This window comes from Roseicella frigidaeris, assembly GCF_003258945.1.
In the GTDB taxonomy this organism is placed as follows: Bacteria; Pseudomonadota; Alphaproteobacteria; order Acetobacterales; family Acetobacteraceae; genus Paracraurococcus; species Paracraurococcus frigidaeris.
In genome coordinates, this window is record NZ_QLIX01000026.1 from 1 (window position 1) to 54,261 (window position 54,261).

At 73.5% G+C, this 54,261-nt stretch carries 54 protein-coding genes and 1 pseudogene (2 of these 55 cut by a window edge); 37 read left to right on the forward strand and 18 right to left on the reverse strand.

All coding sequences use genetic code 11. The annotated features are described in order from the left end of the window. Nucleotides 1-852 precede the first annotated feature (852 nt). Nucleotides 853-2,109 (forward strand): type II restriction endonuclease, encoded by a 1,257-nt coding sequence (locus DOO78_RS22370; RefSeq protein ID WP_111472111.1) that lies wholly within the window; start codon nt 853-855, stop codon nt 2,107-2,109. Between the two features lie 900 nt (nt 2,110-3,009). Beyond that, a pseudogene (locus DOO78_RS28265) lies at nt 3,010-3,129 on the forward strand (GapR family DNA-binding domain-containing protein); the annotation flags it as partial. An 88-nt stretch (nt 3,130-3,217) separates the two neighbouring features. On the opposite strand, the gene DOO78_RS22380 reads toward DOO78_RS28265, so the two are convergent. The 3 genes from DOO78_RS22380 to DOO78_RS27700 form a co-directional block, all read right to left on the reverse strand. Continuing rightward, nucleotides 3,218-4,066, reverse strand: coding sequence for a universal stress protein (locus tag DOO78_RS22380; RefSeq protein WP_111472112.1), 849 nt, complete (start codon nt 4,064-4,066; stop codon nt 3,218-3,220). Between the two features lie 65 nt (nt 4,067-4,131). Continuing rightward, on the reverse strand, nt 4,132-5,046 hold the full coding sequence (cysK, locus tag DOO78_RS22385; protein ID WP_111472113.1) for a cysteine synthase A: 915 nt from the start codon (nt 5,044-5,046) through the stop codon (nt 4,132-4,134). Next, nucleotides 5,043-5,234, reverse strand: a complete 192-nt coding sequence (locus DOO78_RS27700) for a hypothetical protein (RefSeq protein ID WP_165839038.1) — start codon at nt 5,232-5,234, stop codon at nt 5,043-5,045. Before DOO78_RS27700 ends, cysK begins: the two co-directional genes overlap by 4 nt. Here DOO78_RS27700 and DOO78_RS22390 point away from each other — a divergent pair. Continuing rightward, on the forward strand, nt 5,233-5,571 hold the full coding sequence (locus DOO78_RS22390) for a c-type cytochrome (RefSeq protein ID WP_243634741.1): 339 nt from the start codon (nt 5,233-5,235) through the stop codon (nt 5,569-5,571). The genes DOO78_RS27700 and DOO78_RS22390 overlap by 2 nt on opposite strands. Before the next feature lie 81 nt (nt 5,572-5,652). Here the strand turns inward: DOO78_RS22390 and DOO78_RS22395 are convergent, their stop codons facing one another. Next, on the reverse strand, nt 5,653-6,126 hold the full coding sequence (locus tag DOO78_RS22395) for a DUF3280 domain-containing protein (RefSeq protein WP_207803013.1): 474 nt from the start codon (nt 6,124-6,126) through the stop codon (nt 5,653-5,655). 95 nt (nt 6,127-6,221) lie between these two features. Between DOO78_RS22395 and DOO78_RS22400 the strand changes: the two genes are divergently transcribed. Genes DOO78_RS22400 through DOO78_RS22410 form a run of 3 tightly spaced genes read left to right on the forward strand, consistent with a single transcriptional unit; the run spans nt 6,222 to nt 8,952 of the window. Beyond that, nucleotides 6,222-7,424, forward strand: coding sequence for an ABC transporter substrate-binding protein (locus tag DOO78_RS22400; protein ID WP_165839039.1), 1,203 nt, complete (start codon nt 6,222-6,224; stop codon nt 7,422-7,424). Beyond that, the gene (locus DOO78_RS22405; RefSeq protein WP_111472117.1) at nt 7,409-8,371 is read left to right on the forward strand and encodes a PQQ-dependent catabolism-associated beta-propeller protein; all 963 of its coding nucleotides are present in this window, start codon (nt 7,409-7,411) and stop codon (nt 8,369-8,371) included. The genes DOO78_RS22400 and DOO78_RS22405 overlap by 16 nt, the downstream gene beginning before the upstream one ends. Continuing rightward, complete coding sequence (locus tag DOO78_RS22410; RefSeq protein ID WP_128080118.1) at nt 8,368-8,952, forward strand: hypothetical protein; 585 nt, start codon at nt 8,368-8,370, stop codon at nt 8,950-8,952. Before DOO78_RS22405 ends, DOO78_RS22410 begins: the two co-directional genes overlap by 4 nt. Before the next feature lie 154 nt (nt 8,953-9,106). Here DOO78_RS22410 and DOO78_RS22415 read toward each other — a convergent pair whose 3' ends face one another. The 4 genes from DOO78_RS22415 to DOO78_RS22430 form a co-directional block, all read right to left on the reverse strand. Next, nucleotides 9,107-9,760: a rhodanese-like domain-containing protein gene (locus DOO78_RS22415; RefSeq protein ID WP_456309885.1), complete on the reverse strand. Its 654-nt coding sequence runs from the start codon at nt 9,758-9,760 to the stop codon at nt 9,107-9,109. Next, nucleotides 9,646-10,464, reverse strand: a complete 819-nt coding sequence (locus DOO78_RS22420) for a substrate-binding domain-containing protein (protein WP_111472120.1) — start codon at nt 10,462-10,464, stop codon at nt 9,646-9,648. The genes DOO78_RS22415 and DOO78_RS22420 overlap by 115 nt, the downstream gene beginning before the upstream one ends. After that, complete coding sequence (locus DOO78_RS22425; RefSeq protein WP_111472121.1) at nt 10,461-10,886, reverse strand: c-type cytochrome; 426 nt, start codon at nt 10,884-10,886, stop codon at nt 10,461-10,463. The genes DOO78_RS22420 and DOO78_RS22425 overlap by 4 nt, the downstream gene beginning before the upstream one ends. Nucleotides 10,887-10,952: 66 nt before the next feature. After that, complete coding sequence (locus DOO78_RS22430) at nt 10,953-12,764, reverse strand: methanol/ethanol family PQQ-dependent dehydrogenase (RefSeq protein WP_111472122.1); 1,812 nt, start codon at nt 12,762-12,764, stop codon at nt 10,953-10,955. 400 nt (nt 12,765-13,164) lie between these two features. Here DOO78_RS22430 and DOO78_RS22435 point away from each other — a divergent pair, with 400 nt between their 5' ends. The 5 genes from DOO78_RS22435 to DOO78_RS22455 all read left to right on the forward strand — a co-directional run bounded on the left by DOO78_RS22435 (nt 13,165) and on the right by DOO78_RS22455 (nt 16,411). Next, complete coding sequence (locus DOO78_RS22435; protein WP_128080119.1) at nt 13,165-13,851, forward strand: hypothetical protein; 687 nt, start codon at nt 13,165-13,167, stop codon at nt 13,849-13,851. Further along, a complete protein-coding gene (locus DOO78_RS22440) occupies nt 13,848-14,177 on the forward strand; it encodes a hypothetical protein (RefSeq protein WP_111472124.1) in 330 nt (109 codons plus the stop codon). Before DOO78_RS22435 ends, DOO78_RS22440 begins: the two co-directional genes overlap by 4 nt. A gap of 52 nt (nt 14,178-14,229) precedes the next feature. Beyond that, the gene (locus tag DOO78_RS22445) at nt 14,230-15,180 is read left to right on the forward strand and encodes a quinoprotein relay system zinc metallohydrolase 2 (RefSeq protein WP_111472125.1); all 951 of its coding nucleotides are present in this window, start codon (nt 14,230-14,232) and stop codon (nt 15,178-15,180) included. Between the two features lie 5 nt (nt 15,181-15,185). Continuing rightward, nucleotides 15,186-16,025 (forward strand): quinoprotein dehydrogenase-associated SoxYZ-like carrier, encoded by an 840-nt coding sequence (locus DOO78_RS22450; RefSeq protein ID WP_165839040.1) that lies wholly within the window; start codon nt 15,186-15,188, stop codon nt 16,023-16,025. A 182-nt stretch (nt 16,026-16,207) separates the two neighbouring features. Then, nucleotides 16,208-16,411, forward strand: a complete 204-nt coding sequence (locus DOO78_RS22455; protein ID WP_128080120.1) for a hypothetical protein — start codon at nt 16,208-16,210, stop codon at nt 16,409-16,411. 91 nt (nt 16,412-16,502) lie between these two features. On the opposite strand, the gene DOO78_RS22460 is transcribed toward DOO78_RS22455, so the two are convergent. Together DOO78_RS22460 and DOO78_RS22465 are read right to left on the reverse strand one after the other, a co-directional pair. Further along, nucleotides 16,503-17,348: a class I SAM-dependent methyltransferase gene (locus DOO78_RS22460; RefSeq protein ID WP_111472128.1), complete on the reverse strand. Its 846-nt coding sequence runs from the start codon at nt 17,346-17,348 to the stop codon at nt 16,503-16,505. 26 nt (nt 17,349-17,374) lie between these two features. Further along, nucleotides 17,375-19,081: an AMP-dependent synthetase/ligase gene (locus DOO78_RS22465; protein WP_243634744.1), complete on the reverse strand. Its 1,707-nt coding sequence runs from the start codon at nt 19,079-19,081 to the stop codon at nt 17,375-17,377. Nucleotides 19,082-19,340: 259 nt separating this feature from the next. Between DOO78_RS22465 and DOO78_RS22470 the strand changes: the two genes are divergently transcribed. The 5 genes from DOO78_RS22470 (at nt 19,341) to DOO78_RS22490 (ending at nt 25,848) form a co-directional block, all read left to right on the forward strand. Next, nucleotides 19,341-21,173: a M3 family oligoendopeptidase gene (locus DOO78_RS22470; RefSeq protein ID WP_243634749.1), complete on the forward strand. Its 1,833-nt coding sequence runs from the start codon at nt 19,341-19,343 to the stop codon at nt 21,171-21,173. After that, the gene (locus DOO78_RS22475; protein WP_111472130.1) at nt 21,170-22,531 is read left to right on the forward strand and encodes an ABC1 kinase family protein; all 1,362 of its coding nucleotides are present in this window, start codon (nt 21,170-21,172) and stop codon (nt 22,529-22,531) included. The genes DOO78_RS22470 and DOO78_RS22475 overlap by 4 nt, the downstream gene beginning before the upstream one ends. Nucleotides 22,532-22,744: 213 nt before the next feature. After that, on the forward strand, nt 22,745-23,902 hold the full coding sequence (locus DOO78_RS22480) for a Re/Si-specific NAD(P)(+) transhydrogenase subunit alpha (protein WP_111472131.1): 1,158 nt from the start codon (nt 22,745-22,747) through the stop codon (nt 23,900-23,902). Nucleotides 23,903-24,023: 121 nt separating this feature from the next. Beyond that, nucleotides 24,024-24,434: an NAD(P) transhydrogenase subunit alpha gene (locus tag DOO78_RS22485; protein ID WP_111472132.1), complete on the forward strand. Its 411-nt coding sequence runs from the start codon at nt 24,024-24,026 to the stop codon at nt 24,432-24,434. Nucleotides 24,435-24,438: 4 nt separating this feature from the next. Continuing rightward, nucleotides 24,439-25,848 (forward strand): NAD(P)(+) transhydrogenase (Re/Si-specific) subunit beta, encoded by a 1,410-nt coding sequence (locus tag DOO78_RS22490; RefSeq protein ID WP_111472133.1) that lies wholly within the window; start codon nt 24,439-24,441, stop codon nt 25,846-25,848. A gap of 51 nt (nt 25,849-25,899) precedes the next feature. On the opposite strand, the gene DOO78_RS22495 is transcribed toward DOO78_RS22490, so the two are convergent. Further along, nucleotides 25,900-26,586: an isochorismatase family protein gene (locus DOO78_RS22495; protein ID WP_111472164.1), complete on the reverse strand. Its 687-nt coding sequence runs from the start codon at nt 26,584-26,586 to the stop codon at nt 25,900-25,902. Between the two features lie 86 nt (nt 26,587-26,672). Here DOO78_RS22495 and mgtA point away from each other — a divergent pair, with 86 nt between their 5' ends. From mgtA to DOO78_RS22530, 7 genes are all read left to right on the forward strand, one after another. Further along, complete coding sequence (gene mgtA, locus DOO78_RS22500; RefSeq protein ID WP_111472134.1) at nt 26,673-29,207, forward strand: magnesium-translocating P-type ATPase; 2,535 nt, start codon at nt 26,673-26,675, stop codon at nt 29,205-29,207. Nucleotides 29,208-29,294: 87 nt separating this feature from the next. Beyond that, nucleotides 29,295-30,476 carry an ABC transporter substrate-binding protein gene (locus tag DOO78_RS22505; protein ID WP_111472135.1) on the forward strand — a complete coding sequence of 394 codons (1,182 nt, stop codon included), beginning with the start codon at nt 29,295-29,297 and terminating at the stop codon, nt 30,474-30,476. A gap of 10 nt (nt 30,477-30,486) precedes the next feature. Next, on the forward strand, nt 30,487-31,347 hold the full coding sequence (locus DOO78_RS22510) for a branched-chain amino acid ABC transporter permease (RefSeq protein ID WP_111472136.1): 861 nt from the start codon (nt 30,487-30,489) through the stop codon (nt 31,345-31,347). Further along, nucleotides 31,344-32,273, forward strand: coding sequence for a branched-chain amino acid ABC transporter permease (locus DOO78_RS22515; RefSeq protein WP_243634745.1), 930 nt, complete (start codon nt 31,344-31,346; stop codon nt 32,271-32,273). The genes DOO78_RS22510 and DOO78_RS22515 overlap by 4 nt, the downstream gene beginning before the upstream one ends. After that, nucleotides 32,270-33,022, forward strand: coding sequence for an ABC transporter ATP-binding protein (locus DOO78_RS22520; protein WP_111472137.1), 753 nt, complete (start codon nt 32,270-32,272; stop codon nt 33,020-33,022). Before DOO78_RS22515 ends, DOO78_RS22520 begins: the two co-directional genes overlap by 4 nt. Continuing rightward, nucleotides 33,015-33,743, forward strand: a complete 729-nt coding sequence (locus DOO78_RS22525) for an ABC transporter ATP-binding protein (protein WP_111472138.1) — start codon at nt 33,015-33,017, stop codon at nt 33,741-33,743. Before DOO78_RS22520 ends, DOO78_RS22525 begins: the two co-directional genes overlap by 8 nt. Before the next feature lie 25 nt (nt 33,744-33,768). Then, the gene (locus DOO78_RS22530; protein ID WP_111472139.1) at nt 33,769-34,860 is read left to right on the forward strand and encodes a 5-methyltetrahydropteroyltriglutamate--homocysteine S-methyltransferase; all 1,092 of its coding nucleotides are present in this window, start codon (nt 33,769-33,771) and stop codon (nt 34,858-34,860) included. 60 nt (nt 34,861-34,920) lie between these two features. On the opposite strand, the gene DOO78_RS22535 is transcribed toward DOO78_RS22530, so the two are convergent. Beyond that, nucleotides 34,921-35,151: a hypothetical protein gene (locus tag DOO78_RS22535; protein WP_111472140.1), complete on the reverse strand. Its 231-nt coding sequence runs from the start codon at nt 35,149-35,151 to the stop codon at nt 34,921-34,923. 425 nt (nt 35,152-35,576) lie between these two features. On the opposite strand from DOO78_RS22535, the gene DOO78_RS22540 reads away from it, so the two are divergent. Together DOO78_RS22540 and DOO78_RS22545 are read left to right on the forward strand one after the other, a co-directional pair. After that, entirely contained in the window at nt 35,577-37,535 is a 1,959-nt protein-coding gene (locus DOO78_RS22540; protein WP_111472141.1) for an elongation factor G, read from the forward strand. 149 nt (nt 37,536-37,684) lie between these two features. Then, entirely contained in the window at nt 37,685-38,860 is a 1,176-nt protein-coding gene (locus tag DOO78_RS22545) for a glycosyltransferase family protein (protein ID WP_111472142.1), read from the forward strand. Here DOO78_RS22545 and DOO78_RS22550 read toward each other — a convergent pair. From DOO78_RS22550 to DOO78_RS22560, 3 genes are read right to left on the reverse strand one after another with little or no spacing between them, the layout of a single operon-like run. After that, nucleotides 38,793-39,386: an SAM-dependent methyltransferase gene (locus DOO78_RS22550; protein WP_111472143.1), complete on the reverse strand. Its 594-nt coding sequence runs from the start codon at nt 39,384-39,386 to the stop codon at nt 38,793-38,795. The two genes, DOO78_RS22545 and DOO78_RS22550, sit on opposite strands and share 68 nt — an antisense overlap. Beyond that, nucleotides 39,383-40,141 carry a PIG-L deacetylase family protein gene (locus tag DOO78_RS22555; protein ID WP_207803017.1) on the reverse strand — a complete coding sequence of 253 codons (759 nt, stop codon included), beginning with the start codon at nt 40,139-40,141 and terminating at the stop codon, nt 39,383-39,385. Before DOO78_RS22555 ends, DOO78_RS22550 begins: the two co-directional genes overlap by 4 nt. Before the next feature lie 11 nt (nt 40,142-40,152). After that, on the reverse strand, nt 40,153-41,307 hold the full coding sequence (locus DOO78_RS22560; RefSeq protein WP_111472144.1) for an acyl-CoA dehydrogenase family protein: 1,155 nt from the start codon (nt 41,305-41,307) through the stop codon (nt 40,153-40,155). A gap of 199 nt (nt 41,308-41,506) precedes the next feature. Between DOO78_RS22560 and DOO78_RS22565 the strand changes: the two genes are divergently transcribed. The 7 genes from DOO78_RS22565 to DOO78_RS22595 all read left to right on the forward strand — a co-directional run bounded on the left by DOO78_RS22565 (nt 41,507) and on the right by DOO78_RS22595 (nt 46,402). Next, the gene (locus tag DOO78_RS22565; protein WP_111472167.1) at nt 41,507-42,709 is read left to right on the forward strand and encodes a CaiB/BaiF CoA transferase family protein; all 1,203 of its coding nucleotides are present in this window, start codon (nt 41,507-41,509) and stop codon (nt 42,707-42,709) included. Nucleotides 42,710-42,767: 58 nt separating this feature from the next. Continuing rightward, on the forward strand, nt 42,768-43,034 hold the full coding sequence (locus DOO78_RS22570) for a hypothetical protein (protein WP_111472145.1): 267 nt from the start codon (nt 42,768-42,770) through the stop codon (nt 43,032-43,034). 71 nt (nt 43,035-43,105) lie between these two features. Beyond that, complete coding sequence (locus DOO78_RS22575) at nt 43,106-43,963, forward strand: FAS1-like dehydratase domain-containing protein (protein ID WP_111472146.1); 858 nt, start codon at nt 43,106-43,108, stop codon at nt 43,961-43,963. Next, on the forward strand, nt 43,960-45,174 hold the full coding sequence (locus tag DOO78_RS22580; RefSeq protein ID WP_111472147.1) for a CaiB/BaiF CoA transferase family protein: 1,215 nt from the start codon (nt 43,960-43,962) through the stop codon (nt 45,172-45,174). The genes DOO78_RS22575 and DOO78_RS22580 overlap by 4 nt, the downstream gene beginning before the upstream one ends. After that, the gene (locus DOO78_RS27910; protein ID WP_207803018.1) at nt 45,171-45,617 is read left to right on the forward strand and encodes a YunG family protein; all 447 of its coding nucleotides are present in this window, start codon (nt 45,171-45,173) and stop codon (nt 45,615-45,617) included. The genes DOO78_RS22580 and DOO78_RS27910 overlap by 4 nt, the downstream gene beginning before the upstream one ends. Next, complete coding sequence (tsaA, locus tag DOO78_RS22590; protein WP_111472148.1) at nt 45,599-46,063, forward strand: tRNA (N6-threonylcarbamoyladenosine(37)-N6)-methyltransferase TrmO; 465 nt, start codon at nt 45,599-45,601, stop codon at nt 46,061-46,063. Before DOO78_RS27910 ends, tsaA begins: the two co-directional genes overlap by 19 nt. A 30-nt stretch (nt 46,064-46,093) precedes the next feature. Then, the gene (locus DOO78_RS22595; protein WP_111472149.1) at nt 46,094-46,402 is read left to right on the forward strand and encodes a hypothetical protein; all 309 of its coding nucleotides are present in this window, start codon (nt 46,094-46,096) and stop codon (nt 46,400-46,402) included. A gap of 22 nt (nt 46,403-46,424) precedes the next feature. On the opposite strand, the gene DOO78_RS22600 is transcribed toward DOO78_RS22595, so the two are convergent. After that, a complete protein-coding gene (locus tag DOO78_RS22600; protein ID WP_165839041.1) occupies nt 46,425-47,552 on the reverse strand; it encodes an ATP-grasp domain-containing protein in 1,128 nt (375 codons plus the stop codon). Between the two features lie 10 nt (nt 47,553-47,562). On the opposite strand from DOO78_RS22600, the gene DOO78_RS22605 reads away from it, so the two are divergent. Genes DOO78_RS22605 through DOO78_RS22620 form a run of 4 tightly spaced genes read left to right on the forward strand, consistent with a single transcriptional unit; the run spans nt 47,563 to nt 50,836 of the window. Then, complete coding sequence (locus tag DOO78_RS22605; RefSeq protein WP_128080121.1) at nt 47,563-48,426, forward strand: CoA-binding protein; 864 nt, start codon at nt 47,563-47,565, stop codon at nt 48,424-48,426. Then, on the forward strand, nt 48,423-49,400 hold the full coding sequence (locus tag DOO78_RS22610; protein ID WP_243634747.1) for a hydroxymethylglutaryl-CoA lyase: 978 nt from the start codon (nt 48,423-48,425) through the stop codon (nt 49,398-49,400). The genes DOO78_RS22605 and DOO78_RS22610 overlap by 4 nt, the downstream gene beginning before the upstream one ends. A gap of 48 nt (nt 49,401-49,448) precedes the next feature. Further along, complete coding sequence (locus DOO78_RS22615; protein ID WP_207803019.1) at nt 49,449-50,087, forward strand: enoyl-CoA hydratase/isomerase family protein; 639 nt, start codon at nt 49,449-49,451, stop codon at nt 50,085-50,087. Continuing rightward, a complete protein-coding gene (locus DOO78_RS22620) occupies nt 50,084-50,836 on the forward strand; it encodes an enoyl-CoA hydratase/isomerase family protein (RefSeq protein WP_111472153.1) in 753 nt (250 codons plus the stop codon). The genes DOO78_RS22615 and DOO78_RS22620 overlap by 4 nt, the downstream gene beginning before the upstream one ends. A gap of 88 nt (nt 50,837-50,924) precedes the next feature. Here DOO78_RS22620 and DOO78_RS22625 read toward each other — a convergent pair whose 3' ends face one another. Further along, complete coding sequence (locus DOO78_RS22625) at nt 50,925-52,550, reverse strand: GMC family oxidoreductase (protein ID WP_111472154.1); 1,626 nt, start codon at nt 52,548-52,550, stop codon at nt 50,925-50,927. A 356-nt stretch (nt 52,551-52,906) separates the two neighbouring features. Between DOO78_RS22625 and DOO78_RS22630 the strand changes: the two genes are divergently transcribed. Beyond that, a protein-coding gene (locus DOO78_RS22630; protein ID WP_111472155.1) for an FAD-binding oxidoreductase crosses the window boundary here: on the forward strand, nt 52,907-54,261 show its 5' portion. 55 nt of this gene lie beyond the right edge of the window; the window shows 1,355 of its 1,410 coding nt (coding positions 1-1,355); the start codon lies at nt 52,907-52,909; the stop codon falls past the right edge of the window. Next, nucleotide 54,261 carries a 1-nt sliver of an HpcH/HpaI aldolase/citrate lyase family protein gene (locus DOO78_RS22635; RefSeq protein ID WP_111472169.1) on the reverse strand. 932 nt of this gene lie beyond the right edge of the window, so a 1-nt sliver of its 933-nt coding sequence is all that appears in the window; its start codon lies beyond the right edge, outside the window; only part of the stop codon is in view: it crosses the right edge, with 1 base visible at nt 54,261. The genes DOO78_RS22630 and DOO78_RS22635 overlap by 56 nt on opposite strands.

The following is a 54,261-nucleotide window of genomic DNA, read 5'->3' on the forward strand; positions in this document are numbered from 1 at the left end:
CGCCGCCTCCGCCCAGAAAGCCGAGGCTAGCGTCCGAACATGGGTCAACTCTCAGTGGCAACTTCACCCCAAACCAGGTCAGATCTCAGTGGCAATCAACACCGAAGACACCCACAGAGACCGGGAGCATGTCCTGGTCCCGCACCAAGTCCAGAGCAAGTTCCGCGACTTCCGAGTAGTTCAGAAAGTCGCTCTTCGTGTCGACGTCAGACCACACAAATGCTTCTCCCCCTGGTGGGGCCTTCATCGGTAGAGTCCAGGCTGCACCGATTGCGCGATCACGAACCCGTGTCCTGCAACGCGATAGTCCATGGCGGCGAGACATTCAAGCTCTAGTATATTTGTCCGGAGACTGCCACTACATATTGAGAAACCGCCCTTTCCGCTATCATGGCAATGAGTGCGACTCGGCTATCTGTTGTCCTCGCCCCGGAACCCGGCGGCCCGCATGTGCTGCACCCACCGGGTGCAGCAGCCCTGGTTCGGTTCGCCCCAGACTCGCAATAATCGCCGTTTAGCGGGCTGGGCAGAGGCGCCGTTCGCGGCCAGCGCCGTCAGCAACCGCAGCCGGTTCGCCGCATGCCGCCTCGTCCCGAGCCTCCGGCCGAGAGAAATGTTCGGCATCGCATCAAGGCCCCTCCAGCGCCCGCGAACGTGGTGGCACTTCTGCCCTCGCGCATCGATGGATTGTCGGCTACGCAGAGTGGCGACCACCTTATGGTCGAGCCACGAGGCGCTTCATCATCTTCGGCGAAAGCAAGGGGCCGAACTCGACGCCCGCAGGACCACGACATGCAGATCTCGACAGCTGTCCCGGTTCCCGGTGGAATGGGGACGAGTTCGCCCGCCCCCATGACCGCCCTGCTGCACCGCTGGCGGAACGACCCGGGCGCCACCTATCGCACATGGTTCCTCTGGGAGGAGCGGGTCAAGAATTTCCGCTCCATCCGGCGCGGCATTCAGCAGGTGGTCGCCGACATCAAGGCGGGCACCTTCGGCGTCGCCTACCGCGGCTCGTCGCTGGAGACGGTGGTCCACTCCATCGCCGAGCAGCGCCAGATCTTCAAAGGGGCGGACCACGCCTTCCTTTGGAAGCCAAAGCTGCGCATCCCCGACATATACGAAAGCCCGGAGAACCAGCGCGCTTTCGGCCGCCTGCTCGACGCCTGCGTCTGCTGCACCACGGAGCAGCAGGTCATCGCCGCCATCCGCGAGATTGACGCCAAGGCCATCAAGGGCCTCGGTCCCGCCGCCGCCAACCTGCTCTATTTTCTCCACCCGACCATCGTGCCGCCGTTCAACACGGCCATTGTCAACGGGTACAACGCGCTGACCGGCGCGAAGGTGAAGCTCGGCCGGTGGGACGAGTACCTGGCGATGCGGCAAGGGATCCTTGCCCTGAACGCCGCACATCGCGGCCTTCTTTCGAACGACCTCGGCGCCATCGGCGGCCTGCTGTTCGACCTCGGCAGCGGCCGCTACCCGGCACCGCCACGCGAGGACGACGCCGCTGCCCGGGTCGCCTGGGAAGCCGACCTCGCCCGCGTGCGCGACGAGGGCGCGAAAGCCGCCAAGGCGCTGGCCGAGGCACAGGAGTCCGATCATACCCACACCGAGGTGCAGGGCTGGCTGCGCGACCTCGGCCTGTCGCTCGGCTACCACGTCTGGATGGCGGCGAACGACCGCAGCCGCCCCCTGCACGGCGGCAAGCTCGGCGACGGCTGCCTCGCCATCCTGCCCGGCTTCGACACCGGCGCGGGGGTGGACGCCGTCCGGCTGATTGACGTGCTGTGGCTCGACAAGGATTCGAAGCGCATCGTCGCCGCCTACGAGGTGGAGCACACCACCTCCATCTACTCCGGCATCGTCCGCATGCTTGACCTGGCACTCGGGCCCGAGGCGCACGCCCTCGAGGGCATGTTCCTCGTAGCGCCGGACGGCCGCGAGGGCGAGGTGCGCGAGCAGCTGGCGCGGCCAGCCTTCTCACGCATCGCCGACCTCAAGGTGCGCTACCTGCCTTACGGCGAGCTGAAGGCGAACCGCGAGACCATCGCCAGGTTCGGGCACGGCATGAAGCCGATCCAGGCTATCTCGCGCGCTCTGGTCTAGGCGTGCGTTCCGGGAGGCGAATCCCGCGTGGCTGTGGCGGCGGGAGAGCCGCCACGGCCACGCGGACATGCCCGGCAGGTCAGGCCGCTGGCCGCACGGTTGCTTCGTCGCATTCCTGCACTTCGACCGTGACGTGGACAATGCCGAGGTCCTCCGGGATCAGCGCCTGGTAGTGCTCGGGCGGCCGGGGCGGAGGATTTCCGGCTCATCTCCGCTCCCTGGCGGTTACGATGAGCCAGAAATCCTCCGCTCTTTAACCTAGCCCGCCGTCTCATTGGTCTGGACGGCGAACGCCCCGACCCGCGCACCAGCTTTCATTGGTCACCTAGGCCCGTTCAGCCGTGCTCATCGCCGGGAGAACCACACCGGTTTTGAAGGGATTGATTAACCACTACTAGGCTCTGAAGCTCCTTACCGGCCGTTTGGAAAGGTCGGCACTCTACAAGGTCTTGGGCCCATGACGGCTGCGCAGCGCTCGGTGCTGTGCCCCATGACCCTTTTCAAACGGGCTCTTACTCCATTCCGGAAGGCCGGCTGGGAGACTCTGGACGTGTCACGGTGAAGCATGATGCTGCAACCATGCGCTTGCTGTCAGCACTGCTCTAGTGGTCTGGTTATTTCGTATGCGCTCCTGCGCTTACCTCCTTCTGTCGCAGGAAGGAGAAGATCCCAACCGACACTCTGTCCGGCGCCTCCGCTGTGCTCTCACGAGAGCGCTGTTCAACAGCATCTTTGCCCGTGTCCAGTCGCATCATTTTTCTAACCAACGCCATCGCGGGGAGGTTTGAGGCCAATGAGGAGAGTATGTTCGGATACAGCGGGCGATTTCTATCGGGGGCGGGCATCGGATTTCCGGAAATCGGAGGTTTTGAGCGTGGAAAGTATGAAAATGAACGGGGGCGATTAGGCTTCGACGTGAAGGTCGTGCGGCAGCTCATCTCCATCCGCAAGAAGGAGCCGGCCGAGGTGGAGGAGCAGGAGACGCTGCTCGAGCTCTACCGCCGCGCCCTCGGCATGTGAGCGGCGCCCGCGGCGGGGCCACGGCCCCGCCGCGCCGGCGGCGCCGCGGTCTTGTCGCGCCGGCGGCGCGATCAGGGCGACAGCAGCGTCAGTGTGACATCAGCACCGGCACGGTCATCTCCCGCAGCAGCGTGCGGGTGACGCCGCCGAGCGCCAACTCGCGCAGCCGCGAATGGCCATAGGCGCCGACCACGAGCAGGTCCGGCCCAAGCTCCGCCGCGCGGTTCAGCAGCGACACCCCGTCCGGCAGCCCGGACGCCGTGACGTGCTCCACCTCCGCCTTCACGCCGTGCCGGGCCAGGTGCAGGGCGATGTCGGCGCCCGGCTCGGCGCCATGGGCGCCGGGCGCGTCGCCGGGATTGACCGCGAGCACGGTGACCCGCTCCGCCGCCGCCAGGATCGGCAGCGCGTCGGCCACCGCCCGCGCCGCCTCCCGGCTGGCGTTCCAGCCCACCAGCACATGCCGGCCGAGGCTCTCGAAGGACCCGTCATGGGGCACCAGCAGCACCGGCCGCCCGGCGGCGAAGAGCACCCGCTCGACCGACTGCGCCGCGCCCGGCGGCGAGGCCTCCGGATCGGTCTGGCCGAGGATGGCGAGATCGGCGTAGCGGGCATGCAAGGCCAGGACCTCCGGCAGCGCCCCCTCGACGAGGCGCCATTCGCCGGCGAGGCCCTCGCGCCGCATGGCGTCGCGGAACCCCGCCTCCACGCCGGCGCCGGCCCGCAGCGCATCGGCGCGGAGCTGGTCGAGCACCTGGCCGACCAGCGGCGCGCTGTTGCCGGCATCCGCCATGGCGAAGGCGGGCAGCAGGGCATCGACCACGAACAGCCCGACCAGATGCGCATCGTGCCGCCGCGCCAGGTCGGCGGCGAGGCGCAGCCGCCCGGCCGCGCGCGGCGAGGCGTCGAGATGCACCAGGATGTCCTTCAGCGCCATGGCGTCTGTCCTCCCGTGTCGCCCGACCGGCGCTCCGCCGCCGCGCCCGGGGCGGCGCGGCGCGATCAGCCGGGCAGGAAATCCGGCACCGAGAGATAGCGCTCGCCGGTGTCGTAATTGAAGCCCAGCACCCGCGATCCGGCCGGCAGCTGCGGCAGCTTCTGCGCGATGGCGGCCAGGGTGGCGCCGGAGGAGATGCCGACCAGCAGCCCCTCCTCGGTCGCGGAGCGCCGGGCGTAGTCCTTGGCCTCCTCCGCCGAGACCTGGATCACGCCGTCCAGCAGGTCGGTGTGCAGGTTCTTCGGCACGAAGCCGGCGCCGATGCCCTGGATCGGGTGCGGGGAGGGCGAGCCGCCGGAGATGACGGGCGAGGCCGAGGGCTCCACCGCGAAGACCTTGAGGTTCGGCCATTCCTTCTTGAGCACCTGGGCGCAGCCGGTGATGTGGCCGCCCGTGCCGACGCCGGTGATGAGAACGTCCAGCCCCTCCGGGAAGTCGGCCAGGATCTCGCGCGCCGTGGTGCGGACGTGGACGTCGATGTTCGCCGGATTCTCGAATTGCTGCGGCACCCAGGCGCCCGGCGTCTGCGCCGCCAGCTCCTCGGCGCGGGCGATGGCGCCCTTCATGCCCTTCTCGCGCGGCGTCAGGTCGAAGCGCGCGCCATAGGCCTGCATCAGCCGCCGCCGCTCGATCGACATGCTCTCCGGCATGACGAGCACCAGCGTGTAGCCCTTCACCGCCGCCACCAGGGCGAGGCCGATGCCGGTATTGCCCGAGGTCGGCTCGATGATCGTGCCGCCGGGGCGGAGCCGGCCGTCCTGCTCGGCGGCCTCGACCATGGCGAGGGCGATGCGGTCCTTGATCGAGCCGCCGGGATTCTGGCGCTCCGACTTCACCCAGACCTCGGCATCGCCGAAGAGGCGGTTGATGCGGATATGCGGCGTGCCGCCGATGGTCTCCAGGACGGTCTTCGCTTTCATGCGACGTCACTCCGTGGAATTTTGGTCATCTTTACGATATTCCACCATTTGGGCCGGCGGAAGAACGGGCGCGCGAACAGCTTTCCGTGACCGACGGGCTCCCATCTGGTGAATCGCCCCCAGATCGCCTTCGCTTGGCGCAGGGGAGATTCGCGCATGCATAGAATGATGATGATCGTGGTGGCCATGGCGGCGCTTCCGGCCGCGGCCTGGGCCGCCGGGGATGCCGAGGCCGGCAAGACGGCCTTCACGCGCCGCTGCACCGTCTGCCACTCCGTGGCCGAGGGGCAGAACAAGGTCGGGCCCTCGCTGCATGGCGTGGTCGGCCGGCCATCCGGACAGGTGGCGAATTTCAACTATTCCCCGGCGATGAAGAATGCCGGCAAGACCTGGGACGAGGCCACGCTCGACACCTACCTGACCGATCCCAAGGCGCTGGTTCCGGGCAACCGGATGATCCTGGCCGGCATCAAGGACGAGGCCGAGCGGCAGAACATCATCGCCTATCTCGCCACGCAGAAATAGGCCGGGGCGGCGTCCCTTCGCGCCGGCTCGCGGGGGCCGCTCCAGACCACGATCCGCGAACCGGCGTGCGCGGATCGTGGTCTAGTGCCCGGCCTCCGGCCCGGCCAGGAGGCGATGCCGCAGCAGCCAGGCGATGCCGTGGCGCCAGCTCTCGTCGGTGTTGCCGCGGATATCGGCCTGCCAGGCGCCGCGCGCCTCGCCGGAGGCGGCATCGAGCATGACGATGTGGATGCCGAGGATCAGGTTGCTCACCTTGTGCACCACCGTGACGAGGGCGAGCTGCGCGCCGAGCGCCGCGGCCGCCTCGGCGGCGCAGGAGGGGCAGGTGCCGGGGGCCGGCCCGGCGGCGAGACGCGCGCGCTGCGGCGCGGGATCGACCGGGCTGTAGCGGCCGGACGCCGCCAGCCCCTTCCGCAGCTGCTCGCCGATCATGGCGAGGCGGCGCTGCTGCGCGGGCGTCTCGCCCTCGCCGGAGGTGTCGCGCAGCTCGGGATCGAGGACTAGGATGGTCGTGGCGGCCCTGGCCGGCGCCGCGGCCGACAGCAGGAGCGGCAACCAAGCCGTACGGCGTGTCAGGCGCATCCGGTCTCCTGTCCTGCTGGCCCTGCCGGCAGGATGCCAGCCCGGAGCAGAGAAGGGGAGGAAACCACGTGGCGGTCTTGCGCCCTTTCGGCCGGCGGGCCCTGTGGGCCGCCGCCCTCCTCGCTGCCGCGCCGCCAGGCCTCGGGCGAGCCGAGGAGGCGCCGCCGCTCCGCATCGGCTACCTCGCCCTGAAGGTGCCGCGGCCGCTCCCCGCCTCGCTGGTCGAGCCGCCGCCGAAGGATGAGGGGGTGCAGGGCGCGCGCCTCGGCCTGCAGGACAATGCGACGACGGGCCGCTTCACCGGCCAGCGCTTCGCCCTCGAGGAGCGCCGCGCCGAGGCGGCGGAGGAGGTGATGCCGGCGCTGCGCGAGATGCTCGGGCAGGGGCTGCGCCTGGTCGTCGCCGATCTGCCCGCCGACCTGCTGCTGCAGGCCGCCGCCGAGCCGGGCGCGGTGCTGCTCAACATCGGCGCGCCGGACGATGCGCTGCGCAACGAATCCTGCCGGCGCAACCTGTTCCACGTGCTGCCGAGCCGCGCCATGCTGACCGACGCGCTGGCGCAGTACCTGGCGGTGAAGCGATGGCGGACCCTCTTCCTCGCCGCCGGCCCCGGCCCGGGCGACCAGCTCTATGCCGAGGCGATGCGGCGGGCGGCGAAGAAATTCGGGCTGCGCATCGTGCTCGACAAGCCCTGGACCCACGACCCCGGGGCGCAGCGCACCGATACCGGCCACATGTCCATCGCCGCCGAGGCGGCGCGCTTCACCCAGGGCGCGCCGGCCTATGACGTCCTGGTGGTCGCCGACGAGGCCGATGACTGGGGCGACAGCCTCGCCTGGCGCACCACCGATCCGCGGCCGGTCGCCGGCACCCAGGGGCTGACGCCCACCCTCTGGTCGCCGGTGCACGAGCAATGGGGCGCGACCCAGCTGCAGCGGCGCTTCCGCGCCCAGGCCGGGCGGGCGATGACGCCGCTCGATCACGCCGCCTGGCTGGCGCTGCGGACGATCGGCGAGGCGGCGGTGCGCAGCCACTCGACCGATCCGGGTGCGGTGGCCGACTACCTGCGCAGCCCGCAATTCGAGGTCGCCGGCTTCAAGGGCGCCAAGCTTTCCTTCCGCGACTGGGACAACCAGCTGCGCCAGCCCATCCTGCTGGCCGGGCCGCGCTCGCTGGTCTCGGTCTCGCCGCAGCCTGGCTTCCAGCACCGCACCTCGGAACTCGACACCCTCGGCGCCGACCGGCCGGAGACGCAATGCCGCGCATCCTGACCCTGCTTGCCCTCCTCGCCCTCCCTCTCGCCGGCGCGCGGGCGGAGACCATCATGGTGTCCAACGAGAAGGACAACAGCATCACCGTGCTCGACGGCGCGACGCTGAAGCCGGTGCGCACGGTGAAGGTGGGTGAGCGGCCGCGCGGCATCGTCCTCTCGCAGGATGGCCGCTTCCTCTATGTCTGCGCCGGCGACAGCGACCGGGTCGATGTCGTCGACACCACGAGCTGGAAGGTGGTGCGCCACCTGCCGAGCGGCTCCGACCCGGAGCGGGCGGCGCTGCACCCGGATGGCCGCCGCCTCTACGTCGCCAACGAGGACGACAACCTCGTCACCGTGGTCGATGTCGAGCGCGGCGTCGTGCTGCAGGAGATCCCGGTCGGCGTCGAGCCGGAGGGGATGGGGCTGAGCCCGGACGGGCGCTACGTGGTCAACACCTCCGAGACCACCAACATGGCGCATGTCATCGACACCGGCAGCGGCAAGATCATCGCCAACATCCTGGTCGGCGCCCGGCCGCGCTACGCGCTGTGGCAGCCGGACGGCAAGCGCTTCTGGGTCTCCTCCGAGATCGGCGGCACGCTCTCGCTGATCAGCGCCGAGGACTGGAAGGTGGTGGCGCAGGTCGGCTTCAGCATCCCGGGCGTGCCGCGCGAGGCGATCCAGCCCGTCGGCATGGCCTTCTCGCGCGATGCCGGCAAGCTCTTCGTCGCCCTCGGCCCCGCCAACCGCGTCGCCGTGGTCGATGTCGCGACGCGCGAGGTGCAGCGCATGCTGCTGGTCGGCCAGCGGGTCTGGAACCTCGCCCTCTCGGCGGATGGCACCCGGCTCTACACCACCAACGGCGTCAGCAACGACCTCTCGGTCCTCGATATCGAGGCGATGCGGGTGACCCGCAGCGTGCCGGTCGGGCAGTCGCCCTGGGGGGTGGTGGTGAAGCCGTGAGGCTGCCCCGGATCGCTGCCCTGCTGTTGCTGCTGCCCGTGGCGGCGGCGGCGCAGCCGCATCCGGACCCCGACTGGCCCTGCGTGCAGCGCTACGTGCCGGAGATCGGCGCCGCGGCGCTCTGGCCCGAGGCGCCGGGCGGCGACTGGCAGGACGACCCCGGGGTGGCGGCGCTGGTCGGGCGCATCGCCCCGCGCCCGGTCGAGGCCGAGCAGGGCCTCGCCGCGATCCGCGACTTCGCCGCGCCGCTCGATGCCGCGGCGCGGCGGCGCCTGCTGCCGCTCGCCTTCCGCGGGGTGCTGGAGGAGACCAACCGGCAGCGCGACGCCGTCATCGACCAGATCCGCCGCTATGCCCGGCGGCAGCACGACCTCGCCGGGCGGGTGCGCGAGCTGGAGGCGGCGCTGCGCGCGGCGCCGCCCCCGGCCCGCGAGGAGCTGGAGCAGCGCCGCTTCTTCGCGGCCAAGACCTATGCCGATGCCGAGCGCATGCTGCGCTATGCCTGCGAGGTGCCGGTGCGGCTGGAAGGGCGGCTCGGCGCCTATGCGCGGGCGATGCAGGCGGCGATGCCGCAGGGCTGATCCCGGCTGGGGTGCTGCCAACGGCCGTTGCCGGTGACCCATCGACGGCCCCCTCAGGCGCCGGGCGGTTTGCTCCGCAAACCTCGGCTTCGCGCCACTCGCCGCGGCGCCCGTTCGGGCGCTCGGCATGAAGGAAGCCTTCATGCCGTTGGTATCACTCCCAGCCGGGCGCGGGGTGCAGCACCTCGGTCGGCAGGCCGGCCGCCTCCCAGCCATCGGTGCCGTCGCGGTACCACAGGACCTGCCGCCAGCCCCAGGCGGCCGCGCGCCGGGCGGCGTTCCAGCTCATCCAGCATTCGGCGAGGCAATAGAAGACGACCGGACGCCCGCGATCGCCATCCGTCGCCGCCTCGAGCCTGCGGCGGAACCAGGCCTCGGCGCCGGGCGGCAGGTCGCCGCGGCCCAGCCCGGGCAGCCAGAGGCTGCCCGGGATGCCGCGGCGCGGGCTCGGCCGCCAGAGCGCCTCCGGCGGCAGGCCCTCCGGCCGGCGCGGCGCCGCCAGCACGTCGATCCAGACCGCGCCCTGCCGTTCGAACAACAGCGCCGCCTCCGCCGTGTCGATGGCGCGGCCGCCCGGCACCGTCTCCGGCGTCGGGGCCCGGTAGTCCTGCATCCGGTAGCCCTCGGGCGCAGGCGTCGGCATGGGCGCGGCGGCGGCGAGGAGCGCGGCGGCAAGCAGCTGCGGGCGCCGCCTCACGGCGCCTGCAGCCTGCCCTCGGCGTCCAGCAGCGGCACGCCGTAGTCGCGCAGGATGCCGTCGATCTCCGCCTGGTGCTCGCGGATCGCCGCGTTGATGCGGCGGCGCCACTCGGTCTCCTCGGCGCGCACGCCCATGGTGATGCGATAGTCCATCCGCGCCACGCCCGGCTCGGTCGGCAGGGCGCGCATCGCCAGGGGCAGGCCCTGCACCGTGATCTGGTAGCCGGCGATCGGGCCCCAGACCAGGGCCGCATCCAGCTCGCCGGCGGCCACCGCGCGCAGCAGCTCCGCCCCCGGCGCCTCGTGCCGCGTGTCGACGGCGAGCGGGAAGAAGCGGGTGTTGCCGATCAGCCGGTTGCGCAGCAGCAGGTCGGTCGGCGGCGTGCGGGCGATGGCGCCGAGCCGCAGCGCCCGCATCGCCGGGTCGTCCAGCCGCTCCGGCACCGGATGGTCGCGGCGGAAGGCGATGACATAGGTGGTGTGGTAGTAGGGATTGGTGTTCTGCAACAGCTCGTCGCCGGCGACCGTGCCCATCACCAGGTCGCAGCGCCCGGCCCGCAGCGTGTTGCGCACGAAGCCCTGCACCTGCGGGAAGAAGACGTAGTCGAGGCGGCGGTCGAGGGCCTGCGCCAGCAGTGCCGCGATCCGGTTCTCGAAGCCCTCGCCGCGCTCGTTGGAGAAGGGCAGGTTGGCCGGGTCGGCGCAGACGCGCAGCGCATCCGTCGCCACGAGGTCGCCGGTCTCGGCCGCGGCGGGCCGCGCCAGCAGCGCGGCCAGGGCGAGGGCCAGACCGGGGACGGCCCGCCGCCTCATTTCCTCGGCATCCGCTCCGGCCGGCCGCGGCCGAGCGCGCCGTCGGAGCGCGCCTTCAGATAGGCGTAGATGTCGTCGAGATAGGTGACGACGTCCTCGACATGGCCGAAGGAGGGCATGACGTTCTGCTGCGAGGAGGTGACGTTCTGCCGGCCGTTGATGACGGTGTCGGCGAACTGCTCATGCGTCAGGTGCTTGAGGGATTCGGTGAGGTTCGGCGCGTAGCTGCTGCCGGCCCCGTCCGGCCCGTGGCATTGCAGGCAGGAATTCCCGTAGCGGCGGTAGCCGTTGTAGACGGCCTGGTCGACCTTGCCGTCCTCGACATGGTAGGGCCGCTCGTAGTCGTCCTTCGCGTCGTCGGCGGCCAGGGCGGGGCCGGTCAGGGCGGCAAGGATGCAGGTGGAGACAAGCAAGGCTTTCATGGGGAAGCTCCTGGGAGGCCGGCGCCCGGCGGGCGCCGGCCTCGGTATCACGGCAGCCGGCTCGGCTCAGTTCGGCAGGGCGAAGACGGTCAGGACGCCGCCGAGCTGGGTGTAGTCGGACAGCGCCTTGTAGGCGCCGACCGCGCCGAGGCCGTCGCTGTCGCCCCCGAGGCCGGCCGCCATGCCGATGCCGGCCCAGCCGCCGACGCCCGAGAGCACCGCGATGTACTGCTTGCCCTTGTGGGTGAAGGTGTTGACGTTGCCGATGATGCCGGAGGGCGTGCGGTAGCTGAACAGCTCCTTGCCGTCCTTCACGTCGACCGCCTTCAGGTAGCCCTCGAGCGTGCCGTAGAAGACGACGTCACCGGCCGTCGCCAGCGCCCCCGACCAGACCGAGAAACGCTCGGGCTTCGACCAGAGGATCTTCCCCTTGCCGGCGTCCCAGGCGATGAAATTCCCCATGTTGTCCGACCCCTTCGGCGGGAACATGGAGAGCGTGGCGCCGACATAGGGCTGGCCGGCGGTGTAGGAGACGCGGAAGGGCTCGTAGTCCATGCAGACATGGTTGGTCGGCACGTAGAACATGCCGGTCTTCGGCGAGTAGGCGGCCGGCTGCTGGTCCTTGCTGCCGAGCGCGGCCGGGCAGATGTTCTGGGTGTTGGTGTCCTCGCCGCCGGCGGCGGTGGAGAATTCGCGCACCACCTGCGGCCGGCCGGTCTCCATGTCGACATGGCTGGCCCAGTTCACCGCGGGATCGTATTTCTGCGCCACCAGCAGGTCGCCGTTCTCGCGGTTCAGCGTATAGGCGAAGCCGTTGCGGTCCATGTGGACCAGGGCCTTGGCGACCCGCTTGTCACCGACCTGGATGTTGTCGGCGAGGATCATCTCGTTGACGCCGTCGTAGTCCCATTCGTCGTGCGGCGTCATCTGGTAGACCCAGCGCGCCATGCCGGTGTTGGCGTCGCGGGCGAAGATCGTCATCGACCACTTGTTGTCGCCGGGCCGCTGCGCCGGGTTCCAGGTGCCGGGATTGCCGGAGCCGTAGTAGACGAGGTTCAGCTCCGGGTCATAGCTGATCCAGCCCCAGGTGCCGCCGCCGCCGATCTTCCACTGGTCTCCCTCCCAGGTCTTGAGGGAGCTGTTGGCGCCGACCGGCTTGCCCATGTCGGTGGTCTTCTGCGGGTCGAACAGGATGTCGCTGTCGGGGCCCACCGAATAGGCGCGCCAGATCTGCTTGCCGTCCTTGAGGCCGTAGGCGGTGACATGCGCGCGGACGCCGAACTCGCCGCCGGAGATGCCGACCAGCACCTTGTCGCCGACGACCAGCGGCGACATGGTCGAGGTCTCGCCCTTCGCCGGGTCGCCGTTCTTGATCTTCCAGACCTCCTTGCCGGTCTTGGCGTCGAGCGCGACCAGGGTGGTGTCGGCCTGGCTGAGGATGATCTTGCCATCGGCATAGGCGGGGCCGCGATTGACCGTGTCGCAGCACATGACGCCGATGACGCTCGGGTCCTGCGTCGGCTCGTAGCGCCAGATCACCCGGCCGGGGTTGTTCAGGTCGAGCGCGAAGACCCGGTTGGGGAAGGGCGTGTGGATGAACATCACGTCGCCGATCACCAGCGGGCCGCCCTCATGGCCGCGCAGCACGCCGGTCGAGAACTGCCAGGTGGGGCGCAGCTGGCCGACATTCTCGCGGGTGATCTGGTTCAGCGAGCTGTAGCGCCACGACGCGTAATTGCCGTTGGCCATGGCCCATTGGTTCGGGTCCTTCTGCAGCCGCAGCAGCTCGTCGTTGGCCGAGGCCCCAGGGAATACGGCGCTGGCTCCAACGGTGGCCGAAACGGCCAGCGCGATCGCAAGGGCTGCGCGTCGCAACATCTTGTCGTTCCTCCATCGACCTGCGGGCCGCACGAGACGGTCTCGCAACTGTTCCGCCTGCCGGCAGCCCCGCTGCCGGCCGGTGGGCGGAGGTTTCCGCCCTCCGCTGACAGCTATTTGTGCCAGTTCGAGTCCGGACAAGCGGCCAGCGGCACCGGCACAGCGCACGACTTCGACAACTGCCGGGGCGCCGCGGGCGCTGGACGGCGGAGGGATGCGCCCCATGTTCAGGATAAACTGCCGCAAATGGCGGGAAATCATAGAGATGCATCGAGGAATACTGCGCTGCACAAGAAATGGTTCAGGGCGGGCGCCCGGCCCGACTTGGACTAAAGACGGAGAGGGGGATGCCAGGCTGGAGGATGCCAAGCTGGAGGACGTCAGGGTGGAGGACGCCACGGTGACCGGACGCCGCCGGCTGCTGGGACTTGCCGCGGCGACGCCGCTGCTCCTCGCGGCGGAGGAGCCGTCCCCGCCGCTCTCCCCCGCCCAGCGGCTGCTGTTCGAGACGCCGCACCTGGCCGGGCTGCATGCGCCGCTCCGCCTCGTCTACGATTTCCGCCGCGAGGAGGAAGGCCGGGAGCCAGTCGGCGACGTCATCCGGCTCGCCGTGCGGGAGGGCGAGGCGCCGGGCCGCTTCGACGTGACGCCGGAATTCCTCACCGGCCCGCGCGCCCTGCATTACCCGCCGGCGCCGGGCTTCCGCGGCAACCCGCTGCTGCTCTTCGCCCTCGACCGCGAGGCGCGGGAGCTGAGCGCGGCAACCGGCGGCTCGACGGTATGGTTCCGCAACCGCATCAGGCAGGGCTTCGTCGACGCGGCCGCGATGCAGCGCATCACGCTGCCCTTCGAGGGGCGCCCGGTGCCGGCGACCGAGGTCGTGCTGCAGCCCTTCGGCGGCGAGCGGCGGGCCCGCCGCTACCAGGCCATGCGGCTGCGCTTCGTGCTCGCCGAGGCCGTCCCGGGCTGGATCCACTCGATCGGCAGCGAGGTGCCCGCGGCGGACGGATCGGGCGATGGGCATGGCGCGGTGCGCGAGGCGATCGTCTTCGCCCGCGCCGAGGCCCTGCCGACGGCCGCGCCGTGAGGCGCCTGCTCCTCGCCGCGCTGCTGCTGCCGGCGGCGGCCCTGGCGCATGACTATCCGACGGTGGCGCGCGCGGATTACGTGCTCGGCTGCATGGCCGCGAACGGCAACACCCGGCTGGCGCTCGAGCGCTGCGCCTGCAGCATCGACGCCATCGCCGAGCAACTGCCCTATGACAGCTACGAGGCCGCCGACACGGCGCTGCGCATGCAGGCCGGCAATCTCGGCGAGCGCGGCGCCGAGTTCCGCGACGTGCCGCAGGTCCGGGCGGTGATCGAGGCCTTGCGGCGGGCCCAGGCGGAGGCGACGCTGCGCTGCTTTCCCTGAGGATGCAGCGGATGGCCAGGCGCGACCGGGCCGGCGCGGGGAGGAGGGCCGGATGGCGGAACGGCGGTCGGGGCGCCTGACGCGGCGGCAGGGCCTCGGGCTCGGCCTCGCCGCCAGCCTCGCCACCCGCCTGGCCGACGCGGCCCGGCCAGCCGGGGCGGCGGTGGAGGTCGCGCCCGGCCTCTTCGTCCTGCCCGGGGTGGCGGAGGACGCCTCCGCGGCCAATCTCGGCGCCATCGCCAATACCGGCTTCATCCTCGGCCGCGACGCGGTCGCGGTCGTGGACCCCGGCGGCAGCCTCGCGCATGGGCAGCGGCTGCGTGCGGCGGTGGCCGCCGCGACCCGGCAGCCGATCCGCTACCTGATCCTCACCCATGCGCATCCCGACCATGTCATGGGGGCGGCCGCCTTCGCCGATTGCGGCGCGGCGGTGATCGGCCATGCGCGCTTGCCCCTCGCCCTGGCGCAGCGCGGCCCCTACGACCTGCCCATGCTGGCGCGCAGCCTGGGGGCGGCCGCGGCGGGCAGCGGCGCGCTGGCGCCGACCCAGTTGGTGACGGAGCGGCTGGCGCTCGATCTCGGCGGCCGCGAGCTCGTGCTGCAGGCGCATCCGCCGGCGCATACCGATCAGGACCTGACCGTGCTCGACGCCGCGACGCGGACGCTCTGGACCGGCGACCTGCTCTTCGTCGAGCGCATCCCGGCGCTGGAGGGCAGCCTCGCCGGCTGGCTCGCGGTGCTGGAGCGGCTGCGGGCGCTGCCGGCCGGCCAGGCCGTGCCGGGCCACGGGCCGCCCAGCGTGCCCTGGCCCGAGGCGGCCGAGCCGCTGGGCCGCTACCTCCTGGCGCTGCGCGACGGCACCCGCGCCGCCCTCCGGGCCGGCATCGGCATCGCCGAGGCGCCCGACCGCGTCGCCGTCGTGGAAGCCCGCCACTGGCGCCTCGCCGAGGCCTATCACGGCCGCAACGTCACCGCCGCCTACCGCGAACTGGAATGGGAGTAGCCGCCATGCCCCGCGCCATCGCCCGCCGGCCCATCCTCTCCGGCCTGCTGCCCGGCGCCGCCGCCCTGGTCGCCGGCCGGGCAGGGGCCCAGGGCATCGAGCCGGCGGAGGCGCCGCGCCGGGCCGAGCGCTGGCGCGACCTGAAGCAGGCAATCCTCGGCGACCGCCCGACCGAGCCCGCCGGCCCGGCGCTCGACCTGAGCGCGCCGGCGCGGGCGCAGGATGCGGCGCTGGTGCCGGTCGCCATCGCCCTCTCGGCCGCGGCGGCGCCGGCGGCGCGCGCCCTCTACCTCGTGGTCGACGAGAACCCGCTGCCGCTCGCCGCGGTGTTCCGGGCCGGCCAGCCCGGGGCGCTGCGGGCGCTGACGGCGCGCATCCGCGTCGATGCCTATACCTACCTGCATGCGGTGGCCGAGATGGCGGATGGGCGGCTGCTGGAGACGGCGCGCTTCGTGAAGGCGGCCGGCGGCTGCTCCGCTCCCATCGCCGGCGATCTGGAGGCGGCGCGGCAGCGCATGGGGCGGATGCGCATGAGCCTGCCGGAGGGGCCGCCGGCGCCGGGGCGCGCGGTGCCGGTGCAGGTGGCGGTCAGCCATCCCAATACCTCCGGCCTGCAGATCGACCAGCTCACCCGGCTCTCGATCCCGGCCGAGTACATCCGGGCGCTGCGCGTGACCTATGCCGGGGCGGAGGTGCTGCGCATCGAATCCGAGATCGCCATCGCCGAGAACCCGACCTTCGGCTTCACGCTCGCGGGGGCGCCGGGTGGCGAGCTGCAGGTCGTCGCGGCCGACAACCGCGACCGGCGCTTCGAGGGGCGCTGGACCCTCGGCGCCGCCGGCTGACCCGGCCCGCACGGCCGCGGGTTGCACATCGGCCGGGCGGCATAAATCCTGGATTCGCGGGCGCGTCCGGCGGCATCCTTGTGCCGTGCAACATGGACGGCCCCCCGCGGCCCTTCGGCAGGCGGCGTCCGCGATGCCGCCGCCCGCCCAGGCCGCCCCCCCCGACGAGGGACCCTAGCACCGTGATCGAACTCGTGATGGTCGTCTGCCTCGCCGCCGCCCCCGCCCAGTGCCGCGAGGAACGGCCGATCCTCGCGGCCTTGTCCATGATGGCCTGCGCCACCCAGGGGCAGATGGTCGCGGCGCGCTGGCTCTCGGAACACCCGGCCTTCACGCTCAGCCGCTGGCGCTGCGAGCTGAACCGGCCGCGGCAGGAACGGATCTAGAGCAGATCCCGATCAGGTGAACTCACCGAGAGCGTGAATCACGCGATCGAACAAGGGCCTGGGAGCGTTTTCCCGGGTCGCCGCCGCCCGCTCAGGCCGCGGCGGTGACGATCCAGATCGCCGCCGGCATCACCACGCCCTCGGCGCCCTGATGCGCGGCGAAGAAGGTCTCCAGCCCCATCTGCGCCGTGGCCCGGGTGGCGGCATCGGCCTCGAACAGCGCCCGGGAGACGGCGCCGAAGGTCATGGCGGTCCGCGCCGCCGCCGCCGGGTCGGCGCCGAGGCGGAAGCCGAGGTCGCGCGGCGTCACCTGCACCGCCGCGAAGCCGGCGCCCTCGAGGATGCCGCGCACCCGCTCCGCCCGGGCCCAGCCGAACTGGCCCGGCGCGTCCGGCGGCGGTGGCGGCGGCTGCGGCGGGACGAGGCCGCGGATCGCCGCCGCCGGGGCGCTGGTCCAGGGATTGGCCTCCGGCGCCCGGAAGGCGGCGGCGCAGAAGCGCCCGCCCGGGCGCAGCGCTGCGCGCAGGTGCCGGAAGGCGGCGACCGGCTCGGCGAAGAACATCACCCCGAAGCGCGAGAAGAGCAGGTCGAAGCCCGCCGCCGGCAGGGGGTGGGCGCCGGCATCGGCGATCTCGGCCGCCGCCTGGCGCAGCCCGGCCGCGGCGATCCGCCGCTGCGCCACGGCCACCGACTCCCGCGCCAGGTCGAGGCCGAGGACGCGGCCGGATGGCCCGACCCGCTCGGCGAGGGCGAGGAGGGAGGTGCCGCTGCCGCAGCCGATATCGATCACCCGCTCCCCGGGCCGCGGCGCCGCGGCGGCGAGGGCGAGGTCGAGCACCCCGGCGAAGAGGGCGTCGATGCACGCATGCTCGCTGGCCCAGGCCCGGGTCATCGGGCCGTTCCAGAAGGCGGCGGCATCCGTGTCGGGACCGGCCATGCGTTCTCCCCGGCGGCCGTGCCGCCTCAGCGATACAGTGCGTCGAGCGTCGTGGCGTAACGCTCCAGCACCGCCCGGCGACGCACCTTCATCGTCGGGGTGAGCAGGCCATTCTCCACCGTGAAGGGGCCCGGCGCCTCCTGCCAGCGGCGGATGCGCTCGATGGTCGAGAGCCGGGCATTGACCCGGGCGACGGCCGCGGCCATCCGCGCCTGCATCCCCTCGGCGGCGACGAGGAGGGCGACGATGCCGGGCTGGCCCTCGCCGGCCACCACCGCCTGGGCGATCTCCGGCTCGGCCATCAGCAGCCCCTCCAGCTTCGCCGGGCTGACCATGTCGCCGCCCAGCGTCTTGATGAAGTCGCGCTTGCGGTCGGTGATGGTGATGCGCCCGGCCTCGATGCGGCCGACATCGCCGGTGTGCAGCCAGGTCGCCCCGTCCGGCCCGGGGCGCAGCGCCTCGGCGGTCGCCGCCGGGTTGTTCCAGTAGCCGTCCATGACCAGGTCGCCGCGGACCAGCAGCTCGCCATCCGGGGCGATCCGGGCGGCGACGCCGGCGAGCGGCGGCCCGACGGTGCGGCGGTGGTTGTCCCAGGGCAGGTTGACGCTGATCACCGGCCCGGCCTCGCTCTGCCCGTAGCCCTGGATCAGCGGCAGGCCGAGGGCGATGAAGAAGCCGGAGAGGTCCGGGTCGAGCCGGGCGCCGCCGGAGACCAGCGCCTTGAGCCGGCCGCCGAAGCGGCCGCGCACCTTCTCCCGCACCAGCCGGTCGAGGAGCGGGTCGAGCAGCCGCGCGGCGGGCCCGAGCGGCGGCCCGTCCAGCCGCCGCAGCCCCTGCGCCAGCGCCCGCTCGAACAGCCAGCGCTGCGGCCGGCCCTGCTTCTCGACCTGCGCCAGCATCTTCGCCCGCAGCACCTCGAAGAGGCGCGGCACGGCGGTGACGACGGCGGGGCGGATCGCCTCGAACTCCGCCGCCAGGCGGTCGGCGCCGCGGGAATAGACCACCTCCATGCCCATGGAGGGCAGCAGGTAGCAGCCGACCGTGTGCTCGTAGCTGTGCGAGAGCGGTAGGAAGGAGAGATAGGGCAGCCCCTCCACCCCCAGCCGCTCCAGCAGCCCGCTCACCCCCTCGCGGTTGGCCAGCATGGCGCGGTGCGGCAGCATCACCCCGCGCGGCGCGCCGCCGGTGCCGGAGGTGTAGATCAGGCAGGCCAGCCGGCCCTCCGGGATCTGCTCCGCCTCGGCCATCAGCAGGGCGGCATCGGCCGGATGCGCCGCCGCCTCGGCCCAGGCATGGAGGGCAAGGCCCGGCGGCAGCGGGGGCTCGCCGGGGGCCGGGCCGGGCGGGTCCATGCAGAGCAGCAGGTCGAGTCCGCCGCTCGCCGCCGCCGCCTCGGCCAGCCGCGCCGCCAGCGCCGGAGAGGAGGCGATGACCGCCCGCGCCCCGGAATCCCGCAGCACATGCGCGTGGTCGGCGATGGTGTTGGTGGTGTAGGTCGGCACGGTCACGGCGCCGATCGCCATGATCGCGGCATCGGCGACGTTCCATTCCGGCCGGCTCTCGCCGACCAGCATCACCCGGTCGCCCGGCGCGACCCCCTGGTGCCGCAGCCAGGCCGCGACATGCGCCACCTGCAGCACGAAATCGCCCCAGCGCAGGCGCTGCCAGGCGCCGTCGCGCCAGTAGCGCAGCATCGGCCGGTCGGGATGCCGCCGCGCCAGGGCGAAGAGCATGCCGGGCAGGCTGCTCCATGGGCTGCCGGTCGCGCGTCGCCCCGCCGCTGCCGGCCGCGACCTGGTGGGCGCCTCGGTCCCCGACATATCCCTTTCGTCCCCTCCTGCTGGCACCGCTGGCCGGCATTGGCCGCTTGGCCGCGCCCCCGGCGGCCTTATATGGGGAGTTGTGACCCGATCCGAGCCCATTCCGACCCTGACCCGTGCCCTGGGCGATGCCGCCGCGGGCACCTCCCTCCCTCCCGCCCGTCCGGGCAGCCTGCCCCGGGCGCCGCTCGATGCCGGCGGCCCGCCCGGCGGCACGCCGCTGCCGGTCTGGGACCTCACCGACCTCTATGCGTCGCCGGAGGATCCGCGGCTCGCCGCCGATCTCGACCAGGCGGAGGCGGATGGCAAGGCCTTCTCGGCCCGCCATGCCGGCCGGCTCGCCGGGATGTCGGGCGATGCGCTGGCGGCGGCCATCGCGGCCTATGAGCGGATCGAGGAGGTGCTCGGCCGGGCGATGAGCTACGGCCAGCTCGTCTTCGCCGGCGATGCCCAGGACCCGGCGAATGGCCGTTTCTACCAGACCCTGCAGGAGCGGGTGACGGCGATCTCCTCGCATCTGCTGTTCTTCACGCTGGAGCTGAACCGGCTGGAGGAGGCGGAGCTGGAGCAGAAGCTCGCCGCCAGCCCGGCGCTGCTGCGCTGGCGCCCCTGGCTGCGCGACCTGCGCGTCTTCCGGCCGCACCAGCTCTCCGACGAGCTCGAGAAACTGCTGCACGAGAAGGAGGTGACCGGGCGCAGCGCCTGGAACCGCCTGTTCGACGAGACCATCGCCGGCATGGTGGTGAAGGTGGGGGAGGAGGAGCAGACCGTCTCGGCGGCGCTGAACAAGCTCTCCGACCGCGACCGCGCGGTGCGGGCGGCGGCGGCGCGCGGCGTCTCGGAGGCCTTCGGCAGCCGCATCCGGCTCTTCTCGCTCATCACCAACACCCTGGCGAAGGACAAGGAGATCCTCGACAACTGGCGGCGCTACCCGCGGCCGGGCAGCGCCCGCAACCGCGCCAACATGGTCGAGGACGAGGTGGTGGACGCGCTGGTCACCGCGGTGCGCACCAGCTATCCGCGGCTCTCGCACCGCTACTACGCGATGAAGGTGAAGTGGCTCGGCCTCGAGAGGCTGCAGCACTGGGACCGCAACGCGCCGCTGCCGGAGGAGCAGGACCGCAGCATCGCCTGGCCGGAGGCGGTGCGGACGGTGCTCGACAGCTACCGCGCCTTCAGCCCCGAGCTGGCCGCGATCGGCACCCGCTTCTTCGAGCGGCCCTGGATCGACGCGGCGCTGCGGCCGGGCAAGGCCTCGGGCGCCTTCGCCCATCCGACGGTGCCGAGCGCGCATCCCTATCTGCTGCTGAACTACCACGGCAAGACGCGCGACGTGATGACCCTGGCGCATGAGCTCGGCCATGGCGTGCACCAGGTGCTGGCCGGGGCGCAGGGCTATCTCCTCTCCGGCACGCCGCTGACATTGGCCGAGACCGCCTCGGTCTTCGGCGAGATGCTGACCTTCCGCGGCCTGCTCGATGCCGAGCGCGACCCGGGGCGGCGCCGGCTGATGCTGGCGGGCAAGGTCGAGGACATGCTGAACACGGTGGTGCGGCAGATCGCCTTCTACCGGTTCGAGACGCTGCTGCATGACGAGCGCCGCAAGGGCGAGCTCTCGGCCGAGCAGATCGCCGCGCTCTGGCTGCAGGTGCAGCGGGAGAGCCTCGGCCCGGCCTTCGACTTCACCGAGGATTACGGCGTCTACTGGGCCTACATCCCGCACTTCATCCACAGCCCCTTCTATGTCTATGCCTACGCCTTCGGCGATTGCCTGGTAAACGCGCTCTACGGCGTCTACCGGGCGGGCGTGGTGCCGGATTTCGAGCGCAAATACCTCGACCTGCTGAAGGCCGGCGGCACGCTGCGGCACAAGGAGCTGCTCGCCCCCTTCGGCCTCGACGCCTCCGATCCCGGCTTCTGGCAGCGCGGGCTCGACGTCATCGCGGGCTTCATCGACGAGCTCGCCGAGGGCGGCGCGGCGCCGGGAGCGGGTGCCGCGGCATGAGCGACCGCAGCCGCGACAGCACCCTGTTCGGGGAGATGCGGCGGATGGTGCGCACCTCGGGCGCGGTCGGCGGCATCGCCGCCCGCGTCGCCGGCGAGCGCTTCCTCGGCCTCCGGACCGACAAGACCGCGCATGCCGAGGACCTGAAGCAGATCCTGGGCGGGCTGAAGGGCCCGCTGATGAAGGTGGCGCAGTTTCTCTCCACCGTGCCCGACGCCCTGCCCGAGGCCTATGCCGAGCAGCTGGCGACGCTGCAGGCGAACGCCCCGCCGATGGGCTGGCCCTTCGTCCGCCGCCGCATGCAGGGCGAGCTCGGCCCGGGCTGGGAGGGCAGGTTCCGCAGCTTCGGGCGGGAGGCGGCGGCCGCCGCCTCGCTCGGCCAGGTGCACCGGGCGGAGCTGCCGGACGGCAGGCCGGTCGCCTGCAAGCTGCAATACCCGGACATGCCGAGCGTGGTGGAGGCGGATCTGCGCCAGCTCCGCCTCGCCATGCAGCTCTACCAGCGCATGGACAGCGCGCTCGACAACGGCGAGGTCTACCAGGAGCTGCGCGACCGGCTGCGCGAGGAGCTGGACTACCTGCGGGAGGCGGCGCATCAGCGCCTCTACGGCCTCATGCTCGCCGACCAGCCGCATGTCGCGGTGCCGCAGCCGATCGAGGGCTATTGCACCACCCGGCTGCTGACCATGACTTGGCTGGAGGGCCGGCCGCTGGTCAAGCGCCTCGAGGAGGACCCGCCGCAGGAGGAGCGGCGGGCCTATGCCGAGGGGCTGTTCCGCGCCTGGTACCGGCCCTTCTACCGCTATGGCGTCATCCATGGCGACCCGCATCTCGGCAACTACCAGGTGCGGCCGGACCGTCAGGGCATCAACCTGTTCGACTTCGGCACCATCCGCGTCTTCCCGCCGAGCTTTGTCGGCGGCGTCATCCTGCTCTTCGAGGCGGTGCGCGACCATGACGACGAGAAGGCCGCCGAGGCCTATCGCGTCTGGGGCTTCCGCAACCTCTCGAAGGAGACGATGGAAGTCCTCAACCTCTGGGCCGCCTTCCTCTACGAGCCCCTGGTGCAGGACCGGGTGCGGCCGATCCAGGAGGTCGACGACATGTCCTATGGCCGCAAGATTGCGGCCAAGGTGCATGAGGGGCTGAAGCGGACCGGGGGCGTGCGCATCCCGCGCGAATTCCCGCTCATGGACCGCGCCGCGGTCGGGCTCGGCAGCGTCTTCCTGCGGCTGCGCGCCGAGATGAACTGGCACCGGCTGTTCATGGAGATGATCGAGGACGTCTCCGAGCAGGCGGTGGCCGAGCGCCAGGCGCAGGCGCTCGCCGAGGCGAAGGTGCCGCCGCCGGCCGCCTGAGCCGGCCACGGCCGCCGCATCTCCCCGTTGCGGAGGCGGATGAATTCCGCCCTCCGCGGCCCGCTGGGCTCCCCCAGGCCTCCCCTCTGGCCTCCCCCATGGTCAAGCCTTGACCCGCAGGGTATCAGGCGCGCGGGCTGCCGGCCCCCTGTCCGGGGTTGCCGACTTTCGCGCGGCGCCGCATCTATTCTGCGAAACAGGGGGGAGACCCATATGCGACTGGCTGTCCTGAAGGAGCGCCGGCCGGCCGAGACCCGTGTCGCGGCCACGCCTGAAACCGTCAAGAAGCTCATCGGCCTCGGCTGCAGCGTCGCGGTGGAGACCGGCGCCGGGCTCGCCTCCGGCATCCCCGATGCGGAATATGCCGCCGCCGGCGCCGAGGTCGCGCCGGACGCGGCGGCAGCGCTGAACGGCGCCGGCATCGTGCTGAAGATCCGCGCGCCGCTCGGCACCGGAGAGGGCGCGGTGGACGAGCTCTCCCTGATCCCGCGCGGCGCCCTGCTGCTCGGCCAGCTCGGCGCCGATGCCAAGGCGGCCGGCACCTATGCCCAGCTCGGGATCGATGCCGGGGCGATGGAGCTGCTGCCGCGCATCACGCGCGCGCAGAGCATGGACATCCTCTCCTCCCAGGCGAATCTCGCCGGCTATCGCGCGGTGGTCGAGGCGGCGGGCGCCTTCGACCGGGGCTTCCCCATGCTGATGACCGCGGCCGGCACCATCCCGGCGGCCAGCGTCTTCATCATGGGCGCCGGCGTCGCCGGGCTGCAGGCGATCGCCACCGCGCGGCGGCTCGGCGGCCGCGTCTCGGCCACCGATGTGCGGCCCGCGGCCAAGGAAGAAATCAAGTCCCTCGGCGCCAGCTTCGTCGGCTACGAGAGCGAGGAGAGCAAGCAGGCGCAGACCGCGGGCGGCTACGCCAAGCAGCTCTCGGCCGAGTTCTATGCCGAGCAGGCCAAGGTCGTCGCCGCGCATATCGCCAAGCAGGACATCGTCGTCACCACGGCGCTGGTGCAGGGGCGGCAGGCGCCGCAGCTCGTCTCGGCCGAGATGGTGCGGGCCATGCGGCCCGGCTCCATCATCGTCGACATCGCCGCCGATGCCGGGGGCAACGTGGCGCTGACCAGGCCCGGCGAGATGATCACGACCGAGAACGGGGTGAAGATCCTCGGCTACCACAACTGGCCCGGCCGCATCGCCGGCGCCGCCTCCGCCCTCTTCGCGCGCAACCTGCTGACCTTCCTGACCACCTTCTGGGACAAGGAGGCGAAGGCGCCGAAGCTGCCGGCGGAGGACGAGATCGTGAAGGGCGTGCTGCTCACTCGCGGCGGCGCCGTCGTCCACCCGAATTTCGCCCCCGCCAAGGCCGCCTGAGGATCGACAACCCGATGCCGTCCGAGGCGTGGCGCGCCACCCCCCTCCGCGAAGCGGCGCTTCGCGGAGGGGGGTGGCGCCGGGGCCCGCACCGGCCGGCGTCTCCGAAGGAGACACCCGCATGAATCCCACCGACCTGGCCAACCAGGCCACGGCGCAGGCGCAGAACGCGCTGCGCCTCGCCGAGCAGGCGCGGCAGATCGCCGCGACCGCCGGCGCGCATGTCGAGCCCGTCCTCGCCGCGGCCGACCCCTTCCTCTTCCTGCTGACGATCTTCCTGCTGGCCTGCTTCGTCGGCTACTACGTGGTCTGGAACGTCACCCCGGCGCTGCACAGCCCGCTGATGGGCGTGACCAACGCCATCTCCTCGGTCATTGTGGTCGGCGCCATCCTCGCCACCGGGCTCGGCGAGAGCACCGCCGCCAAGGTCTTCGGCTTCCTCGCGGCGATGCTGGCGGCGGTGAACATCTTCGGCGGCTTCATCGTCACCCGCCGGATGCTGGCGATGTTCCAGCCGAAGAAGAGGGGCTGAGGCCGTGAGCGCGACCTTCTCGACCCTCGCCTATCTCGTCGCCGCCGTCCTCTTCATCCTGGCGCTGCGCGGCCTGTCGCATCCGGAGACCTCGCGGCAGGGCAACCTCTACGGCATGGTCGGCATGGCCATCGCCATCGTCGCCACGCTGTTGCGGCCGGGCATGTCCTTCGGCGGCATCGGGCTCATCGTCGTGGCGCTGGCCATCGGCGGCGGCGTCGGCAGCTACATCGCCACCCGCATCCAGATGACGGCGCTGCCGCAGCTCGTCGCCGCCTTCCACTCCCTGGTCGGCATGGCGGCGGTGCTGGTGGCGGCGGCCGCCTTCTACAACCCGGAGAGCTTCGGCATCGGCCATGCTGGCGCCATCCATGGCGGCTCGCTGGTCGAGATGTCGCTCGGCCTCGCCATCGGCGCCATCACCTTCTCCGGCTCGGTGATCGCCTTCGCCAAGCTGCAGGCGCTGATGTCGGGCGCGCCCATCACCTTCAAGGGGCAGCACTGGCTCAATCTCGGCCTCGGCCTGCTGCTGCTGGTGCTGATCGTCTCCTTCGTCTCCTCGGGAAACGACGCGCTGTTCTGGGCGATCGCGCTGCTCGCCTTCGCCCTCGGCTTCCTGCTCATCATCCCGATCGGCGGCGCCGACATGCCGGTCGTCGTCTCCATGCTGAACAGCTATTCCGGCTGGGCGGCGGCGGGCATCGGCTTCACCCTGCAGAACCTGCTGCTGATCATCACCGGCGCGCTGGTCGGCGCCTCGGGCGCGATCCTGTCCTACATCATGTGCAAGGGCATGAACCGCAGCATCATCAACGTGCTGCTCGGCGGCTTCGGCACCGATAGCGGCGCGGCCGGGGCGGCCGCCGGCGCGGGCGGCGACCGCGGGCCGGTGAAGGCGGGCAGCCCGGAGGATGCCGCCTTCATCATGAAGAATGCCGGCAAGGTCATCGTGGTGCCGGGCTACGGCATGGCGGTCGCCCAGGCGCAGCAGGTGCTGCGGGAGATGGGCGACCTGCTGAAGAAGGACGGCGTGCAGGTGGAATACGCCATCCATCCGGTCGCCGGCCGCATGCCGGGGCACATGAACGTCCTTCTCGCCGAGGCGAACGTGCCCTATGACGACGTGAAGGAACTCGAGGAGATCAATCCGGAATTCGCCGAGGCCGATGTCGCCTATGTCATCGGCGCCAACGACGTCACCAACCCGGCGGCCAAGACCGACAAGGCGAGCCCGATCTACGGCATGCCGATCCTCGACGTGGAGCGGGCCAAGACGGTCTTCTTCGTCAAGCGCGGCATGTCCTCGGGCTATGCTGGCGTCGACAACGAGCTGTTCTTCCGCCCCAACACCATGATGCTGTTCGGCGACGCGAAGAAGGTGACGCAGGAGATCGTCCAGGCGTTGCAGAAATAAGCCTGGCATCCGGACGGGAAGGGGGCGCTGCCGCGGGGCAGCGCCCCTTTTTCATGCCGGCTCGTTGGCGCCGAGCGCCGCCCGCAGCTCGGCCCCGGTGGTCAGCCAGCCGAAGAACTGCGCGACGTTGAACTCGGTCGCCGCCTGCGCCCCGGGGCCGGCCGCCATGGTCGCGTCCGTCACCATCACGGGGAAGAATTCCCGGTGATAGGCATCCCGGATCGTGCTCTCGACGCAGACATTGGTGGCGACCCCGATGACGATCAGGCTCCGCACCCGTCGCGCCCGCAGGATCTGCTCGAGGCCGGTGCCGGCGAAGCCGCTGTAGCGGGTCTTCGGCACCAGGATGTCGCCCGGCCGCGGCGCCAGCGCCGGCACGATCTCATGGTCCCAGGTGCCGTGGGTGATCAGCTTGCCGGCATAGGCCTCGTTCTCGCGCATGAACCGCAAGGCGTTGGACTTGTGCCAGACCGGGGCGCTGGGCGGCGCCTCCCGCTGGTCCGGCGAGAAGCCGTTCTGCAGGTAGATCACCGGGATGCCGGCGGCGCGGCAGGCGGCGGCGACGCGGGCGCATTCCTCGATCACCGGCGGCGCGCCGGAGACGTCGAAGCCGCAGAGGTCGATGTAGCCGCCCTTGGAACAGTAGGCGTTCTGCATGTCGACGACGATGAGCGCCGTCTCCTCAGGGATGACGGCGATCGGGGCCGGGCGGGCGGCAAGCTGGACGGTGCGCGGCATGGCGGTCTCCTCGGCCTGGACCCGGCTGGCCAAGCATCGCGCATGCCAGGAGGGCGGATGGCGGCGCCCCGCGGCATACTGGCGCCATGCCACATCCGCCCAGCCCGGTCCCGTCCCGCCGCCCCCGTGCCGAAGCCGCCGCCGCCTTCTGGACGCGCCCGACCGATGACTGGCTCACCCGCCTCGGCAGCTCGCCCCAGGGCCTTTCGGCCGGGGAGGCGGCGCGCCGAGTCGCGGCCGGGGCCGGCAACCGGCTCGCCGGCCAGGCCCCGGCCGCCCTCCTGCGCCAGGTCGGCCGGCGCCTGGCGGAGCCGCTGGTCGCCATCCTGCTCGTCGCCGCGCTGGTCTCCGGGCTGACCGGGGACTGGCCGGGCTTCGGCATCATCCTCGGCATCGTCGGCGTCTCGGTCGCCATGGACGTGGTGCAGGAGAGGCGGGCGGAGCAGGCGGCGGCGGCGCTGCGCGACAGCGTCGCGGTGCAGGCGGCGGTGCTGCGGGACGGCACCCGCCAGTCCGTGCCGGTCGAGGCGCTGGTGCCGGGCGACGTGGTGCTGCTCGCGGCCGGCGGGCTGGTTCCGGCGGATGGGCTGGTGCTGGCGGCCGAGGGGGCGCAGCTCAACGAGGCGCTGCTGACCGGCGAGCCCTATCCCGTCGCCAAGCAGCCCGGCCCGGCCCGGGGCGCCGACCTCGCCGAGGCGAGCAACGCCGTCTTCGCCGGCACCGCCATGGTCGCCGGCAGCGCCCGGATGCTGGTGGTGGCGACCGGCCGGGCGACGCGACTCGGCGGCATCGCCGCCGGCCTCGCGGCGCGGCGCCCGCCCACCGCCTTCGAGCGCGGGCTGCGCGGCCTCGGCCTGCTGATCCTGCGGCTGACCGTCTTCCTCGTGCTTTTCGTCCTGCTGGCGCATCTCGCCTTCCACCGCCCGGCGATCGAGAGCTTCCTCTTCGCCGTCGCCCTGGCGGTGGGGCTGACGCCGGAGCTGCTGCCGATGGTCACCACCGTCACCCTCTCGCGCGGGGCGCTGCGCATGGCGGCGCGGCGGGTGGTGGTGAAGCGGCTGGCCGCCATCCACGACCTCGGCGCCATGGACGTGCTCTGCACCGACAAGACCGGCACGCTGACCGAGGCGCGCATCACCCTGGCCGAGGGCGGGCCGCCCGAGGCGCTGCGCATGGCGGCGCTGAATGCCGGCCTGGCGGGCGGCGTGCCGACGCCGCTCGATGCCGCCATCCTCGCCGCCCGGCCGGTGCCCGAGGGCTGGCGCGCCCTGGCCGAGCTGCCCTTCGGCTTCGAGCGGCGGCGCTCCGCCGTGCTGGTGGCAGGGGAGGGGCGGCGCCTGCTGGTGGTCAAGGGCGCGCCGGAGGCGGTGCTCGCCGCCTGCACCGCCGCCGCCGCCGGCCCCTTCGACCACGCCGCCCTGCTGGCCGAGGCGGAGGCGCGCGGCGCCGCGGGGCTGCGCCTGCTCGGCATCGCGCTCCGCGAGGTGCCGGAGGACGAGGCCGTCACCGGGCCGGAGGCGGAGCGCGACCTCACCTTCCTCGGCTTCCTCGCCTTCCTCGACCCGCCGAAGCCCTCGGCCGGCGCGGCGGTGGCGCGGCTCGCGCAGCTCGGCATCCGCACTAAGATCGTCTCCGGCGACGCCGCCCCGGTGGTGCGCCACCTCGTCCAGTCCCTCGGCCTGCCGGCGGAGGGGTTACTGACGGGCGAGGAGATCGCCCGGCTGGACGACCAGGCGCTCGCCGGCCAGGTGGAGCGGGTCGATCTCTATGCCCGCGTCTCGCCCGACCAGAAGCGGCGCATCCTGCTGGCGCTGAAGGCGCGGGGGCACACCGTCGGCTTCATCGGCGACGGCATCAACGACGCGCCGGCGATCCACGCCGCCGATGCCGGCATCTCGGTGCAGGAGGCGACGGAGGTGGCGCGCGCCGCCGCCGACCTCATCCTGCTGGCGCCCGATCTCGGCGTGCTGGCGGCGGGGGTGAAGGAGGGGCGGCGGACCTATGCGAACGTCATGAAATACGTCCGCATGGGCACCTCCTCGAATTTCGGCAACATGCTCTCCATGGCGGTGGCCTCCATCGCCATCCCCTTCCTGCCGCTGCTGCCGGCGCAGATCCTGCTCAACAACCTGCTCTACGACCTGTCGGAGACCGGCATCCCCTTCGATGCCGTGGACCCCGCCGACCTGGCGGCGCCGCATGGCTGGGACATGCGGGCGGTGCTGCGCTTCACCCTGGTGATGGGCCCGCTCTCCTCCCTCTTCGACCTCGCCACCTTCGCGCTGCTGCTGCGCGGCTTCGGGGTGACGCCGGAGGTGTTCCGCACCGCCTGGTTCGTCGAGAGCATCACCACGCAGATCCTGGTGATCTTCCTCATCCGCACCGCCGGCCCGGTCTGGCGGGCGGCGCCACCGCACCCGGTCCTGGTCGCCACCTCGCTCGGCGCGCTGGCGATCGCGCTCTTCCTCGCCCTCGGGCCCTTCGCCACGGCGCTCGGCTTCGCGCCGCTGCCGCTCGCGGTGCAGGCGATGCTGCTCGGGCTGGTCGCCGCCTACCTGGCGGTGGCGGAGGGGCTGAAGCGGGTGGCGGTGCGCGCGGGCGGCGGCGGGCTTGCCCTCTGACCCGGCGGGGCGAGACACTCCGGCGCAGGCCAGCGAAGCTGGAGCAGATCCCGTAGGCCCGACGGGGCAAGGGGCGAGGGGAGGAGCATGCAAGCACGAGTGACGCGCCGCGCGGCGCTGGGGGCCGGCGCCGCCGCCCTGATCGCGCCCGCCCTGGCAGCGCCCGCCCTGGCGCAGGGCCGGCCGGCCCGGATCGGCCTGATCCTGCCGATGACCGGCCCCTTCGCCTCGACGGGGCGGCAGGTCGAGGCGGCGGTCCGCCTCTACCTCCGCCAGCGCGGCGAGAGCTTCGGCGGCCGCCGGCTGGAGATCCTGCTGCGCGACGACACCGGCACCGCCCCCGAGGTCACCCGCCGCCTGGCGCAGGAGCTGGTGGTGCGGGACAAGGTGCAGGCGCTCGCCGGCTTCGGCCTGACGCCGCTCGCCTTCGCCGCCGCGCCGGTGGCGACGGAGGCGAAGCTGCCGATGGTGGTGATGGCCGCGGCGACCAGCGCGATCGTCCAGCGCAGCCCCTTCATCCTCCGCACCAGCTTCACCCTGCCGCAGGTGACGGCGCCGATCGCCGAATGGGCGCTGCGCGAGCGGGTGCAGACCGCGGCCACCCTGGTGGCCGACTACGCGCCCGGCCTCGATGCCGAGCGGGTCTTCAAGGCGCGCTTCACCGGCGGCGGCGGGCGGGTGCCGCTCGAGCTGCGCACGCCGCTGCGCAACCCGGACTACGCCCCCTTCCTGCAGCGGGTGCGCGACGCCAAGCCGGAGGCGCTCTTCATCTTCGTCCCCTCGGGCGAGGGCGCGGCGGTGATGAAGCAATTCGCCGAGCGCGGCCTCGCCGAGGCCGGGGTGCGGCTGATCGGCACCGGCGACGTGGTGGACGACGACCTGCTGAACGACATGGGCCGGCCGGCGCTCGGCGCCGTCACCAGCCATCACTACTCCGCCGCGCATGACAGCCCGGAGAACAAGGCCTATGTGCAGGGCTTCATCGCCGCCAACCCGGGCATGCGGCCCAATTTCATGTCGGTCGGCGGCTGGGACGGCATGCAGCTCATCGCCGAGGCGCTGCAGGCGACCGGCGGCGGCGAGGGCGAGGCGCTGCTCGCCGCCATGAAGGGGCGGTCCTGGACCAGCCCGCGCGGCCCCATCACCATCGATGCCGAGACCCGCGACATCGTGCAGGATGTCTATATCCGCCGCGTCGAGGAACGGGACGGCCAGCTCTGGAACATCGAGTTCGACCGCCTGCCGGCGATGCGCGATCCCGGGACGTGAGGCGCCCGCCGTGCTGACCGTGCTGCTCGACGGCCTCGCCGCCGGCATGCTGCTCTTCGTGCTGTCGGTCGGGCTGTCGGTAACCCTCGGGCTGATGAATTTCGTCAACCTCGCGCATGGCGCCTTCGGCATGGCGGGCGGCTATCTCTGCGTGGTGCTGCTGAACCGCCTCGGCCTGCCCTTCCTGGCCTGCCTGCTGGCCGCCGCCCTCTGCACCGGGCTGCTCGGCCTGGCGCTGGAGCGGCTGCTCTACCGCCGCCTCTATGGCCGCGACCATCTGGAGCAGGTGCTGTTCTCGATCGGCCTCGTCTTCATCGCCGGCGCGGCGGTGGACTGGCTGATGGGGGCGCGGCAGCAGCTCATCACCCTGCCGCCCTGGCTCAGCGGCCGGGTGGAGCTGGGCGGGGTCGGCCTTGGCGTCTACCGGCTCTTCCTCATCGCCGTCTGCACCGGCCTGCTGCTCGCCCTGCATCTCGGCCTGGTGCGGACGCGCTTCGGCAGCCGGCTGCGCGCGGCGGTGGACGACGCGGTGGTGGCGCGCGGCCTCGGCATCCCGGTCGAGCGGCTCTTCGCCGTGACCTTCGCGCTCGGCTCGGGCCTCGCCGGGCTCGGCGGCGCGCTCGGCGTCGAGGTGCTCGGCCTCGATCCGACCTTCCCGCTGAAATACATGGTCTACTTCCTGATCGTGGTCGCGGTCGGCGGCGCCAACACCGTCATCGGTCCCTTCCTGGCGGCGATCCTGCTCGGCCTCGTCGATGTCGCGGGCAAGTACTACCTGCCGCAATTCGGCGCCTTCGGCATCTACACCGCCATGGTGGCGCTGCTGATCCTGCGGCCGCAGGGGCTGCTGGCGCGGGCGGCGGCGCGGTGAGGCCGGCGCTCGAGGCCGGCTTCTGGCTGCTCGCCCTCTCCGGCTTCTGGCTGATGCCGGAGCAGCTGCCGCTGCTCGGCCAGGCGGCGATCGCCGCGCTCTTCGTCCTCTCGCTCGACCTGCTGGTGGGCTATGCCGGAGTGCTCACCCTCGGCCATGCCGCCTTCTTCGGCCTCGGCGCCTATGGCGCCGGCCTCCTGGCGCAGCAGGGCTGGGGGGAGCCGCTCTCCGGCCTGCTCGCCGCGGCGCTGCTCGCGGGGCTGCTTGGCCTCCTCACCGCGCCGCTGGTGCTGCGCGGCGGCGACCTGCCGGCGCTGATGGTGACCCTCGGCCTCAGCCTCATGCTGGGCGAGGCGGCGAACAAGCTGCCGGGCCTGACCGGCGGCGCCGACGGCTTGCTCGGCGTCGAGATCTGGCCGGTGCTCGGCCTGTTCCGCTTCGACCTCCATGGCCGCACCGCCTTCCTCTACGCGCTGGCCGTGCTCTTCCTGCTCTTCCTGCTGGCGCGGCGGATCACCGCCTCGCCCTTCGGCCTCGCGCTGCGCGGCATCCGCGGCAATGCCCGGCGCATGCCGGCCCTCGGGACGCCGGTGCGGCGCCGGCTGGTCGCCGCCTATGCGCTCTCCGCCGCCTATGCCGGCATCGCCGGGGCGCTGCTGGCGCAGACCACGCAATTCGTCTCGCTCGACGCGCTCTCCTTCCAGCGCTCGGCCGAGGGGCTGCTGATGCTGGTGCTGGGCGGGCTCGGCGCGCTCTACGGCGCCATGCTGGGCGCCATCGTCTTCACCCTGGCGCACCACCTGCTGAGCGAGATGAGCCCGCTCTTCTGGCAGTTCTGGATCGGCCTGGCGCTGGTCGGCCTGGCGCTGGCCGGTCGCGGCGGGCTGCTCGGCCTCGGCGCGGCGCTGCTCGGGCGGCGGGCATGAGCGCGCTGGCGACCGAGGGGCTGACGCGCGACTTCGGCGGCTTCCGCGCCGTCGCCGATGTCTCGCTGGCGCTGGCCGAGGGGGCGCGGCACGCCCTGATCGGCCCGAACGGCGCCGGCAAGACGACGCTGGTGAACCTGCTCTCCGGCGCGTTGCGGCCGAGCGCCGGCCGCGTGCTGCTGGGCGGCGCCGAGATCACCGCGCTGCCGCAGCATGCGCGGGTGAAGCGCGGCCTCGCCCGCACCTTCCAGGTCAACCAGCTCTTCCCCGACCTCACGCCGGAGGGGGCGGTCGGCCTCGCGGTGCTGGAGCGGCAGGGGCTGACCGGGCGCTGGTGGCGGCCCGCCGCCGCCCATGCCGCCGAGCGCGAGGAGGCGCGGGCGCTGCTGGCCGGGCTGCGCTTCAGCGCCGCCGAGATGCGGGCGCCGACCCGCAGCCTGCCCTATGGCCGGCAGCGGCTGCTCGAGATCGCCCTGGCCCTGGCGCTGCGGCCGCGCGTGCTGCTGCTCGACGAGCCGGCCGCCGGGGTGCCGCCCGGCGAGAGCCGCGCCGTGCTGGAGGCGGTCGCCGCGCTGCCGCGCAGCGTGACGGTGCTGCTGATCGAGCACGACATGGACCTCGTCTTCCGCTTCGCCGAGCGCATCACCGTCCTCGCCCAGGGGGCGGTGCTGGCCGAGGGGCCGCCCGCGGCGATCGCCCGCGACCCGGCGGTGCGCGCGGTCTATCTCGGCGGGCCCGCGCATGGCTGAGCCGCTGCTGGCGCTGCGCGGGGTCGGCGCCGGCTATGGCGAGGCGGCGGTGCTGCACGACATCGCGCTCGAGGTCGCGCCGGGCGAGGCGGTGGCGCTGCTCGGCCGCAACGGCACCGGCAAGACCACGCTGCTCACCACCATCCTGGGCGCCGGGCCGCGGCTGCGCGCCGGCACGATCCGCTTCGCCGGCCGGGCGATCGAGCGACTGCCGAGCGAGCGGCGGGCCGCCCTCGGCCTCGGCTGGGTGCCGCAGGAGCGCAACATCTTCCGCTCCCTCACGGTGGAGGAGAACCTGACCGCCGTGGCCCGGCCCGGCCCCTGGACGCTGGCGCGGGTCTTCGCCCTCTTCCCGCGCCTGGCCGAGCGGCGGCGCAACCCCGGCGGCGCGCTCTCGGGCGGCGAGCAGCAGATGCTCGCCATGGGCCGGGCGCTGATGCTGAACCCGCGCCTGCTGCTGCTCGACGAGCCGACCGAGGGGCTGGCGCCGGTGATCGTGCAGGGGCTGCTCGCCGCCATCGCGCGCATGGTGCGCGAGGAGGGGCTGGCGGCGATCCTGGTCGAGCAGCATGCGCGGCTGGCGCTGCCGGTCACCGACCGCGTCGTCATCCTCGATCGCGGCCGGATCGTCCATGCCGGGCCGAGCGCCGCCCTGCTCGCGGCGCCGGAGGTGGCGGAGCGCCATCTCGGGCTGCATCATGCCGCCACGCCGGATCCCTGATCCGCGCCCCTACCGGAGAGACGCCATGCCGAACGGCAAGCCCCCCTTCCGCGCCGACCATGTCGGCAGCCTGTTGCGGCCGGTGCCGCTGCGCGAGGCGCGCGCCGCCCAGGCGCCCGACCTGCGGGCGATCGAGGATCGCTGCATCATCGAGGCCATCGCCGCGCAGCGGTCGGTCGGGCTGCGGGCGGTGACCGATGGCGAGTACCGCCGCGCCTTCTGGCATTTCGACTTCCTCGCCCGGCTCGGCGGCGTCGAGATGTACGAGGCCGACCAGGGCATCCAGTTCAAGGGCGGCCAGACCAAGGCCTATGGGCTGAAGGTGACCGGCCCGATCCGATACCAGGGGCATCCCTTCGTCGAGGATTTCCGCTTCCTCGCGGCGCAGGCCGGCGGGGCGGTGGCGAAGCAGACCATCCCCTCGCCCTCGGTGCTGCATTTCCGCGGCGGACGGCGCGCGGTCGATACCCACACCTATCCCGAGATGGACGGGTTCTTCGCCGATCTCGGCGCCGCCTACAACGCCGCGGTGATGGATTTCGCCGGCGCCGGCTGCCGCTACCTGCAGCTCGACGAGACCAACATCGCCTATCTCTGCGACCCGGAGCAGCTCGCCCAGCTCCGCAACCGCGGCGAGCGGGTGGAGGGGCTGCTCGAGACCTATGCCCGGCTGATCAACGCCGCCATCGCCGGGCGGCCGGCCGACATGGTGGTCTCGATGCATCTCTGCCGCGGCAATTTCCGCTCCATGCACATCGCGGCCGGCGGCTACGACCCGGTGGCGGAGGTGCTGTTCAACGGCATCGATGTCGATGCCTACTTCATGGAATACGACGACGAGCGCTCCGGCAGCTTCGCGCCGCTGCGCTTCCTGCCGAAGGGCAAGACTGTGGTGCTCGGCCTCGTCACCTCGAAGACCGGCGCGCTCGAGAGCAAGGACATGCTGAAGCGCCGCATCGAGGAGGCGGCGCGGCATGCGCCGCTCGAGCAGCTCGCCATCAGCCCGCAATGCGGCTTCGCCTCGACCGAGGAGGGCAACCTGCTCACGGTCGAGGAGCAATGGGCGAAATTGCGCCTCTGCGTCGAGCTGGCCGAGGAGGTCTGGGGCGGCCTCTGATCCGGCCGCGCCAAGGGGCGGGGACCAGGGGGCGGGGACCAGGGGGCGGGGGTGGGCCGGTCAGTGCTCCGGCCGCAGCGGCAGGCGCGGCAGTCCGGGCGCGCCCTGCCGGCGCAGCGTGGCGAGGTTCAGCCCCAGCGCGGTCGCCGTCGCGACGATGCCGAGGAAGACGGCCTCGCCCGGCAACAGCGCCAGCCCCACCAGGAGCGCGGCGCCGGCGAAGAGCGGCAGCGTCAGCGCCGGCAGGGCGGTGTCCGGATGGTCGCGGGGGAGAGGCGGGCTGGTCGTCATGGGCCACCGTGTCGCTGCGATGCAATAGACCGCTGATTCCAAACCCATGGCCGGAAGAGCGGCAGCCCAGGATGAGCGCGAACTGGTTGCCGGTCGGTGCATGGCGGGACGGTGGGGCGGGCAGGCGGGACGGGGCGGCGCGAGACCGGGCTGGCGCCGGCCCGTCACCGCTCGCCGGAGCATTGTCCGTTCACTCCGGTTCACGACAAATGCTCTAGCCTTTTGTTTTCAGAGCATCTTCACCCCTTCGGGTGTTTCCACTCGAACGGGATCTGCTCTAGGCTCGCCGCACGCGTGGTGCCCGGGCCCGTCCCGGCGGCGCCAGGACGCCCGCGGCAACCAAGGGTCCAAGGAGACCCGGGCTGGCCGGCGGCGTCCGGCCCCGGCGCCGCGACGGCCCGCCCCGGACGGGAGGGCGAAGCACGATGCCAGATGCCAGCGGCAGATCACCCGGCGGGGCGCGGCCCCGATCCGTCGCCTTCATCGGCCCGCAGGGCAGCGGCAAGTCGACGCTGTTCGACGCCCTGCTGACGGCCGCCGGCGCCCCGGCGCGGCGCGGCGGCGCGCGCGGGATGGGCACCGAGCTGCGGCTCGGCCATGCCAGCCATGCGGGCGATTCCTGGGCGTTGCTCGACGCGCCGGGCTCGGTCGAGTTCGCGCATGACGCCGCGGCGGCGGTCGCGGTCGCCGATCTCGCCGTGGTGGTGACCGAGGCGGCGCCAGGCCGCGCCGCGCTGCTCGGCCCGCTCTTCCGCCTGCTGGACGCAGAGGGCATCCCGGCCATCGTCTTCGTCAACAAGATCGACCAGCTCGACGGCCGCATGCGCGACACGCTGGCGGCGATGCAGGCGCAGACGCGCCGCAAGCTGGTGCTGCGGCAGGTGCCGATCCGCGAGGGCGAGGCCGTCACCGGCTATGTCGACGTGGTCTCCGAGCGGGCCTATCGCTACCGCCGCGGCGCCCCGTCCGAGCGCATCGCGCTGCCGCCCGCCATGCGCGACCGGGAGACCGAGGCGCGGGCCGAGCTGCTCGAGGCGCTGGCCGATCACGACGATGCCCTGCTCGAGAAGGTGCTGGAGGACCTGACGCCGGAGCCGGCCGAGATCTACCGCCCGCTGCACACCGGCGAGCTCTCGGGCGCCGTCGTCTCCGTCCTGCTCGGCGCCGCGGAGCACAACAACGGCATCCACCGCCTCTGGAAGGCGCTCCGCCACGACGTGCCAGCGCCGGAGGAGACCGCCGCGCGCCGCGGCATCGCCGCCGAGGGGCCGCCGCTCGCCCAGGTCTTCCGCACCGTGCATGCCGGCCATGCCGGCCGCCTCTCCTGGGCGCGGCTCTGGCGCGGCACGGTCAGGGACGGCATGCAGCTCGACGGCCACCGCATCGGCGGCCTGCACCGCGTCCCGAACGGCGAGACGCAGAAGGTGACCGAGGCCGGGGCCGGCGAGATCGTGGCGCTCGGGCGCCTGGACGGGGTGGCGACCGGCGCGACGCTCGGCGCGCGCCCCGGTGCCGCGGAGGCGCTCGCCTTCCCGGCGCCGGCCGCGCCGGTGCATGCGCTGGCCGTGGTGCTGGAGGACCGCAAGGACGAGGTGCGGCTCTCCAGCGCCCTGCAACGCCTGGCCGAGGAGGACCCCGCCCTCACCGTCCACCTCGATCCGGAGAGCGGCCAGACCATCCTGCAGGGCCAGGGCGAGCTGCATCTGCGCGCGGCGCTGGAGCGGCTGGCCAGCAGCGCGGGCGTGAGGCTGCGCACCGTGCGGCCGCAGATCCCCTATCGCGAGACCATCCGCCAGCCCGTCACCCAGCATGCCCGGCTGAAGCGGCAGACCGGCGGCCACGGCCAGTTCGCCGATGTGAAGCTGCGCATCGAGCCGCGCGAGCGCGGCGCCGGCTTCCGCTTCGCCGAGGAAGTGGTCGGCGGCGCGGTGCCCAAGCGCTTCATCCCGGCGGTCGGCGAGGCGGCCGAGGAGGCGACGCGCAAGGGCCCGCTCGGCCATCCGGTCGTCGATGTCGCGGTGACGCTGCTCGACGGCAGCTTCCATTCCGTCGACAGCAGCGACATGGCCTTCGCCACCGCCACGCGCATGGCGATGCAGGAGGGGCTCGCCAAGGGCGAGCCGGTGCTGCTCGAACCCATCCAGGCCGTCACCGTCGAGGTTCCGGCGGAATACACGCCGAACGCGCAGCGATTGCTGACTGGCCGGCGCGGCCAGATCCTCGGCTATGCGGCGCATGCGGACTGGGAGGGCTGGGACAGGGTGGAGGCGCTGGTGCCGGCGGCCGAGCTGCAGGACTTCATCATCGAGCTGCGCAGCCAGACCCAGGGCCTCGGCGCCTACACGCATCGCTTCGACCACCTGGCGGAGGCGCGGCACCGCTGACGCTGCCGCGCCCGGCGGCGCGCCACCGCCGCCGGACGCGAGGGCCGGGCGCGAGGATTGTCGCGCGCCCGACACTGTGATGCCCGCAGCCGTCCGGACGCGCGGGCCGCCGGGAACGCGTCCGTTCCGTACCCCGTTCTGCCGGGACGATGCGCTCCCCGCCCGCGGCCCTGGCCGCTCTCTCGGCCCTGCCCGGCAGCGCCCTGCGTTGCGTTCTCGCCATTCCGGCGCGCGACGAGGCCGCCCGCCTGCCCGCCTGCCTCGACGCCCTGGCGGCGCAGTCGCCGGAGGCGCTCGCCGGCACGGCCGTTCTGCTGCTGGCGAACAACTGCCGCGACGACACCATCGGCCTCGCCCGGGCCATGGCGCCGGGGCTGCCCTTCCCCCTGCTCACGGTGGAGGCCGTGCTGCCGCCCGGGCAGGCGCATGCCGGCGGCGCCCGCGCCGCAGCGATGGATGCGGCGGCGGCGCTGCTCGGCGAGGCGCCGGAGGGCGTGCTGCTGAGCACCGATGCGGATGCGCGGCCGGAGCCGGGCTGGCTCGCCGCCAACCTCGCCGAGCTGGCCGCGGGGGCGGATGCGGTGGCCGGCGCCGTGCTGCCCGATCCGCGCGAGGCGGCGCTGCTGCCGCCGGCGCTGCGCCGGCGCGAGGCGGCCGAGGCGCGCTACGCCGCGCTGCTGGATGGGCTGGCGGCGCGGCTCGATCCCATCCCGCACGATCCGGCGCCGGCGCATGGCACGCATTCCGGCGCCTCGATCGCGGTGCGGCTGCCGGCCTACCGGGCGGTCGGCGGCATGCCGCTGGTGCCGCGCGGCGAGGACCGCGCCTTCTTCACCGCGCTGGCGCGGATCGATGCCCGCATCCGGCACAGCGCCGCGGCCCGCGTGCTGGTCTCCTGCCGGCTCGATGGGCGCGCCGGCGGCGGCATGGCGGAGACGCTGCGGCACCGCCTCGCCGATCCCGAGGCGCCGGTGGATGACCGGCTCGAGCCTGCCTGGGCCGCCTGGCGCCGCGTCCGCGCCCGCCATGCCCTGCGGCGCCTGCGCGCGGGCCTCGGCGATCCGGCCGATCTCCGCATCGCCTGCGGCCTGGCGCCGCGGGCGATGCGACGGATCCTGGCGGCGCCGAGCTTCGGCCTGGCCTGGGAGGCGTTGCAGGCGGCGCCGGCGCTGCGCCGGCAGGTGCTGCGGCCGGCGGCCCTGCCGCGGGAGACGGCGCTGGCCCGCCGGCTGTTGCAAAGCCTCGACCGGGCCGGGCTCAGCCCGGCGGGGGCGGACGGCGCAACAGGTCCAGCCGATACGCCTCTGCCCGTTGCTGCCGAATGACCGGCAGGCCGGCGGCGGCGATGAAGCCCTCGGCGGCGGCATCGCCGGAAAGCGGGTAGTCGGTCTCCCCGGTCCAGTGCACCAGCAGCGCCTCGCCGCCCGGGGCCAGCGCCGCGGCGACGCGGCCGGCGAGGCGCGCGAGATCGGCCATATCGAGGTAGTAGACGACCTCGGAGAGCAGGATCAGGTCGAAGGCGCCGTCCGGCCAGTCGCCGGGCACGGCCATGCGGCGGAATGCGACGTTGGGCAGGCCGGCGCAGCGCGCCCGCGCCGCGGCGAGCGGCGCCTCGGCCAGGTCCACCGCCAGCAGCGAGTCGCAGCGCGCGGCGAGCTGCGCCGTCAGCACGCCGATGGAGCAGCCGATCTCGAAGGCGCGGCCATAGTGCGGGCGCGGCAGGGCGGCGAGGGTCGCGGCGTATTTCGCCCGCTCGTACTCGCTGCTGGCGAAGCGCCAAGGATCGGCATCGGCGGCGTAGATCGACTCGAAGTAATCGGGCCCGAGGCTGCGGGCGGGGCGCTGCGTCATGGCGTTTCCTCCAGCAGCAGCTCGACCTCGCGCAGCGCCAGGGCGATCGCCTCCGGCGGCAGCTGGAAGGCGCCGGCATCGCCCATTCGGTCGGCCTGCTGCGAGACATGCGCGGCGATGGCGCGGCGCTTGGCGTCGAGGAAGGGGGCGATGGCGAAGCGCCGGCCGCGCGGCGGGCCGGGCAGCAGGGGCGGGGCGGGCAGGGGAAAGCCCGGGATCGGATGCGCGAAGGCCCAGCCCCAGACGGGATAGGCCAGCAGCCGCGCGCCCAGCAGGCGGCGCGTGACCACCTCGGCGATGGCGAAGCTCGCCGCGTGGTCGCAATGCGGGTCGTGCCGCCAGGTGCAGAGCACCGCGCTTGGCGCCGGGCTGGCGAGGCCGAGGATGGCCTCGACCGCCGCGGCGAACTCCGGCCCGGCGGCGGGCACGCCCCGATCCGGCAGGCGCAGGAAATGCACCGCCTCGGGCGGCAGGCCGAGCGCGGCCGTGGCCGCCAGCGTCTCCCGCTCCCGCACCGGCCGGATCGCATCCGGCGGCAGGCCGGGATGCGATCCGGTGCCATCGCTCACCACCACCACCCGCACCGGCAGGCCGGCGGCGCTGGCGGCGGCGATCAGCCCGCCGCAGCCGATCGATTCATCGTCCGGATGCGGCGCCAGCACCAGCGCGCCGGCCGGGCCGAGCACCTCCCGCGGGTCGGTGGCCAGCGGCAGCGCCTCGGCCGCGCGCAGGAAGGCGGCGGCGTCCATCTCCATGGGGTGCATGCTCAGTCCCAGAGATCGCCGGGCTCGGCCGCGGCGGCGAGCACATGCGCGGCCGCCCCGCCGAGCGCGCGGTCCGGCCCCGGCTGGCGCAGATAGGTTGAGAGGTCGCGGGCGATCCGCTCGGCCTCGTGCGGCCGCAGGAAGGCCTGCAGCCCGATGGCGCGCTCGGTCAGGGCCAGCGCCTCCATGGCGGCGCGCTCGACCGCGGTGCGGGCGAGGCCGGTGAAGGCGATGGCGGACTCGCCGGCATCGCCCGCCTCGGCGCGCGGCGCCGCCGCCTCCACCCAGAGCCGCGCCGTCTCGGCCTGCATCGCCACCTCGCCGAGCCGCGCCGCCTGAATCGCGTCGCCGCCGCGTCCCAGCCGGTGCAGATGCGCCCGCAGCGCCGCGGCCAGGGCCTCGATCCCGCCGGTCTGCACGGCGGCGAAGCGCCAGGCGCCGGCGGCGAAATCCGGCTGCGATTCATAGGCGCCCGGCGGGCCGATCAGCGCCGCGGCGGGCAGCTCCAGGCCGGTGACGTCGATGGCGCCGCTCGCCGAGGCGCGCATGCCCTGCGCCGTCCAGCCGGAGAGATCGGCGCGCTCGCCCGGGGCGAGGGGCAGCAGCACCAGCCGCGTCGGCTCGCCGGGTGTGGCGATGCCGGTGACCAGCGCCCGCTCGACGCTGCCGGCGCCGGAGCAGAGGATCTTGCGGCCGGTGAGGCGGATCCTCTCGCCCCGGTGCTCGATGCCGAGCGGCGGCTCGCCGGGGGCGCCGGTGTTCCAGACCGCGAAGAGCCGCCCGGCCCGCGCATCCCGCGCCGCCTCCTGCCGCTGCGCCGAATCGCCATGCGCCATGATCAGGCGGAGCGCGTTCACATGCCCCTCCCAGAGCCGGCCGAGCGGCAGGCTGGCGCGGCCGATCAGGCGCAGCGCGGTGCAGAGCGCGGCGGCGCCCTCGGGGCTGGTGCCGAGGCCCTGGCCGCCGAGCGCGGGCGGCAGGGGCGCGGCCAGGAAGCCCGCCTCGCGCAGCGCGGCCACGTCCTCGGCGGGAAAGGCGCCATCGGCGTCGCGGGCCGGGGCGCGGGCGGCGATGCCGGGCAGGGCGCGGCGCAGGCCGGCAAGCAGGGCAGGGAGGTCGGCCGGCGGCAGCGGCGGCGTGGGCTGGATCAGGGACATGCGGGGCCGGAACGGCCGGCGCCCCGCGCGGTTGCGGCGATGGCGGGGCAGCGGCCCGCCGCCCGCGGCATGGTGACCGGAACGCCGGCGGGTTGACCCGCCCCGGCTGCCCGCGCAGCTTCGCCGGCGGGACGAGGGAGGTCTGGATGCCAGGGGTTCGCTGCAAGACGCCATGCCGGCCGGGGATCGGGGGCTGAGCATGGGCGCCGGACCGCTGGCGGGCATCCGCGTCCTCGACCTGACCACGGTGCTGGTCGGCCCCTATTGCACCCAGCTCCTCGCCGAGATGGGCGCCGAGGTGACCAAGGTGGAGGCGCCGGAGGGCGATGTGGTGCGCCTCATCGGCCCCGGCCGTAGCCCCGGCATGGGCTGCATGTTCATCACCATCAACCGCGGCAAGCGCAGCATCGCGCTCGACCTGAAGCGGCCGGAGGCGCGGGCGGCGCTGCTGCGCCTGGCCGGCCGGGCGGATGTGCTGGTGACCAATATCCGCCCCGCCGCCATGGCGCGGCTCGGCCTCGACTATCCGGCGCTGCACGCGGCCAATCCGCGCCTCGTCTATGCCAACGTCCTCGGCTACGGCTCCCAGGGTCCCTACGCGCCCCGCCCGGCCTATGACGACCTGATGCAGGGCGCGGCGCTGATCGCCGAGCTGAACGCCCAGGTGAGCGGCGGCGAGCCGCGCTACGTGCCGCTCGCCATGGCCGACCGCATCACAGGGTTGATGGCGGCGAGCGCGGTGAACGCGGCGCTGGTGCACCAGCTGCGCACCGGCGAGGGGCAGCTCGTCGAGGTGCCGATGTTCGAGACCATGCTGAGCTTCGTGCTCGGCGACCATCTCGGCGGCCGCGTCTTCGACCCGCCGCTCGATGCCGGCGGCTACGGGCGGCTGCTCTCGCCCGACCGCCGCCCCTACCGGACGAAGGATGGCTTCGTCTGCACCATGATCTACAACGACCGGCAATGGCGCGTCTTCTGCGCCGCCGTCGGCTGGCCTGACCTGGTTTCGACCGATCCGCGCTTCGCCAGCCATGCCACGCGCACCCGGCATATCGACGCGGTGCTGGCCATGCTGGCCGAGGAGTTCCGCACCCGCAGCAGCGCCGAATGGCTGGCGCTGCTCGAGGCGGCCGACCTGCCGGTGACGCCGGTGCATACGCTCGAGAGCATCTTCGAGGACCCGCATCTGCTGGCGACCGGCTTCTTCGAGGCCGAGGAGCACCCGACCGAGGGACGGGTGACCCGCATGGCGATCCCGGTCACCTTCTCCGCCACCCCGACCGGGCCGCGCGCGCCCTCGCCGCGGCTCGGCGCCGATGGCGCGGCGATCCTGGCCGAGGCCGGATTCGCCGAGGCCGAGATCGCGGCCCTCGCCGCGAGCGGGGCGCTGCGCGAGGGGTAAGCGGGCCGAACCGCCGCAGCCGCGCGGCGTTGGCCGCCAAGCGGGAATGGGGCGAGACATGCGGCGATACGGCATCGGGCTGGCGGCGCTGATCCTGTCGGGCGGCGGCGCCCTGGCCCAGCCAGGGCAGCCCGCCGCACCCCCGGCGACGCCGCCGCGCAGCGAGACGGCGCCGCCCGCCGTGCCGCCGACCGGCGTGGTGCGGCCGCCGGCGCGGGTCGATCCCGGCATCCAGGCCCCGGTGCCGGTGCCCGAGCCGCGCACCACCCCGGTCATCCCGCCGCCCGGCACGCCCGGCGGGGACCGCAAGGTGGAGCCGCGCTGAGGCCACTCGGGAAGGGCGGTTTGACAGCACCCGACCCGGCCGGAAGACTGCCCGGCAAGGGGAGGACGGGCATGGACGAGGCCGCGCTGCAAGGCTGGATCGGCCGCGAGGCGGTGGCGGAGGACGAGGCCAGCCCGGTGCTGCTGCGCCGCCTCGCCGCCCTGCTGGACCAGGATCCCGGCGCGATCCGCCGCGGCGCGCCGATGCCCGAGGGCTGGCATGTGGTGCTCTTCGGCCCGCTGGCGCGGCAATCGGCGCTCGGCCCGGATGGCCATCCGGAGAAGGGCGATTTCCTGCCGCCGGTGCCGCTGCCGCGGCGTATGTTCGCCGGGCGCCGCACATGGTTCGTCGCGCCGGTCGAGATCGGCGCCGAGGTGCGGCGCGTCTCCCGCATCGCCGCCATCACCCAGAAGCAGGGGCGCAGCGGCGCCATGGTCTTCGTCACCATCCGGCACGGCATCGAGAGCGGCGGGCGCGAATGCGTGGTGGAGGAGCAGGACCTGGTCTTCCGCGAGGCCGCCCCCGCCGGACCCTCCGGCGCCGCCCCGCCCGAGGCCCCGCCGCCGGCCTTGCCGGAGGAGGCGGCGCGCGAGGTCTTCACGCCCGATCCCGTGCTGCTCTTCCGCTACTCCGCCGTCACCAACAACGGCCACCGCATCCATTACGACGCGGCGTATGCGACGGGCACCGAGGGCTATCCGGCGCTGGTGGTCAATGGCGGCATCGCCACGACGAAGCTGACCGAGCTGGCGAAGCGGCATCTGCCCGGCCGGCTGCGCAGCGTCACCACCCGTGCCGGACGGCCGCTCTTCCTCGGCCGTCCGGTGACGCTCGCCTACCATGCCGAGGCGCCGGGCCGGGCCCGGCTCTGGGCGCTCGACGAGGCCGGGCGCCTCGCCTTCGAATGCCTGGCGGAGGGCGCGGCATGAGCGGGAGGGCGGCGGGGCAGGGCCCGCTCAGCGGGGTGAAGGTGCTCGACCTCACCGCCGTGGTGGTCGGCCCTGCCTGCACCCTGACGCTCGCCGAGCAGGGGGCGCAGGTGATCAAGCTGGAGGCGCCGGAGGGCGACCTGCTGCGCAAGCTCGGCGGCCCGGCGCCCTCGCCGGACATGTCGCCCAAATTCATCCATTTCAACCGCGGCAAGCGCAGCATCGCCGTCGACCTCAAGACCGCGGCCGGCCGCGGGGTGCTGGCGCGGCTGGCCGAGCAGGCCGACGTGCTGGTGACCAACATGCGCGGCGGCGCGCTGGAGCGCCTCGGCATCACCTGGGAGGCGCTGCGGCCGCGCAACCCGCGCCTCGTCTTCTGCGTCATCGCCGGCTTCGGCCGCCGCGGCCGGCACCATGACAGCCCGGCCTACGACACCATCATCCAGGGCATGTCGGGCTTCGCCGCGGCGCTCGGCCGCGTGCTCGGCGCGCCGCGCTTCGCCCCCTTCGTGCTCTGCGACCACATCACCGGCATCATCGCCAGCCAGGCCATCACCGCCGCGCTCTATGCCCGGGAGCGCAGCGGGGAGGGGCAGGCGATCGAGGTGCCGATGTACGAGAGCATGGCGCATTTCGTGCTCACCGAGCACATGTTCCGCCGCACCTTCGACCCCAAGGGCCCGACCGGCGATCCGCGCGTCATGAACCCGGATGCGAAGCCGATCCCGACCAAGGATGGCTACATCGCCGTCTCTGCCAATACCGATGCCCAGGCCTTCGCCTTCTTCGCGGCGATCGGCCGGCCGGAGCTGCAGGACGATCCGCGCTTCAACAGCGTCGCCGCGCGCTTCCGCAACGTCGATGCCTATTTCACCCTGCGCGCCGAGGCGCTGCGCAGCCGCACCACGGCGGAATGGGCGGCCGAGTTCCGCCGGCGCGAGATCCCGGCCATGCCCTATGCGACGATCGAGGGGCTGCTGGAGGACCCGCATCTCTGGGAGACCGGGCTGCTGCGGCGGGAGGTGCATCCGACCGAGGGGGCGATGACCGGGCTCGGCCGCCCCGTCACCTTCTCGGCCGCCGGGCCGGACGCGCTGCCGCTGGCGCCGCGCCTCTCGGCCGATGCGGCGGCGGTGCTGGCCGAGGCCGGCTACACGGAGGCGGAGATCGCGGCGCTGCTGGGCGGCGCGGTGGTGCCGCCGCCGGCGTGACGCCCGAGCGCCTGCTGGCGGCGCTGCGCCGGGCCTGGTCGCCGGCCAGCAGCCGGCATTGGCGACCGGACAACCCGGCGCTCGGCCAGTGCGACGTGACGGCCCTGGTGGTGCAGGACTGGTTGGGCGGCGAGATCCTGAAGACGCCGCTGCCGGCCGGCTGGCATTTCTACAACCGCGTCGATGGGCGTCACATCGACCTGACTGCCGCTCAGTTCACGGCGCCCATCCAGTACGCCGATCTGCCGAGCAGCCGGGGCGAGGCCTTCGCCGGCACCTTGCCGGGGCAGTATCCGGCCCTGGCCGCGCGGTTGCTGTCGGCGCTCGCGGCCGGTCCGGCGGCTGGCGCCGCCGCGTCCTTCCCCGGGCCGGCGGGCGGGCCCGCCGCCCCGGCCGAACGCCGCCCCTCCGACAGGACCACGGCATGGCCGCCCTCACCCTGACCCCGATCGGGCATCTGGAAACCCCCTGGCCGCGCCCGCAGGATTGCCCGCGCAACGGCCGGCAGCCGAAGCCGCCGCCGGAATGCCGGGCCGTCATCGCCCCCGACTACCGGGAGGGGCTGCTCGGCCTGGAGGGGTTCAGCCATCTGATCCTGCTCTACTGGCTGGATCAGGCGCCGCCGCCCGCGCTCGTCATCCGCCCGCCCTTCGATGGCGAGCGGCGTGGCGTCTTCGCCACCCGCGCCCCCTGCCGGCCGAACCCGATCGGGCTTTCGGTGGTCCGCTTCCTCGGCTTCGCCGGGCCGGGCCTGCTGCGCCTGCACAACCTCGATTGCGCCAGCGGCACGCCGCTGCTCGACCTGAAGCCCTACCTGCCGACCACCGATGCCGAGCCGGCGGCCAGCCTCGGCTGGCTGGAACGGCATGCGACTCGCCATGACGATTGAACCGGCGGGGCTTTCCGGCGATAGGGAGCCATGCCCCTCCATCGCATCCTCGTGCTGCATGGCGCCGTCGGCTTCGGCATTGCGGCGCTCTTCGTCCTCGCCCTGATCGCGGTCGATCCGGGCGGCATCGGCCACCTGCTGGTCGGACCGGCGGGGGGCGCCCTGCCCATCGCCATGCTCTGGTTCTTCTCCGGCATCGTCTTCGGCAGCGCGCAATTCGCCGCGGCCGTGGCCTTCGCCTGCCGCGACGGGGAGGAGGGCCGCCCCGGCGGGCTGCGGCTGCGGCCGATGCCGGCCCTGGTGCCGGTCCCGGTCCGCCAGGGCCTGCGCCGCCGCTGAGCCTCCCGGCCGGCTGCGGGCCTCACCCCCTGACTGCGGCCGCCACCGCCCGCACCAGATCCTGCGGGTTGTCGTGCAGCGCGGTGACGCCCACCGCCGCGAGGTCGGCCCGCGCCTGGTCCAGCGGATAGCCGCGCAGCGCCACATGGCCGGCGGCGATGCCGGCGAGGAAGGGCTTGGTCGGCGGCGTCGCCCGCAGCGCCGCCGCCAGCGCCTCCACCCGCCCGCGCAGCCCGCGCGAGGCCAGGGTGGTGAAGAACATCACCGCCTTCACCTCCGGCCGCGCGGCGATCTCGAAGGCGAGGGCGAGGCGCTCCGGCATGGTTTCGGCCGGGCCGCCATTGGCATTGTCCATGAAGCAGGCGGCGGGGCAGCCGGCATCGGCCAGCAGGTCGAGCATCAGCATGCCGAGCCCGGCCCCGGCGGTGATCATCGCCACCGTCCCGCCCGGCAGATCCACCAGTTGGAAGCCCTGGGCCCGGGCGCGCCGCTCCAGCGGCGTCAGCGCCGCCTCCTCGAGCGCCGCCGAAAGATCGGGCGCGGCCTGCCGGAAGCCGGCGGCGTCGTCGCGCACCAGCTTGGCGTCGCAGGCGACGAGGCGGCCATCCGGCAGCAGGCCGAGCGGGTTCACCTCCAGCAATTCGAGATCCTCGGCCTGGAGGATGCGGGCGAGGCGCAGCGCGAGGCGCGCCAGCCGCGCCGCCAGCTCCGGGGCGAAGCCGGCGCGCAGCGTGGCAAAGAGCGTCTCCAGCGCGCCCGGCGCCTCCGGCTCGATGCCGCAGCGCAGCAGCCCGGAGGCATGCTCCACCGCCACGCCGCCCGCCGGCGCGCAGAGCATCTCGATGCATTGCGCCGTGCCGTCGATGCGCAGCGCGAGATAGATCTCGCGCGTCAGCGGCAGGGCCTCCTCCAGCAGCAGCGGCGCCGCCGCGTCGCCGAGCGCGGCGCGGATGGCGGCGGCGACCTCTGGCGCCTCGCCGGGGTTGCTGCGACGCACAAGCCCGCGCAGGCCGCGGCCGCCTTCCAGGATCTGCGCCTTCAGCACGCCCGCATCCCCGGGTCCCGGCGCGCCCCGCAGCAGCCGGCCGCGCGGGATCGCCACGCCATGCCGTTGCAGCACGCCCTTGCCATCATGCTCGGTCAGCCGCACCGTTGCCTCCGTGACGATCCTGCCCTTCCTCGCCAGCTTCCCCCGCCGCGTCGCGGTGTTCAACCCGACCGGCCGCTACGCCGCGGCGCAGGTCGCGGCGATGCGCGAGGCCGGCACCACGCTGCTCGGCGGCATCGCGCTCGGCCGCGGCGGCGGCAGCCTGGACGGGCTGCCGCTCTACGACGATGCGCGCGCGCTGCCGGAGGCGCCGGACGCGGCGGTGATCTACACGCCGCCCGAGGGCGTGCTGGATGCGGTGCGCGCCGCCGCCGGCATCCCGAGCATCGTCGTCGCCGCGGAATACGTGCCGGTGCACGACGCGCTGCGCGCGGCGCAGGCGGCGCGCGCCGCCGGCTCCTGGCTGGTCGGGCCGAACACGCTCGGCCTCTGCGTGCCGGGCGCCGGCGTGCTCGGCTCCATCGCGCCCTCCTTCTGCACGCCCGGCCCGGTCGCGGTGCTCTGCCGCAGCGGCACGCTGACGCTCACCATGGCGCGGCTGCTGAGCGCCGCCGGCATCGGCCAGCGCCTGGTCGCGCATATCGGCGGCGATGCGGTCTGCGGCCGCAACCCGCATGAATGGCTGCAGGCGCTGGCCGCCGATCCGGCGGTCGCGGCCGTGCTCTATTGCGGCGAGATCGGCGGCGACAAGGAATACGCCCTGGCCGAAGCGATCCCGCGCTGCCCGAAGCCGGTGGTCGCCATGCTGGTCGGGCGGCACGCGCCGCCGGGCCGGCGCATGGGCCATGCCGGGGCGTTGGCCGGCGCGGCGCGGGAGGGGGCGGCGGCCAAGCTGGCGGCGCTGGCCGCGGCCGGCGCCCGCGTCGCGCGCGATCCGGAGGACGCCATCGCCATGTTGGGGGAGATGTGCCGATGAGCGAGGCGCCGAACGAGGCGGAAATGGCGGAGATCGCCGCCGGCGGGGCGGCGGCGCCGCCGGATGTGGTGCTCTGCGAATGCTTCGCCCGCGACGGGTTGCAGCATGAGGCGCGCATCCTGCCGGCCGAGGCGAAGATCGCCATGCTCGACCGCATCGCCGCCTGCGGCTTCCGCCGCATCGAGATCACCAGCTTCGCGCATCCCGGGCAGGTGCCGCAATTCGCCGATGCCGAGGCGGTGCTGCGCGGCGTCAGGCGGCCGCCCGGCGTGCTGTTCAAGGCGACCTGCCCCAATCCGCACGCGGTGCAGCGGGCGCTGGCGGCGCGCGAGGCGGGCTGGGGGCCGGAGGAGATCTCGCTGCTGGTCTCGGCCAGCGAGGGGCATTCGCAGCGCAACCTGCGGCGCTCCCGCGCCGAGCAATGGGAGAACGTCGCCGCCATGGCGGCGCTGGCCGGCGACGCCTTCACCCTGGTCGGCACCATCAGCACCGCCTTCGACTGCCCCTTCGACGGGCCGGTGCCGCAGGAGCGGGTGCTGGAGGATGCGCGGCGCTTCGCCGAGCTCGGCGTGACGCGCATCGCCATCGGCGACACCATCGGCAGCGCCACGCCGCCGCGGGTGCGCGACCTGATCGGCTGGCTGCACGGGGCGCTGCCGACCGCGACCTTCATCGCGCATTTCCACGACAGCCGCGGCACCGGCCTCGCCAACACCCTCGCCGCCATCGAGGCCGGGCTGACCCATGCGGATTGCGCCCTCGGCGGCACCGGCGGGCATCCGGCCGGCATCGCCTATGGCGAGGGCCATACCGGCAACACCTGCACCGAGGATCTGGCGACGGCGCTGGCCGCCATGGGCTACGGCACCGGGCTCGATCGCGCCGCGCTGCTGGCGGCGGGGGCGGAGGCGGAGCGGTTGCTCGGCCGCCGGCTCGAGAGCCGGGTGCTGCGCGCCGAGGCGGACGCGCGTTGACAGGCCGGGGCCCGCCGGTAGCGTCGGGCCATGCCCTTGCTGAGCGAGATGCGCGGCCCGGTCCGCCTGTTGCGGCTGAACCGGCCGGAGAAGCGCAATGCCCTCAGCATGGCGCTCTGCGCCGCGCTGGTCGCGGCGCTGCGGCAGGCCGAGGCCGATCCGGCGGTCGCCGCCCTGGTCATCGCCGGGGAGGGGCCGGGCTTCTGCGCCGGCGGCGACCTGGAGGAGCGGCGGGCGCTGGCCGCGGATGACGCCGCCTGGCAGGCGCGCGCGGCGCTCGCCGATGCGCTGCTCGCCGCGCCGCGCGCCTGCGCCAGGCCGGTCGTCGCTGCCGTGCATGGGCGGGTGGTCGGGATGGGCGCCTCGCTGATGCTCGGCTGCGACATGGTGGTGGCGGCCGAGGATCTGCGCATCACCTGGCCGGAGGCGCGGCACGGCATCTGGCCGACCCTGGTCGGGCCGCAATTGCTGCGCCATCTCGGCCCCAAGCTCGGCTTCGAGATGCTGGCGACGGGGCGCGAGGTGCCGGCCGCGGAAGCGCTGGCGCTGCGCCTGGTGAACCGCGTCGTGCCCGGGGCGGCGCTGATCGAGACCGCCTGCGCGCTCGCCCTGGCGGCGGCGCAGTACCCGCCGGCGATGCTGCGCGGGCTGAAGGCCTGGATCGATGCGCCGGGGCTGCGGCCATGAACGAGGCGGTGCTCTACGAGCCGGGCGAGGCCGGGCTGGTCACGCTGCGGCTGAACCGGTCGGCGGCGCGCAACGCCTTCGACCTGGCGATGGCCGAGGCGCTGGTCGCGCTGTGCCGCCGCGCGACCGAGGCGGGGGCGCGGCTGGTGCTGCTGCGCGCCGCCGGCCCGGTCTTCTGCGCCAGCGCCGATCTCAAGGAGCGGCGCGGCATGGAGGCGGATGCGGTGCGCGCCCGGCGGCTGCGGGGCTTCGCCGCCTATGCCGCGATCGAGGCGCTGCCGATGCCGGCGGTGGCGGTGGTGGAGGGGCCGGCGATCGGCTCGGGCTGCGAGATCGCCGCCGCCTGCGACTTCGTCGTGGCGACGCCGGCGGCGAGCTTCCGCACGCCGGAGGCGCTGCGCGGCACGGTCGGCGCGACGCAGCGCCTGCCGCGGGTGCTCGGCCGGCGGCTGGCCAAGGACATGATGCTCACCGGCCGCAGCCTGCCGGCCGCCGAGGCGCTGGCGCATGGGCTGGTGACGCGGCTGGTGGCGCCCGAGGCGCTGGAGGCGGAGCTGGCCGGGATCGCCGCCGCCATCCTCGCCGCGCCGCCGCTGGCGCTGCGCCTGGCCAAGCGCTGCATCGACGAGGGGGCGGAGCGCGATCCGCGCGGCGCCCTGGCCGGCGAGCTGCTGGCGACCGAGGAGAGCCTCGGCGCCGATGAGTGGCGCGCCGGGATGCGGCCGGGCGCGCCGGGCGAAGGCCGGTAGGCGCGGCGCCCGGCCCCTTCCGCGCCCGGGCTCCTGTTTTCAGAGCATCTTCACCCGAGCAAGTGAGTCCACCTGATCGGGATCTGCTCTAGGCGGCCAGCCGCTGCCGCGCCGCGGCCTTCACCAGGTCGGCGCATTTCTCGCCGATCATGATGGAGGGCGCGTTGGTGTTGCCGGAGACGACGGTCGGCATGACCGCGGCATCGGCGACCCGCAGCCCCTCGATCCCGCGCACCCGCAGCTCCGGGTCCACCACGCTCGCCGGGTCGCCGCCCATGCGGCAGGTGCCGCTCGGGTGGTAGATGGTGGTGCCGGTGCGGCGGATGAAATCGAGGATCGCCGCGTCGTCGGCCGCCGCGGCGCCGGGCACCACCTCCTCCTCGACGAAGGGCGCGAAGGCCCGCGTCGCCGCCAGCCGGCGGGCGAGCTTGATGCCCTCCACCATGCAGCGGCGATCGGTCTCGGCGCTGAGGTAGTTGGCGTGGATCAGCGCCTTCTGCATCGGGTCCGGGCCGGCCAGGGTGACGCTGCCGCGGCTCTCCGGGCGGAGCTGGCAGGCGCTGATCGTCATGCCGGGGAAGTCGTGCAGCTCCAGCATCGTCTTCGCCGTGCTGAAGGGCAGGAAATGGTACTGCACGTCGGGCGAGGCGCTGCCCGGCAGGACGCGGGCGAAGAGCCCGGCGGTGCCGGCGCTGACCGTCAGCGGGCCGCTGCGGCGCAACGCGAATTCGGCGCCCATCAGCGCCTTGCCCCAGAGGCTGGCGACGCGGGTGTTGAGGCTGCCCGGCCCCTTCACCCGGATCGCCAGCCGCGCCTGGAAATGGTCCTGCAGGTTGCGCCCCACCGCGGGCAGGTCGTGCACCACCGGCACGCCCACGGCCTGCAGGTGCTCGGCCGGGCCGATGCCCGAGAGCAGCAGCAGATGCGGCGAGGCGATGGCGCCGGCCGAGAGGATCACCTCGCGCTCCGCCCGGATGGTGACGGGCGCGCCGCCGCGGGTGAGGCGCACCCCGGCGGCGCGCCGCCCCTCCATCAGCAGCCCGGCGGCATGCGCATCGGTGACCACGGTGAGGTTCGGCCGCTGCCGCGCCGGCTTCAGATAGGCCGTCGCGCTGCTGCAGCGCCAGCCGCCGCGCGCCGTCACCTGGTAGAAGCCGGCGCCCTCCTGCTGCTCGCCGTTGAAATCCGGGTTGCGCGGGAAGCCGAGCTCGGCGGCGGCCTCGATGAAGGCGAGGGCGAGCGGGTTGCGGTCGCGCAGGTCGGAGACGGCGAGCGGCCCGCCGGTGCCGTGCAGCGCCGAGGCGCCGCGCTCCTGGTCCTCGGAGCGCCGGAAATAGGGCAGCACGTCCTCGAAGGACCAGCCGGTGCAGCCGAGCTGGCGCCAGTGGTCGTAATCCTCCTTCTGGCCGCGGACATAGAGCAGCCCGTTGATGGCCGAGGAGCCGCCGAGGGTGCGGCCGCGCGGCCAGGCGATGCGCCGCCCCTCCAGCTCCGGCTCCGGCTCGGTCATCAGGTTCCAGGAGAGGGTCGGGTGGTACATGGTCTTGGCGTAGCCGATCGGCACGTGCAGCCAGGGGCTGCGGTCGCGCGCGCCGGCCTCGAGCAGCACCACCCGGACCGCGGGATCTTCCGAGAGCCGCGCCGCCACCGCGCAGCCGGCCGAGCCGGCGCCCACCACCACGTAATCCGCGCTCTGCGGCACTGCCTCGCTCATCCGTTCCCACCCGTTGCATCGCAGCGATCCTGCGCGGCGCAGTGAAGCCCAGGGGGGCGCCGGGGGCCAGAGGGGGGCAGGGGGGGAGGCAAGAGGGGGGCATACTGTTGGCCCTCCTGCGTGGCCGCATGAGGGACCCCTCAAGCGCCGGGCGCGAACCTCCGGTTCGCTTGGCTTCGCGCCGTCGCGCCGTCAGGCGCGCCTGACGGCGCGACGCGCGGGCCCCGTTCGGGGCCTCGGACCGGTCGAGCGACCGGTCCGCCAGTACCAAGGGGGCCAAGGGAAAGAGCCATCCAAGCGGGGGTTGATACGCTCCCGGCCTCGGCCGAGGATGAGGGAGGAGGACAACGCCCGGCATGACCCCGCTCGACACGCTCGCCGACATCGTCGGCCCGAAGAACCTCCTGCGCGACCCGGGCGATATCGCGCCCTATGCGGTGGACTGGCGCGGCACCTGGCGGGGCGAGCCGGAGGCGGTGCTGCGCCCGGGCAGCACGGCGGAGGTGGCCGAGGCGGTGCGGCGCTGCGCCGCGCTCGGGCTGGCCATCGTGCCGGCGGGGGGGCGCACCGGCCTTTCCGGCGCCGCGGTGCCGGCGGCGAACGGCCCGCCCTCGGTGGTGCTCTCCCTCGAGCGGCTCAACCGCATCCGCGACCTCGACGCCCGCGACTTCTCCCTCGTCGCCGAGGCCGGCTGCGTGGTGCAGGCGGTGCAGCAGGCGGCGGCCGAGGCGGGGCGGCTCTTTCCCATCCAATGGGGCGCCCAGGGCACGGCGCAGATCGGCGGCATGCTCTCGACCAATGCCGGCGGCATCCGCACCCTGCGCTGGGGCAATGCGCGGGAGCTGGTATTGGGGCTCGAGGTGGTGCTGCCGGACGGGCGGGTGCTGGACGACCTGCGGCGGGTCCGCAAGGACAACAGTGGCTATGCGCTGCGGCATCTCTTCATCGGCGGCGAGGGCACGCTCGGCATCATCACCGCGGCCGCGCTGCGCCTGGTGCCGGCGCTGCGGCGCATCGAGAGCGCCTTCGTCGCGGTGCCGAGCCCGGATGCCGCGCTTTCGCTCTATGGCCGCATCATGGAATGCGGCGCCGAGGTGGTCGGCTTCGAGCTCTGCGCGCGCTTCTGCCTGCAGATGGCGGAGCGGCACGGGGTCGGGCTGCGCATGCCGCTGCCGCTCGACTCGCCCTGGTACGTGATGGTGGAGATCGCCGCGGCGCATCCCTCGGTGCCGCTGCGCGAGATGCTGGAGGAGACGCTCGCCGCGGCGCTCGAGGGCGGCGAGGCGCTGGATGCGGTGATCGCCGAGAGCGAGGCGCAGCGCGCCATGATCTGGAAGATCCGGGAGGACTATCCGGATTGCGCCCGGCGCGAGGGGCCGGCGGTCGGCACCGATACGGCGGTGCCGGTCTCGGCGGTGCCGGCCTTCGTCAACACCGCCGAGCGGGAGCTGAAGGCGCGCTGGCCGGAAGGGCGCATGGCCGCCATCGGCCATGCCGGCGACGGCAACATCCATCTCTCGCTGCTGGCGCCGGCCGGCTGGACCGACCGCGCCGCCTGGGCGGAGCGGGCCGGGGCGATGGAGGCGCTGGTGAACGGCATCGCCGTCTCCCTCGGCGGCAGCTTCTCGGCCGAGCATGGCATCGGCCAGAGCAAGCGGCACGCCATGGCGACGCACAAGAACCCCGTCGCCCTCGACGTGATGCGCAGCAT

Excerpts from the sequence above, each read along its gene's own strand:
- DOO78_RS22370 (WP_111472111.1), top strand. The coding sequence starts at position 853 with ATGACCGCCCTGCTGCACCGCTGGCGGAACGACCCGGGCGCCACCTAT.
- DOO78_RS22380 (WP_111472112.1), bottom strand. The coding sequence starts at position 4,066 with ATGGCGCTGAAGGACATCCTGGTGCATCTCGACGCCTCGCCGCGCGCG.
- cysK (WP_111472113.1), bottom strand. The coding sequence starts at position 5,046 with ATGAAAGCGAAGACCGTCCTGGAGACCATCGGCGGCACGCCGCATATC.
- DOO78_RS22390 (WP_243634741.1), top strand. The coding sequence starts at position 5,233 with ATGGCGGCGCTTCCGGCCGCGGCCTGGGCCGCCGGGGATGCCGAGGCC.
- DOO78_RS27700 (WP_165839038.1), bottom strand. The coding sequence starts at position 5,234 with ATGGCCACCACGATCATCATCATTCTATGCATGCGCGAATCTCCCCTG.
- DOO78_RS22405 (WP_111472117.1), top strand. The coding sequence starts at position 7,409 with ATGCCGCGCATCCTGACCCTGCTTGCCCTCCTCGCCCTCCCTCTCGCC.
- DOO78_RS22420 (WP_111472120.1), bottom strand. The coding sequence starts at position 10,464 with ATGAGGCGGCGGGCCGTCCCCGGTCTGGCCCTCGCCCTGGCCGCGCTG.
- DOO78_RS22425 (WP_111472121.1), bottom strand. The coding sequence starts at position 10,886 with ATGAAAGCCTTGCTTGTCTCCACCTGCATCCTTGCCGCCCTGACCGGC.
- DOO78_RS22430 (WP_111472122.1), bottom strand. The coding sequence starts at position 12,764 with ATGTTGCGACGCGCAGCCCTTGCGATCGCGCTGGCCGTTTCGGCCACC.
- DOO78_RS22445 (WP_111472125.1), top strand. The coding sequence starts at position 14,230 with ATGGCGGAACGGCGGTCGGGGCGCCTGACGCGGCGGCAGGGCCTCGGG.
- DOO78_RS22450 (WP_165839040.1), top strand. The coding sequence starts at position 15,186 with ATGCCCCGCGCCATCGCCCGCCGGCCCATCCTCTCCGGCCTGCTGCCC.
- DOO78_RS22460 (WP_111472128.1), bottom strand. The coding sequence starts at position 17,348 with ATGGCCGGTCCCGACACGGATGCCGCCGCCTTCTGGAACGGCCCGATG.
- DOO78_RS22465 (WP_243634744.1), bottom strand. The coding sequence starts at position 19,081 with ATGCTCTTCGCCCTGGCGCGGCGGCATCCCGACCGGCCGATGCTGCGC.
- DOO78_RS22475 (WP_111472130.1), top strand. The coding sequence starts at position 21,170 with ATGAGCGACCGCAGCCGCGACAGCACCCTGTTCGGGGAGATGCGGCGG.
- DOO78_RS22480 (WP_111472131.1), top strand. The coding sequence starts at position 22,745 with ATGCGACTGGCTGTCCTGAAGGAGCGCCGGCCGGCCGAGACCCGTGTC.
- DOO78_RS22485 (WP_111472132.1), top strand. The coding sequence starts at position 24,024 with ATGAATCCCACCGACCTGGCCAACCAGGCCACGGCGCAGGCGCAGAAC.
- DOO78_RS22495 (WP_111472164.1), bottom strand. The coding sequence starts at position 26,586 with ATGCCGCGCACCGTCCAGCTTGCCGCCCGCCCGGCCCCGATCGCCGTC.
- mgtA (WP_111472134.1), top strand. The coding sequence starts at position 26,673 with ATGCCACATCCGCCCAGCCCGGTCCCGTCCCGCCGCCCCCGTGCCGAA.
- DOO78_RS22505 (WP_111472135.1), top strand. The coding sequence starts at position 29,295 with ATGCAAGCACGAGTGACGCGCCGCGCGGCGCTGGGGGCCGGCGCCGCC.
- DOO78_RS22520 (WP_111472137.1), top strand. The coding sequence starts at position 32,270 with ATGAGCGCGCTGGCGACCGAGGGGCTGACGCGCGACTTCGGCGGCTTC.
- DOO78_RS22525 (WP_111472138.1), top strand. The coding sequence starts at position 33,015 with ATGGCTGAGCCGCTGCTGGCGCTGCGCGGGGTCGGCGCCGGCTATGGC.
- DOO78_RS22530 (WP_111472139.1), top strand. The coding sequence starts at position 33,769 with ATGCCGAACGGCAAGCCCCCCTTCCGCGCCGACCATGTCGGCAGCCTG.
- DOO78_RS22535 (WP_111472140.1), bottom strand. The coding sequence starts at position 35,151 with ATGACGACCAGCCCGCCTCTCCCCCGCGACCATCCGGACACCGCCCTG.
- DOO78_RS22540 (WP_111472141.1), top strand. The coding sequence starts at position 35,577 with ATGCCAGATGCCAGCGGCAGATCACCCGGCGGGGCGCGGCCCCGATCC.
- DOO78_RS22545 (WP_111472142.1), top strand. The coding sequence starts at position 37,685 with ATGCGCTCCCCGCCCGCGGCCCTGGCCGCTCTCTCGGCCCTGCCCGGC.
- DOO78_RS22550 (WP_111472143.1), bottom strand. The coding sequence starts at position 39,386 with ATGACGCAGCGCCCCGCCCGCAGCCTCGGGCCCGATTACTTCGAGTCG.
- DOO78_RS22555 (WP_207803017.1), bottom strand. The coding sequence starts at position 40,141 with ATGGAGATGGACGCCGCCGCCTTCCTGCGCGCGGCCGAGGCGCTGCCG.
- DOO78_RS22560 (WP_111472144.1), bottom strand. The coding sequence starts at position 41,307 with ATGTCCCTGATCCAGCCCACGCCGCCGCTGCCGCCGGCCGACCTCCCT.
- DOO78_RS22565 (WP_111472167.1), top strand. The coding sequence starts at position 41,507 with ATGGGCGCCGGACCGCTGGCGGGCATCCGCGTCCTCGACCTGACCACG.
- DOO78_RS22570 (WP_111472145.1), top strand. The coding sequence starts at position 42,768 with ATGCGGCGATACGGCATCGGGCTGGCGGCGCTGATCCTGTCGGGCGGC.
- DOO78_RS22575 (WP_111472146.1), top strand. The coding sequence starts at position 43,106 with ATGGACGAGGCCGCGCTGCAAGGCTGGATCGGCCGCGAGGCGGTGGCG.
- DOO78_RS22580 (WP_111472147.1), top strand. The coding sequence starts at position 43,960 with ATGAGCGGGAGGGCGGCGGGGCAGGGCCCGCTCAGCGGGGTGAAGGTG.
- tsaA (WP_111472148.1), top strand. The coding sequence starts at position 45,599 with ATGGCCGCCCTCACCCTGACCCCGATCGGGCATCTGGAAACCCCCTGG.
- DOO78_RS22595 (WP_111472149.1), top strand. The coding sequence starts at position 46,094 with ATGCCCCTCCATCGCATCCTCGTGCTGCATGGCGCCGTCGGCTTCGGC.
- DOO78_RS22610 (WP_243634747.1), top strand. The coding sequence starts at position 48,423 with ATGAGCGAGGCGCCGAACGAGGCGGAAATGGCGGAGATCGCCGCCGGC.
- DOO78_RS22615 (WP_207803019.1), top strand. The coding sequence starts at position 49,449 with ATGCGCGGCCCGGTCCGCCTGTTGCGGCTGAACCGGCCGGAGAAGCGC.
- DOO78_RS22620 (WP_111472153.1), top strand. The coding sequence starts at position 50,084 with ATGAACGAGGCGGTGCTCTACGAGCCGGGCGAGGCCGGGCTGGTCACG.
- DOO78_RS22625 (WP_111472154.1), bottom strand. The coding sequence starts at position 52,550 with ATGAGCGAGGCAGTGCCGCAGAGCGCGGATTACGTGGTGGTGGGCGCC.